The 57,671-nt window shown below is 65.1% G+C and carries 46 protein-coding genes and 2 tRNA genes (1 of these 48 running past the window's edge); 24 read left to right on the plus strand and 24 right to left on the minus strand.

Annotated elements, in window-relative coordinates; translation table 11 throughout:
• Positions 1-602: 602 nt before the first annotated feature.
• From AC1DQ3_RS29955 to AC1DQ3_RS29975, 5 genes are all read right to left on the minus strand, one after another.
• Positions 603-791, minus strand: coding sequence for a hypothetical protein (locus AC1DQ3_RS29955; RefSeq protein ID WP_477123750.1), 189 nt, complete (start codon positions 789-791; stop codon positions 603-605).
• Positions 792-1,011: 220 nt separating this feature from the next.
• Positions 1,012-1,392 carry a helix-turn-helix domain-containing protein gene (locus tag AC1DQ3_RS29960; RefSeq protein ID WP_477123751.1) on the minus strand — a complete coding sequence of 127 codons (381 nt, stop codon included), beginning with the start codon at positions 1,390-1,392 and terminating at the stop codon, positions 1,012-1,014.
• 264 nt (positions 1,393-1,656) lie between these two features.
• Positions 1,657-3,360: a sensor domain-containing diguanylate cyclase gene (locus tag AC1DQ3_RS29965; RefSeq protein WP_477123752.1), complete on the minus strand. Its 1,704-nt coding sequence runs from the start codon at positions 3,358-3,360 to the stop codon at positions 1,657-1,659.
• A gap of 243 nt (positions 3,361-3,603) precedes the next feature.
• The gene (gene dinB, locus AC1DQ3_RS29970; protein ID WP_477123753.1) at positions 3,604-4,767 is read right to left on the minus strand and encodes a DNA polymerase IV; all 1,164 of its coding nucleotides are present in this window, start codon (positions 4,765-4,767) and stop codon (positions 3,604-3,606) included.
• A 219-nt stretch (positions 4,768-4,986) separates the two neighbouring features.
• Entirely contained in the window at positions 4,987-5,478 is a 492-nt protein-coding gene (locus tag AC1DQ3_RS29975; RefSeq protein ID WP_477123754.1) for a hypothetical protein, read from the minus strand.
• Positions 5,479-5,896: 418 nt separating this feature from the next.
• Here AC1DQ3_RS29975 and AC1DQ3_RS29980 point away from each other — a divergent pair, with 418 nt between their 5' ends.
• Positions 5,897-6,148, plus strand: coding sequence for a DUF1488 family protein (locus AC1DQ3_RS29980; RefSeq protein WP_477123755.1), 252 nt, complete (start codon positions 5,897-5,899; stop codon positions 6,146-6,148).
• 31 nt (positions 6,149-6,179) lie between these two features.
• On the opposite strand, the gene AC1DQ3_RS29985 is transcribed toward AC1DQ3_RS29980, so the two are convergent.
• A complete protein-coding gene (locus AC1DQ3_RS29985) occupies positions 6,180-6,851 on the minus strand; it encodes an SOS response-associated peptidase (RefSeq protein WP_477123756.1) in 672 nt (223 codons plus the stop codon).
• Between the two features lie 163 nt (positions 6,852-7,014).
• Positions 7,015-7,872 carry a 23S rRNA (adenine(2030)-N(6))-methyltransferase RlmJ gene (locus tag AC1DQ3_RS29990; protein WP_477123757.1) on the minus strand — a complete coding sequence of 286 codons (858 nt, stop codon included), beginning with the start codon at positions 7,870-7,872 and terminating at the stop codon, positions 7,015-7,017.
• A 175-nt stretch (positions 7,873-8,047) separates the two neighbouring features.
• Here AC1DQ3_RS29990 and mnmC point away from each other — a divergent pair, with 175 nt between their 5' ends.
• From mnmC to AC1DQ3_RS30030, 8 genes are all read left to right on the plus strand, one after another.
• Positions 8,048-10,093 (plus strand): bifunctional tRNA (5-methylaminomethyl-2-thiouridine)(34)-methyltransferase MnmC2/FAD-dependent 5-carboxymethylaminomethyl-2-thiouridine(34) oxidoreductase MnmC1, encoded by a 2,046-nt coding sequence (mnmC, locus tag AC1DQ3_RS29995; RefSeq protein WP_477123758.1) that lies wholly within the window; start codon positions 8,048-8,050, stop codon positions 10,091-10,093.
• 227 nt (positions 10,094-10,320) lie between these two features.
• Positions 10,321-11,682: a trigger factor gene (gene tig / locus AC1DQ3_RS30000; RefSeq protein WP_477123759.1), complete on the plus strand. Its 1,362-nt coding sequence runs from the start codon at positions 10,321-10,323 to the stop codon at positions 11,680-11,682.
• A gap of 73 nt (positions 11,683-11,755) precedes the next feature.
• Positions 11,756-12,406, plus strand: coding sequence for an ATP-dependent Clp endopeptidase proteolytic subunit ClpP (gene clpP / locus AC1DQ3_RS30005; protein ID WP_477123760.1), 651 nt, complete (start codon positions 11,756-11,758; stop codon positions 12,404-12,406).
• A 253-nt stretch (positions 12,407-12,659) separates the two neighbouring features.
• Positions 12,660-13,934, plus strand: a complete 1,275-nt coding sequence (gene clpX, locus AC1DQ3_RS30010) for an ATP-dependent Clp protease ATP-binding subunit ClpX (RefSeq protein WP_043345921.1) — start codon at positions 12,660-12,662, stop codon at positions 13,932-13,934.
• Positions 13,935-14,183: 249 nt separating this feature from the next.
• Positions 14,184-16,595 carry an endopeptidase La gene (lon, locus tag AC1DQ3_RS30015; protein WP_477123794.1) on the plus strand — a complete coding sequence of 804 codons (2,412 nt, stop codon included), beginning with the start codon at positions 14,184-14,186 and terminating at the stop codon, positions 16,593-16,595.
• A 283-nt stretch (positions 16,596-16,878) separates the two neighbouring features.
• A tRNA-Val gene (locus AC1DQ3_RS30020) sits at positions 16,879-16,954 on the plus strand.
• A 57-nt stretch (positions 16,955-17,011) separates the two neighbouring features.
• A tRNA-Asp gene (locus AC1DQ3_RS30025) sits at positions 17,012-17,088 on the plus strand.
• A gap of 242 nt (positions 17,089-17,330) precedes the next feature.
• A complete protein-coding gene (locus tag AC1DQ3_RS30030; RefSeq protein WP_477123761.1) occupies positions 17,331-19,283 on the plus strand; it encodes a SurA N-terminal domain-containing protein in 1,953 nt (650 codons plus the stop codon).
• Positions 19,284-19,388: 105 nt separating this feature from the next.
• Here AC1DQ3_RS30030 and AC1DQ3_RS30035 read toward each other — a convergent pair whose 3' ends face one another.
• Positions 19,389-20,060 carry an arylesterase gene (locus tag AC1DQ3_RS30035; protein WP_477123762.1) on the minus strand — a complete coding sequence of 224 codons (672 nt, stop codon included), beginning with the start codon at positions 20,058-20,060 and terminating at the stop codon, positions 19,389-19,391.
• Here AC1DQ3_RS30035 and AC1DQ3_RS30040 point away from each other — a divergent pair.
• The gene (locus AC1DQ3_RS30040) at positions 20,059-20,757 is read left to right on the plus strand and encodes an ABC transporter ATP-binding protein (protein WP_477123763.1); all 699 of its coding nucleotides are present in this window, start codon (positions 20,059-20,061) and stop codon (positions 20,755-20,757) included. The genes AC1DQ3_RS30035 and AC1DQ3_RS30040 overlap by 2 nt on opposite strands.
• Positions 20,758-20,768: 11 nt before the next feature.
• Here the strand turns inward: AC1DQ3_RS30040 and pgi are convergent, their stop codons facing one another.
• The 3 genes from pgi to AC1DQ3_RS30055 all read right to left on the minus strand — a co-directional run bounded on the left by pgi (position 20,769) and on the right by AC1DQ3_RS30055 (position 25,665).
• The gene (pgi, locus tag AC1DQ3_RS30045; protein ID WP_477123764.1) at positions 20,769-22,397 is read right to left on the minus strand and encodes a glucose-6-phosphate isomerase; all 1,629 of its coding nucleotides are present in this window, start codon (positions 22,395-22,397) and stop codon (positions 20,769-20,771) included.
• 284 nt (positions 22,398-22,681) lie between these two features.
• Complete coding sequence (locus AC1DQ3_RS30050; protein ID WP_477123765.1) at positions 22,682-24,316, minus strand: NAD(P)H-hydrate dehydratase; 1,635 nt, start codon at positions 24,314-24,316, stop codon at positions 22,682-22,684.
• A gap of 2 nt (positions 24,317-24,318) precedes the next feature.
• Positions 24,319-25,665: an amidase gene (locus AC1DQ3_RS30055; protein ID WP_477123766.1), complete on the minus strand. Its 1,347-nt coding sequence runs from the start codon at positions 25,663-25,665 to the stop codon at positions 24,319-24,321.
• Positions 25,666-25,966: 301 nt separating this feature from the next.
• Here AC1DQ3_RS30055 and AC1DQ3_RS30060 point away from each other — a divergent pair, with 301 nt between their 5' ends.
• From AC1DQ3_RS30060 to purL, 7 genes are all read left to right on the plus strand, one after another.
• On the plus strand, positions 25,967-26,581 hold the full coding sequence (locus AC1DQ3_RS30060) for a winged helix DNA-binding protein (protein ID WP_477123767.1): 615 nt from the start codon (positions 25,967-25,969) through the stop codon (positions 26,579-26,581).
• Between the two features lie 436 nt (positions 26,582-27,017).
• On the plus strand, positions 27,018-29,516 hold the full coding sequence (locus AC1DQ3_RS30065; RefSeq protein WP_477123768.1) for a hypothetical protein: 2,499 nt from the start codon (positions 27,018-27,020) through the stop codon (positions 29,514-29,516).
• 21 nt (positions 29,517-29,537) lie between these two features.
• Positions 29,538-31,385: a GMC family oxidoreductase gene (locus AC1DQ3_RS30070; RefSeq protein WP_477123769.1), complete on the plus strand. Its 1,848-nt coding sequence runs from the start codon at positions 29,538-29,540 to the stop codon at positions 31,383-31,385.
• Between the two features lie 27 nt (positions 31,386-31,412).
• On the plus strand, positions 31,413-31,853 hold the full coding sequence (locus tag AC1DQ3_RS30075; protein ID WP_477123770.1) for a hypothetical protein: 441 nt from the start codon (positions 31,413-31,415) through the stop codon (positions 31,851-31,853).
• Complete coding sequence (locus AC1DQ3_RS30080; RefSeq protein WP_477123771.1) at positions 31,850-34,120, plus strand: xanthine dehydrogenase family protein molybdopterin-binding subunit; 2,271 nt, start codon at positions 31,850-31,852, stop codon at positions 34,118-34,120. Before AC1DQ3_RS30075 ends, AC1DQ3_RS30080 begins: the two co-directional genes overlap by 4 nt.
• Positions 34,121-34,146: 26 nt before the next feature.
• Positions 34,147-34,605, plus strand: coding sequence for a (2Fe-2S)-binding protein (locus AC1DQ3_RS30085; RefSeq protein WP_477123772.1), 459 nt, complete (start codon positions 34,147-34,149; stop codon positions 34,603-34,605).
• 249 nt (positions 34,606-34,854) lie between these two features.
• On the plus strand, positions 34,855-38,901 hold the full coding sequence (gene purL, locus AC1DQ3_RS30090; RefSeq protein ID WP_477123773.1) for a phosphoribosylformylglycinamidine synthase: 4,047 nt from the start codon (positions 34,855-34,857) through the stop codon (positions 38,899-38,901).
• A gap of 195 nt (positions 38,902-39,096) precedes the next feature.
• Here the strand turns inward: purL and AC1DQ3_RS30095 are convergent, their stop codons facing one another.
• The 4 genes from AC1DQ3_RS30095 to AC1DQ3_RS30110 form a co-directional block, all read right to left on the minus strand.
• Entirely contained in the window at positions 39,097-39,378 is a 282-nt protein-coding gene (locus tag AC1DQ3_RS30095; protein ID WP_477123774.1) for a hypothetical protein, read from the minus strand.
• A 231-nt stretch (positions 39,379-39,609) separates the two neighbouring features.
• The gene (locus tag AC1DQ3_RS30100; RefSeq protein WP_477123775.1) at positions 39,610-40,434 is read right to left on the minus strand and encodes a molybdopterin-dependent oxidoreductase; all 825 of its coding nucleotides are present in this window, start codon (positions 40,432-40,434) and stop codon (positions 39,610-39,612) included.
• Positions 40,431-41,069 carry a cytochrome b/b6 domain-containing protein gene (locus AC1DQ3_RS30105; RefSeq protein ID WP_477123776.1) on the minus strand — a complete coding sequence of 213 codons (639 nt, stop codon included), beginning with the start codon at positions 41,067-41,069 and terminating at the stop codon, positions 40,431-40,433. The genes AC1DQ3_RS30100 and AC1DQ3_RS30105 overlap by 4 nt, the downstream gene beginning before the upstream one ends.
• Before the next feature lie 55 nt (positions 41,070-41,124).
• Positions 41,125-41,763, minus strand: coding sequence for a hypothetical protein (locus AC1DQ3_RS30110; protein WP_477123777.1), 639 nt, complete (start codon positions 41,761-41,763; stop codon positions 41,125-41,127).
• A gap of 148 nt (positions 41,764-41,911) precedes the next feature.
• On the opposite strand from AC1DQ3_RS30110, the gene AC1DQ3_RS30115 reads away from it, so the two are divergent.
• Entirely contained in the window at positions 41,912-42,583 is a 672-nt protein-coding gene (locus AC1DQ3_RS30115) for a heavy metal response regulator transcription factor (protein ID WP_477123778.1), read from the plus strand.
• Positions 42,580-44,001, plus strand: a complete 1,422-nt coding sequence (locus AC1DQ3_RS30120) for a heavy metal sensor histidine kinase (RefSeq protein WP_477123779.1) — start codon at positions 42,580-42,582, stop codon at positions 43,999-44,001. The genes AC1DQ3_RS30115 and AC1DQ3_RS30120 overlap by 4 nt, the downstream gene beginning before the upstream one ends.
• Before the next feature lie 124 nt (positions 44,002-44,125).
• On the opposite strand, the gene AC1DQ3_RS30125 is transcribed toward AC1DQ3_RS30120, so the two are convergent.
• On the minus strand, positions 44,126-45,337 hold the full coding sequence (locus AC1DQ3_RS30125) for a globin domain-containing protein (protein ID WP_477123780.1): 1,212 nt from the start codon (positions 45,335-45,337) through the stop codon (positions 44,126-44,128).
• A gap of 275 nt (positions 45,338-45,612) precedes the next feature.
• Between AC1DQ3_RS30125 and AC1DQ3_RS30130 the strand changes: the two genes are divergently transcribed.
• Positions 45,613-46,137 carry an RrF2 family transcriptional regulator gene (locus AC1DQ3_RS30130; RefSeq protein ID WP_477123781.1) on the plus strand — a complete coding sequence of 175 codons (525 nt, stop codon included), beginning with the start codon at positions 45,613-45,615 and terminating at the stop codon, positions 46,135-46,137.
• Between the two features lie 64 nt (positions 46,138-46,201).
• Here AC1DQ3_RS30130 and AC1DQ3_RS30135 read toward each other — a convergent pair whose 3' ends face one another.
• The 4 genes from AC1DQ3_RS30135 to AC1DQ3_RS30150 form a co-directional block, all read right to left on the minus strand.
• On the minus strand, positions 46,202-47,038 hold the full coding sequence (locus AC1DQ3_RS30135) for an intradiol ring-cleavage dioxygenase (protein WP_477123782.1): 837 nt from the start codon (positions 47,036-47,038) through the stop codon (positions 46,202-46,204).
• A gap of 40 nt (positions 47,039-47,078) precedes the next feature.
• The gene (locus AC1DQ3_RS30140; RefSeq protein WP_477123783.1) at positions 47,079-47,669 is read right to left on the minus strand and encodes a malonic semialdehyde reductase; all 591 of its coding nucleotides are present in this window, start codon (positions 47,667-47,669) and stop codon (positions 47,079-47,081) included.
• Between the two features lie 102 nt (positions 47,670-47,771).
• Entirely contained in the window at positions 47,772-49,325 is a 1,554-nt protein-coding gene (locus tag AC1DQ3_RS30145; protein WP_477123784.1) for a 4-hydroxyphenylacetate 3-hydroxylase family protein, read from the minus strand.
• Positions 49,326-49,455: 130 nt separating this feature from the next.
• Positions 49,456-50,058 (minus strand): flavin reductase, encoded by a 603-nt coding sequence (locus AC1DQ3_RS30150; protein WP_477123785.1) that lies wholly within the window; start codon positions 50,056-50,058, stop codon positions 49,456-49,458.
• 141 nt (positions 50,059-50,199) lie between these two features.
• Here AC1DQ3_RS30150 and AC1DQ3_RS30155 point away from each other — a divergent pair, with 141 nt between their 5' ends.
• Both AC1DQ3_RS30155 and AC1DQ3_RS30160 read left to right on the plus strand, forming a co-directional pair.
• Positions 50,200-51,147 (plus strand): LysR family transcriptional regulator, encoded by a 948-nt coding sequence (locus AC1DQ3_RS30155; RefSeq protein ID WP_477123786.1) that lies wholly within the window; start codon positions 50,200-50,202, stop codon positions 51,145-51,147.
• A gap of 155 nt (positions 51,148-51,302) precedes the next feature.
• Positions 51,303-52,160, plus strand: coding sequence for an FAD synthetase family protein (locus tag AC1DQ3_RS30160; protein ID WP_477123787.1), 858 nt, complete (start codon positions 51,303-51,305; stop codon positions 52,158-52,160).
• Positions 52,161-52,236: 76 nt separating this feature from the next.
• Here the strand turns inward: AC1DQ3_RS30160 and AC1DQ3_RS30165 are convergent, their stop codons facing one another.
• Together AC1DQ3_RS30165 and AC1DQ3_RS30170 are read right to left on the minus strand one after the other, a co-directional pair.
• The gene (locus AC1DQ3_RS30165) at positions 52,237-52,674 is read right to left on the minus strand and encodes a MarR family winged helix-turn-helix transcriptional regulator (RefSeq protein ID WP_477123788.1); all 438 of its coding nucleotides are present in this window, start codon (positions 52,672-52,674) and stop codon (positions 52,237-52,239) included.
• A 297-nt stretch (positions 52,675-52,971) separates the two neighbouring features.
• On the minus strand, positions 52,972-53,298 hold the full coding sequence (locus AC1DQ3_RS30170) for a hypothetical protein (protein ID WP_477123789.1): 327 nt from the start codon (positions 53,296-53,298) through the stop codon (positions 52,972-52,974).
• A gap of 430 nt (positions 53,299-53,728) precedes the next feature.
• Here AC1DQ3_RS30170 and AC1DQ3_RS30175 point away from each other — a divergent pair, with 430 nt between their 5' ends.
• Positions 53,729-54,235 carry a copper resistance protein CopQ gene (locus AC1DQ3_RS30175; RefSeq protein ID WP_477123790.1) on the plus strand — a complete coding sequence of 169 codons (507 nt, stop codon included), beginning with the start codon at positions 53,729-53,731 and terminating at the stop codon, positions 54,233-54,235.
• A 290-nt stretch (positions 54,236-54,525) separates the two neighbouring features.
• The gene (locus AC1DQ3_RS30180; RefSeq protein ID WP_477123791.1) at positions 54,526-55,092 is read left to right on the plus strand and encodes a TetR/AcrR family transcriptional regulator; all 567 of its coding nucleotides are present in this window, start codon (positions 54,526-54,528) and stop codon (positions 55,090-55,092) included.
• Between the two features lie 103 nt (positions 55,093-55,195).
• Here AC1DQ3_RS30180 and AC1DQ3_RS30185 read toward each other — a convergent pair whose 3' ends face one another.
• Together AC1DQ3_RS30185 and fliD are read right to left on the minus strand one after the other, a co-directional pair.
• The gene (locus AC1DQ3_RS30185) at positions 55,196-56,908 is read right to left on the minus strand and encodes an MBL fold metallo-hydrolase (protein ID WP_477123792.1); all 1,713 of its coding nucleotides are present in this window, start codon (positions 56,906-56,908) and stop codon (positions 55,196-55,198) included.
• 123 nt (positions 56,909-57,031) lie between these two features.
• Positions 57,032-57,671 carry part of the coding region annotated (gene fliD / locus AC1DQ3_RS30190; protein ID WP_477123793.1) for a flagellar filament capping protein FliD on the minus strand (this coding region is incomplete at its 5' end). Its footprint extends 319 nt past the window's final position, so 640 of the 959 annotated nt are shown.

The raw sequence follows: 57,671 nt of genomic DNA on the forward strand, positions 1-57,671 counted from the left end.
CATCGGCTCGCAAGCGACAGAAGTAGCGATCCGCGTAGGCGTGCTTAACCGCATGGCGGTTCTCGCACGCCCGAATTCCGTCCGCATCGCCTGATTTTTGGATCACGGGAGCCACTTTGCCTTCAGATTCGATTAATGCAACAACGCCGGCAAGAAAACCCCAGTAGCAGCTTCGGCTGCGGCGGACTATTACCTGGATTTTTTCCAGCTGATTTGGGCCCAAAGATCGCGGATCCAGGCACTAAAAGGTGAAAGCGGCGATGATTGGCTGAGTTGGGAAAATACGATTGGAAATAGCTTCAAGGATAGTGTCTTTCTATGTGATCGGCTTGCAGAGTCACGGGATATGTACTCACGGAATTTCGTCGAATATGTCTTCCATCAGAAGGACTGGTGTAAGACCCAGGGAGCCGGTCGAGCAAACTGAACAGGTAATATTCACCGGGTTCATTTGGTTATATCGAGGCCTCTACCGCTATAACCGCCCGATCACTTTCCGTGGCGCGTAGCGCGCCTCTCCGGCGCACGCGCATGCGTGGCGCCCGAAGCCCGCCAGGTTCATGCCTCGCGGGCTTTTTGAATATGTCGTCCAGGCGTACCTGCTACGCGAAGTCGCCAAAGCGATCCGGGTCGTCTGGCATCGTCCACTTGGTGGCTTCTTCTTTGGCTTCTACCACCTGTTTTGGTGGTGGGGATGTCGTATGTGGTGCGAACGTTGAGATTAGCTGAAACCGCGGCACGTCGATGACTTCCTCGCCGTCTTCGGACCAGCACCTGAGCCTGACTGCCATGAATGCCTCCGGTAAGTGACCCAAGAAATCCCTGCCGCATTGGGAATGCGAAGGGGACGAACACTAACCATAGGTCTGTTTTATGACAGTCTGCTGACGAGGCTACAGAGTTCGGGAGTGGTCCCAGGCGCCCGCGGCGCCTGGAACGAACGACGACAGTGAACCGGCGGGTCGCTTTTGAGGCACCCACCTCCGACAGGATTGCGCAGCGCGGTTCGATTTATTTCCCCTCCCGCTCCACCAACACATCCAGTGGCACATGCAGCGCCTCCGCCAAGCTTTGAAACACCTCCACGCTGCCATCGCGCTTGCGGTTCTCAATCTGGCTGAGATAGGGTTTGCTCAGGCCTGCCGCCGTGGCCAGCGCATCCTGGGTCATCCGGCGGTACTCCCGCCAGGCCTTGACCGGGTTGTCGCCGGCGAGTTCGGCATCCAATATGGCGGCGGGAATCCGAAAGCCGTCATTGCGCGCCTCGGCATGGCCGAGCAGGGCGGAATCGTCGCACTCTTCGGCCCTGTGCTTGATGCGCTCCCATACCTCGATGGGTACCACCGCGAACTCGGGGTGGCCGTCGCGTTCGATGAATTGCGTCTTGATCATGGTTGGCACCTCCGGAGGAGCACGAGGCACGACGATCAGGATCCGCCGTGCTGGATCCGATACCGCACTCGCCAGTCGCGGGCAGGATCCCGGCGCGGTTGCCGATCGCAGCGTTCCTGACCAGGGCCTCGGAGCCTTCGCTGCATATTGCTGAACGCGATGGCGTGCATTTCCATGTTAGCCATGCGCTAACCGAATTGCGAAATATGTTTGCCGGGTACGTAGATATGGCAAGGACGCAAGACAGGCTCGCGTACTGTCTGGTCAACTTATGCCATTGCTTATGGCCGCGCTCATGCCATCGTGGACATCACACTCGATACGATTGCGTCCGCCCGCTTTGGCACGGTAGAGCGCCTTGTCGCTGCGGAAGAGCGACAAATCCGCGCAGGCATCGGTCGCATGCATGAGGGCAATGCCAACGCTGACCGTCAGGGCAATACGTTGCTCGCCCGCCAGCAGCGCCGTCTCCATAATGTCCTGCTGGATTCTCTGGGCAAAGCGGATTGCCGCGGCAAGGTCCGCATCAGGCAGCACGACTGCGAATTCCTCGCCGCCAATGCGGCCCGCCAGATCGTTTTCCTGCAGTGCTTTGCGCAGCAGGGCTGCGAAGTGCCTGAGCGCGTGGTCGCCCATCGCGTGGCCCCAGGTGTCGTTGATGGCTTTGAAGTGATCGAGGTCGAATGTCAGGACGGCAGCGGGGCGTCCGCCGGTGCGCCGGATCTGCGCCAGCGCCTCCTCGATCCGCACGACGAAATACCGGCGATTGGGTAGCTGCGTCAGGAAATCAATGGTCGCGAATTCCTGCAGCTCCCCCTCTATGCGCTTGCGCTCGGTCACGTCGGTGATAAATCCGTGCCACAGCGTGCCGCCGTCCGCCAGGCGCCGGGGCCGGGCGTCCCCTTGCCGCCAGCGCAATCCCTGCCGGGGCAATATGACGCGGTATTCGAGATGCCACGGGGTCAGGCTGGCCGCCGATGCATTGAGCGAAGCGCGGTAGGCTCCGAGATCATCGGGATGAATGACGGCGTCGATGGGGGATGTGCTGACTGCTACCTGTGCGGGAGCGAGTTCGTAGATATCCGCGATCCCCGCGCTGGCGTAGGAGAGGTACGATGCTCCGCCTGGCTGCAATCGATGCTGGTACACCAGGCCGGGGACTTCGTCGGTCAGGCTGGTGATCAGGTCGACCGTTTGCTGGAGCTTTTCCGACAGGGCGCGCATGGCCGTGATATCGGCCGTGGTACCGATCATGCGCAGCGGCTTGCCATCGGCGTCGCGGCTGACGACTTTGCCGCGGCTCGATATCCACTTGTAGCTGCCGTCCTTGCAGCGGATCCTGTGCTCCACCGCATAGCTTGGCGTTTCTTGATTGAAGTGGGCTTCCATCGTTGCCTTGACGTAGGCCAGGTCGTCGGGATGGACGCGCGTATAGCTCTCTTCGATCCGGTTGGTGATTTCGGACTCCGCGTAGCCGATGATCGCTTTCCAGCCGGGCGAGTAGTGAATCTCACCCGTCTGGATATCCCGGTCCCAGATCCCGGTGCCGCTGCCCGCGATGGCCAGCGCCAGTCTTCTTTCGTTATCGAGCCGCGCCTTCGCGTCATCCGCCAGTTTGTATGCGGCGCTATCGCGTTCGATGATGGCCATCGCCATAGACGCAAGATCGCGCAAGAGCGCGCGTTCGGCATCGTCGAGGTCGCGCGGGCTGACATCGAACAGGCAGAGCAGGCCAATCTGGCGTTTGTGCGAATTCGTCAACGGACACGCCGCGCAGAAGGCCATCCGCAAGCCGTCGATGACGATCGGCTCGTTGCGGAAACGCGGGTCGGTGGCGGCGTCGGGCACGATCAGCAGTTCGTCTCCCAGCATGACATGCTCGCCTGACAGAGCGTCCAGATACGCGCCCTGGCTCGGGTTCCGTTCGGCCTCAGCCACGCTGACGAGCGCGATGGGAACGCCGAACATTCGTCGCGCCAGGCGCGCCAGTCCGTCAAAGCGGTCTTGCTGTACCGCCTGCGGACGGTGAAGCGGCCTTGCGGCGTCGATCCGATCGATTGCGGTTTCAGCGTAGGTAGGAGCCAGCATATCCAGGTCAGATGACATTAGCCGGAAGGTGTTGATTGAACGCCAGCACTGCTGTTCGCGGGTACCTGGACCACGAGACCCGTGCCCATACTATCAGACGGCCTGATTGCAGGCCGGGACCTTTTATTCGCCGTCGGCGAAAGGCAACTCTCCCTGGACCGGCAGCGAGGCATGCTCCACGTCGCCCGCCAGTGTCAGCGCACTCACTCGTACACCCAGCAGCCGTATTTTCCGATTCAGCGGAACACGCTTGACGCATTCCGTCGCGGCGCGCCGCAACAAGGTGGCGTCCGCGGTTGGGACGGGCATGCTGAGGTCGCGCGTGACGGTATGGAAGTCGTCATAGCGCAGCTTGACGCCGATGGTGCGGCCAACGTAGCCCTTGCGGCGCAAGTCTTCGGCCAGGCGTTGGCACAGGCCGGTAAAGACTTCGCCGAGGGCCTGGCGATCATGCCGGGGGTGCAGGTCGCGCTCGAACGTGGTTTCGCGGCTCATCGACTTTGGCTCGGAGCTGATGACGACGGGGCGTTCATCGTGGCCTTGCGCGATCTCGGCGAGCCATGCGGAATAGCTGCGGCCAAAATGGGCCTGCAGCAGGCCGAGGTCCGCGCTGGCCAGGTTTCCAACCGTGGCGATGCCAAGCGCGGCGAGTTTTTCCGTAGCCTTCGGGCCGATCCCGTTGACCTTGCGCACCGGCAGCGGCCAGATGCGCAGGGGCACGTCCTCGGGCGTCAGCAGGGTGAGCCCGTCGGGCTTGTCGAGCTCGGAGCCAATCTTGGCGAGGAGCTTGTTGGGCGCAATGCAGATGGAGCAGCTGAGTCCCGTGGCTTCGCGGACCGCTTGCTTGATGCGGGCGCCAATCTCGGCGGGCTCGCCCGGCACATCGCTCAGGTCGATATAGATTTCGTCGATGCCGCGGTCTTCGACCTGGGTCGTGAACGTGCCGACGGCTGCCTTGAAGAGCCGGGAGTAGTGCCGGTAGGAATCGAAATCGGTCGGCAGCAGGATGGCGTCGGGGGCGAGTTGCGCTGCCTTCATCATGCCCATGGCGGAAAACACGCCAAGCGCGCGCGCTTCGTATGTGGAGGTGGTGACGACACCGCGCCCCGCATAGTCGCGCAGGCGCGCGAAACGCCGGCTTCCGTCTGCCAGCGTCTCGGGCCCCGCATTCCGCCCGCCGCCGATCACGACGGGCTTGCCGCGCAGTTCCGGATACCGCAACAGCTCGACGGACGCGTAGAACGCGTCCATATCCAGATGGGCAATGCGGCGGGGTGCAGATGACATGGTGCCAGCGAAACGGGGGGTGACGACGTGCACCGGCCGCGAGAATGCACTCGGTGGCGGGTCGCCTCGGTTACTGTATGCATGTACAGTCTACCGAATTCTACAAGAAGAATCCCCGCGGCGGCCGCGCGCGCCTGCCGGCGATGCACGTGATGGCCGTCATCGCGCTATCCGCCCCGATATCCGCCCCGCTATCCGCCGCTCGACGTCGCCCGTCGTTCAGGGCAGCAGGAACGCAATGTCGTCGACGCGGATCTTCGCCACGGCCACCCCCCGGCCATGCTGGAACAGGAGGTGCTGGAGGACCCGGCGGCGCTGCCTGGCAAACACAGCACGGTCGATGGGGATGCCGGCGCGCGCATAGTGCTCGACCAGCAGCTTATAGGCACGATGCCGCATCTGCAGGGCTTCGCTGTCCGCCCGTAGCCGCCCCGTGTCCTCGGGCCCGGCGACTTCGGTCTGGCGCAACGCCGCCATGGCGTGGGCGTGCAGGTCACGGTAGCGGTCGAGTTCGGCTTGCGTCGTGCGCAACCGCTCGCGCAGCGTGCGTATCTTGCGCTGCAGCTTCAGTGTCATGCCTACGCCATGCTCGATCAGTGTGACGGTTTCGAGCGCATGGCTGGCGGCGGCAATCGTGTTTTTCCAGATTCCCTTGTCCGTCGCCTCGGTTTCTGCCGCCCAAGCGTTGCTGGCCCCGCTAAAACTCTTCATATGACCCTTTGACCCTTGCCTAGTATTGATTTCCGGCGGCCGACCTTGTGGCAGACGGTCCTGTCCGGGGCCACGGCGGCCGCGCCGCGTTGGCGGGCCTGCTGTGTCGATGCGGCCTCGTTGCGCATGCGTTGGCTGGCATGCCTCGTGCCGATGTGTTGGGAATCCTACGGTGTCGCCGTTCGCGGGCCAAGTAGAAGTTGCTTAGATCTGGTGTTCCCGATGCATATGTCGCTGAATGTCTGGGTAGGCAAATGTGCTGTCATTGGCGGCTGACCCGCAGCCGGCGCCATGCCAGGCCGGGATAAAGCGCTCTTTTCCAGACTTTCAGAGGGGCCAACGCTTGAATCCGGTCTAAATAGGACAGCCGGACCCTCCATACCGTACGGAGGCTCCCGAATCGGATTAGGATGCAGGGATGGCACTCAACTTTCCCAATCCCAGCCGGAGTTACGACCCAGCCAGGCATTGCGTATGTTTCTGGGGCTACGACAACTCGCGTGAAATCGCCTTCGAGGTAGACCGCGCGGTGCTCTCCACCCTCAGTCCTGAGCTGCGTCCTGACGAGCCCGCCGTGCTGGACGCATTCGACCGCCACCGCGATCACATCCTGGAACTCGCGCGGGATCTGTATTCCCGCAGCCGGCAGAACCGGTACCAGATTTCCTGAACGCTGTGCGTTCCGGGGCAGCGCAGTGCGCTCAGGCCGCCGCCTGTGACGATCCCGGCGCCGGTCGCGGCGGCAGGGGAGCAGGCTCCGCGGCCATCTTCTCCACGGCATAGGGGCGCAGGAAGCTGCGCGCCAGTGCCGTATTCCTGCAGTTCAGCCAATCGTCCCACTCCGTGGCCGGCACGATCACGATCATCCGTTTCTCCTTGCCGGGCGCATGGAAGCGCTGCATCAAAGCGTGGTGCTCCGAATTGATGGTCAGCATGGTGAAGCTGAAGACGTCCTGGCCGCCTTCGCCCGGCCATGCCCGCCACAGGCAGGCGATGGCCATCGGCTCGTCATCCTTGAGCCAGATCCGCCAGCGTACCGCCTTGCCGGTTGCGTAGTCTGGCTCATAGAAGCACGAGGCCGGTGCAAGGCATAGCTGTCCCTGCTTCCACGCCGCCGAGAACGCCCGTTTCTCGCCGACCGATTCCGAGCGCGCGTTCGTGGTGTCGAACTTCGCCACGCCGGGCGGAATGCGCTTCCTGGGGACCATGCCAAAGGTGCCGACCAGGCATTGCCGCTGCCCCTCGTGGTCCGCTACCAGTAGCGGCGCCGCATAGTCAGGCCACGTCTCGGGCGGCCATTCCTGCGTCGGACAGGTCACGCCGAAGACGTCGCGCAGAACGGCGGCCTGCACGGGTGCGTAGTTGACGCACATGGCTTGCCTCCATGCCGATGCGGCATGTAAAGGGGAATATGGGAATATCCAGTATGGCGGATGGGCGGGCAGGACCAAAGTGATTCTTGTCCTACCGGCGCGGTGCCTGCCGTCATCGATTGCCGTGTCACGGCGCCGCTCCTGCGCGGGAGCGGCACCAGGTTCAGCTTTCGTGCGCTTCCAGCGTGAAGCCAGCGCCGTCATCCTGGCGCAGCATCGTCACCAGGGCGGGCATGGCCGCCTCCAGGGTTTCCTTCAGCCGCCACGGCGGGTTGACGATGAACATGCCGCTGCCGTGCAGGCCCAGTCCGCCCGAGACCGGGTGCTTGACGCGCAGGCTGACGTGCAGCCAGCTCTTGAGCGGCAATTTCTTCAGTTGCACCGGCAACTGCACCGATTCGCGGCGCTGGACCTCCGGATACCAGATGGCGTACATACCGGTGGCAAAACGCTGCAGGCCATCCTGCAGGGTGCGCACCACACGGCCGTAGTCCTGCTTATCTTCGTAGGAGGGATCGATCAGCACCAGCGCGCGGCGCGGCGGCGGCGGCAGGATGGCGTTGATCCCGGTGAAGCCATCGCCGTCGTACAGCATGACGCGGCGGCCGGCGCCGCGGAAATTTTCCCGCAGCACCTGGATTTCCGTGCTGTGCAGCTCGAACAGGCGCAGGCGGTCGGCATCACGCAGCATTTGCCAGGCGAGCCAGGGCGAACCTGGGTAGTGCTTCAGGTTGCCGTCCGGGTTGAGGGTGCGCACCTGTTCCAGGTAGTCTTCGACCAGGGTCGGCATGGGACGCTTGGCGGCGGCGGCCTGCCACAGCCGGGCGATGCCGGTTTCGTACTCGCCTTTCTTTTGCGCGTAGGCATGGTCGAGCGCATAAAGGCCGGCGCCGGCATGCGTGTCGATATACCAGAATGGCTTGTCTTTCTGGCTCAACTGCTCCAGCAACTGGACCACGATGGCGTGTTTGAGAACATCGGCGTGGTTGCCGGCGTGGAAGGCGTGACGGTAGCTGAGCATGGCGAGGCGGGCAGAGGGCGTGGCGGTGCCGGCCTGGACGGGCCGGCGGCACAGGGCGCTATGCTACCATCGACGGGCTTTGGCGCACCCTGGGGCGCCTGCCATATTCCTGCCCCGACGCCTTTCCTGCCCGAAGTTCTCCCGTCCCCCTCGCCCTTTGTCCAGCCCTTCGTCCATGCCCCACGCCTTGGAACTCGCCGAGCCCGCCTTCGCCGCCTCGGGCCCGCCGTATTCGTCGCGCTACCAGGATGTCTACCACAGTGACGAGAGCGCGCTGGAGCAGGCCCGGCACGTCTTCCTGGCGGGCAACGGGCTGCCGCAGGCTTGGGACGGGCGCGACCAGTTCGTGATCCTGGAGGCCGGGTTTGGCCTCGGGCTGAATTTCATGGCGACCTGGCAGGCATGGCGGGCCGATCCCGCGCGTTGCCGGCGGCTGCACTTTGTGTCGGTGGAGAAGCATCCGTTTACGAGCGAGGGCCTCGCCGCCGTCCACGCCAATCTGCCCGGCCTGGCCGAACTGGCGCCGCTGGCCGAGCAATTGCGCCAGGCATGGCCGCCTGTCGTGCCCGGACTGCACCGGCTGGAGTTCGAGAATGGGGCGGTCGTGCTGACGCTTGCGTTCGGCGATATCGATACCATGCTGCCGAGGCTGGTGCTGGGTGTCGACGCGTTCTACCTGGACGGCTTTGCGCCCGACCGCAATCCCGATATGTGGCAGCCGCCGCTGATGAAGCGGCTGGCCCGGCTGGCGCGTCCGGAGGCCACGCTGGCGACGCATGCGGCGGCCGGATTCTTCCTGCGCGGCTTGCAGGCGGCCGGTTTCGAAGTGAAGCGGGCGACCGGCTACTGCAGCACGTGGCACATGACGGTGGCGCGCTTTCCCGCGGCGCGCGGCGAGCGCCGGCATCCCCCGCCAGCCGCCGCCGGCTGGCCCGAGCGCCACGCCATCGTGATCGGTGCCGGGCTGGCCGGCTGCGCGGTCACGGAGCGCCTGGCCGCGCGCGGCTGGCGCGTGACGCTGTTCGATGCGCACGAGGGGCCTGCGCGGCTGACATCGGCGCACCGCGCCGCCGCCATGCATCCGCATCTGTCGTCGGACGACAGCCTCCTGTCGCGCCTGTCGCGCGCCGGGAATCTGTTCTCGCTGCGGACCTGGGCGGCATTGGCCGCGGCGGGGCATGCGCCGGGCTGGAAGGGTTGCGGCGTTTTGCAGATCGGCGCGGACATGGAGGACGCGCGCATCCAGCAGGCGGCACTGGCCGCGCTGGGCTTTCCCGAGACGTTCGCGCGCTGGATGCCGCCTGAGGAGGCGGCGAGCCTGCATGGCGCCGCCGTTTCCCATGGCGGGCTCTGGTTCGGGCAGGGCGGCTGGGCACCGCCGCCGGACATCTGCCGCGCGCAACTGGCGCAGGCCGGGACGGCAGTGACGGCACGCTTTGGCAGCCGGGTGGCGCGACTGGCACGTACCGCCGACGGCTGGCAGGCCCTGGACGAGGACGGCGGCGTGATGGCTCAGGCACCGGTCATGGTCCTCGCCAACGCCCACGAAGCGCTGCGCCTGCTGCCGCTGCACCATATGACGATCGACCGCGTGCGCGGCCAGCTGACCACGCTCGAGGCCGCGCAAGTGGCGCAGCTGGGCGCCTGGCCGGACTGCGTGGTGACCGGCTCCGGCTACCTGTTGCCGCGGGCCGACGACGGTAGCGCCCGGGTCGGCTCCAGCTATGAGCCAGCCGCCGGCGGGCAGGGCGAACTGGCCGAACTGGCCGAGCGCACCGAAGTGCACGCGGAGAATCTTGCCAGGCTGGGCCAGCTGCTGCCGGACCTGGCCGCCAAGGCTGCCGGGCTGGACCCGGCGGTGTTGAGCGGCTACGTTGGTGTGCGCAGCGTGTCGCACAATCGCCTGCCGCTGATCGGCCGCATTGCCGACGAGGCCCAGGCCGCGCACGGCGCCGCCGCGCTGCGTGGCGCGCGCCTTAGGGATATCCCTCGTCTTCCCGGGCTCTACGCGGCACTTGCATATGGCTCGCGCGGCCTCACATGGGCCGCATTGGGGGCGGAATTGCTGGCCAGCCAGATCGAAGGGGAGCCGTTGCCGCTCGAACTCGAACTGGCCGAGGCCATCGATCCCGCGCGACTGCTGGTGCGTGCCTTGCGGCAAGGGCAGGTAGCAAGCGAGTCTGAAGGCGCAAGTGCGCCTTCGGAGCCAGTTACCGGCTAAAAACTGCCGGAACCTAATTAAAACCGTGCGATAATCCCCGTTTTCCGTTTGCGTGGGCCTTCGCCCGGATGCTCCGGGTTCGTCGGTTTTCCGCGCGTACCTGCGGTTTTCGAGAGAGCCCGCGTACCGGGCATCGGCATTTGCCGTCGCTTTGCCTGTGTCTTGTCGGGCACGCGAGCGGGGTGCGCTTACGAACACAACAACATTTCTGGATTGGATCAACGACCATGTCGAATGTCATTGAAAACCTTGGCAAACTGGACCGCAAGGTGACCCTGGCCATTCCCAAGGCCGAAGTCGAAAAGGAAAAGCTGGAACGTCTGGTTCGCCTGTCGAAGACGGTGAAGATGTCCGGTTTCCGTCCCGGCAAGGTACCGATGAAGATGGTCGAGAAGCAGTACGGCCAGCAAGTCGAGTTCGAAGTCCGCTTCGACAAGGCTGCACGCAAGTTCTTCGACATCACCAAGGAACAGGACGTCAAGGTTGCCGGCCAGCCCAAGTTCGAGGTCAAGACCGACGGCGTGAGCGAAGACGAAGTGGCCATCGACGCGACTTTCGAAGTCTATCCGGAAGTCAAGCTGGGCGACCTGGCTGGCGCCGAAGTGACCCGCACCAAGACCGAAATCACCGATGCCGAGGTCGACAAGACCATCGACATCCTGCGCAAGCAGCGCGTGCACTACCACACCCGCGGCGAAGCCGGCGAACACGGCGACGGCGGCGGTGAAGTGGCTGCCCAGAACGGCGACCGCGTGACCCTGGACTTTATCGGCAAGATCGACGGCGTGGAATTCCCGGGCGGCAAGGCCGACGATTTCGCCTTCGTGCTGGGCGAAGGCCGCATGCTGCCCGAGTTCGAGCAAGCTGCCATGGGCCTGAAGGTTGGCGAAAACAAGACCTTCCCGCTGGCATTCCCCGAGGACTACCACGGCAAGGAAGTGGCCGGCAAGACCGCCGAGTTCACCGTCACGCTGAAGAAGATCGAGTGGGCGCACCTGCCGGAAGTGAATGACGAGTTCGCCAAGTCGCTGGGTATCCCCGACGGCAGCGTCGAGAAGATGCGCGCCGACATCCGCGAGAACCTGGAGCGCGAAGTCAAGCGCCGCACGCACGCCATGCTGAAGGACCAGGTCATGGACGCGCTGCTCAAGGCCAGCGAGCTGGAAGTGCCGAAGACCCTGATCGAGCAAGACCAGGAGCGCCTGGTGGAAATGGCTCGCCGCGACCTGGAACAACGCGGCATGCCGAACGCGAAGGACATGCCCATCCCGGCCGAAATGTTCACCCAGCAGGCCGAGCGCCGCGTCAAGCTGGGCCTGATCCTGGCCGAGGTCGTCAAGGCCCACGGCCTGGACGCCAAGGCGGACCAGGTCAAGGCCGAGATCGAGGACTTCGCCAAGAGCTACGAAGACCCGAAGGAAGTCATGCGCTGGTACTACGGCGACCAACAGCGCCTGGCCGAGATGGAAGCCTACGTACTGGAAAACAACGTGGTAAATTTCGTGTGCGACAAGGCCAAGGTCACCGACAAGACGGTGTCCTTCGAGGAACTGACTGCCGAAGGCAACAACCAGCCTCAGCTGGGCTGAGCCTGGCCCGTGGCCGGGGCGCGTGGCGCGCCGGCCGCAGCCTTGTCTCTTACCGAACTCCAGGAGAACTTGCATGACCCGCAATGATTTGCTTGACCGTCTGGCCACCACGCAGGCCTCCGCCCTGGAAACGCAGGGATTGGGGCTGGTGCCGATGGTGGTTGAGCAGTCCGGTCGGGGCGAGCGCGCCTATGACATCTATTCGCGCCTGTTGAAGGAGCGTTTGATTTTCATGGTCGGCGAAGTCAACGACCAGACCGCCAACCTGGTGGTTGCCCAGTTGCTGTTCCTGGAAAGCGAAAATCCCGACAAGGATATTTCGCTGTACATCAACTCGCCGGGTGGCTCGGTTTCGGCTGGCCTCGCCATCTACGACACCATGCAATTCGTCAAGCCGGACGTGGCCACGCTTTGCATGGGCATGGCAGCCAGCATGGGTGCATTCCTGCTGGCAGCTGGCGCCAAGGGCAAGCGTTCGGCGCTGCCGAACTCGCGCATCATGATCCACCAGCCGCTGGGCGGCGCGCGCGGCCAGGCCTCGGACATCGAGATCCAGGCCCGCGAGATCCTGTACCTGCGCGAGCGGCTCAACGCCATCCTGTCCGAAGTGACTGGCCAGCCGGTCGAGAAGATTGCCCGCGATACCGATCGCGACAACTTCATGAGCGGCGACCAGGCGATGGACTACGGCCTGATCGACAAGGTCCTCGCCCGCCGCAGCTGATATGCCGGCCCGGCTGCCAGCATGGCTGGCTGGCCGGGCGGGTGCCGGTCGATGGCCCTTCGGGTGCCGTGGGCTGGCCGGAATGAAGAAGGCTATACAGAAACGAGGCCTTGCGCCTCGTTTTTGCTTTTGCCCCACAGCGTGGGGGTCCCACCCGCCGCGCCAAATTTTTTTTGGCGTATGATGCGTTTGAAGCGTATCCCCGCAGCGCTCCGGCACTGCGGCACGCACACTGCTAATGTGACTGATTCCTATGGCGGATAAAAAAGGTTCATCCAGCGAAAAGCTCCTTTACTGCTCGTTCTGCGGCAAGAGCCAGCACGAGGTAAAGAAGCTGATCGCCGGCCCGTCGGTGTTCATTTGCGACGAATGCATCGACCTGTGCAACGAGATCATCCGCGACGAGGCAGCCGCATCCGACAAGGATGCGGGCGCCACGGCCAAGTCCGATCTCCCCACCCCCCACGAGATCCGCGAAAGCCTGGATCAGTACGTGATCGGGCAGGAGCAGGCCAAGAAGATCCTGGCCGTAGCGGTGTACAACCACTACAAGCGCCTGAAGCACCTCGGCAAGAAGGACGACGTCGAGTTGTCCAAGAGCAACATCCTGCTGATCGGGCCCACCGGCTCGGGCAAGACGCTGCTGGCGCAAACGCTGGCGCGCCTGCTGAACGTGCCGTTCGTGATCGCCGATGCCACCACGCTGACCGAAGCCGGCTATGTCGGCGAGGACGTGGAAAACATCATCCAGAAGTTGCTGCAGAACTGCAACTACGAGGTGGAAAAGGCACAGCGCGGCATCGTCTACATCGATGAGATCGACAAGATCTCGCGCAAGTCGGACAACCCGTCCATCACCCGCGACGTCTCGGGCGAGGGCGTGCAGCAGGCCCTGCTCAAGCTGGTCGAAGGCACGATGGCTTCGGTGCCTCCGCAAGGCGGCCGCAAGCACCCGAACCAGGACTTCCTGCAGGTGGATACCACCAACATCCTGTTTATCTGCGGTGGCGCGTTTGATGGCCTGGAGAAGGTCATCATGCAGCGTTCGGACAAGACCGGTATCGGTTTCGCCGCGCAGGTGCAGAGCAAGGAAGAGCGCGAGGCCAGCGAGGTCCTGCCGCAAGTCGAGCCGGAAGACCTGATCAAGTTCGGCCTGATTCCCGAACTGATCGGCCGCCTGCCGGTGGTGGCGACGCTGGCCAAGCTGGACGAGGCTGCGCTGATGCAGATCCTGGTCGAGCCGAAGAACGCGCTGATCAAGCAATACCAGAAGCTGCTGGCGATGGAAGGCGTGGAGCTGGAAATCCGACCGGCCGCGCTGTCCGCGATTGCGCGCAAGGCCATCCGTCGCAAGACCGGCGCGCGTGGCCTGCGCTCGATACTCGAACAGTCGCTGATGGACGTGATGTATGACTTGCCCAACTACAAGGGCGTGCAAAAGGTGGTGATCGACGAGAACACCATCACTGGGGACGCTCCGCCGTTGCTGATGTATGAGGAACAGCCCAAGGTGGCTGGTTCGAACTGACGCGAGCGCCGGCGCTTGTGACGATCTCGGGCCGGCAGCGAGTCCTAAAAGGCCGTTCGCGATAAGCGAGCGGCTTTTTTTCTTCATTTTCGTAAAACGAAGGGGAGGAAACGGGGGTATGCTGTTTGGACGGGTCTTGCAAGTGCGGGGAGCAGCATTTTGCAACTGGCATTGAATCGCGCGCAAAGCTTGTCTTGTAATCGATTCATGAGACCCAATTTACGCCTAAATGACTGACTGGGGAAAATGATGTCCGGAACACAACTCCTCCCGGCTGAGCCGATTCGCTTGCCACTGTTGCCGCTGCGCGACGTGGTGGTGTTTCCGCACATGGTGATCCCACTATTCGTGGGACGTCCGAAGTCCATCAAGGCGCTGGAAACTGCGATGGAGTCGGGCAAAAGCATCATGCTTGTAGCCCAGAAGACGGCGGCCAAGGATGAACCGACCGCCGACGACCTCTACGAGGTAGGCTGCATCGCCAACATCCTGCAGATGCTCAAGCTGCCCGACGGCACCGTCAAGGTGCTGGTGGAAGGCACGCAGCGCGCGAATATCCGCGAAGTGAGCGAAGATGAATCGCACTTCATGTGCGAAGCCGTTCCCGTGCCGCCAGGCCCGGTCGAGACCGCCGAGACGGAGGCGCTGCGCCGCGCCATCGTGTCGCAGTTCGACCAGTACGTGAAGCTGAACAAGAAGATCCCGCCCGAGATCCTGACTTCGCTGTCGGGCATCGACGAGCCGGGTCGCCTGGCCGACACCATCGCCGCGCATTTGCCGATCAAGCTCGAGCAGAAGCAGAAGATCCTGGAGATGGTGAACGTCACCGAACGCCTGGAAAGCCTGCTGTCGCAGCTCGAAGGCGAGATCGACATCCTGCAGGTGGAAAAGCGCATCCGTGGCCGCGTCAAGCGCCAGATGGAGAAGAGCCAGCGCGAGTACTACCTGAACGAGCAGGTCAAGGCCATCCAGAAGGAACTGGGCGAGGGCGAAGAGGGCGCCGACCTGGAAGAACTCGACAAGCGCATCAAGGCTGCGCGCATGCCGAAGGAAGCCAAGAAGAAGGCCGACGCCGAATTCAAGAAGCTCAAGCTGATGTCGCCGATGTCGGCCGAAGCCACCGTCGTGCGCAACTACATCGACACGCTGGTCAACCTGCCGTGGCGCAAGAAGAGCAAGGTCAACAATGACCTTACCAATGCCGAGCGCGTGCTGGATGAAGACCACTATGGCCTGGAGAAGGTCAAGGAACGCATTCTCGAGTACCTCGCAGTGCAACAGCGCGTGGACAAGGTGAAGGCGCCGATCCTGTGCCTGGTCGGTCCTCCCGGCGTGGGCAAGACCTCGCTGGGCCAGTCGGTAGCGCGTGCCACGAACCGCAAGTTCGTGCGCATGGCACTGGGTGGCGTGCGCGACGAGGCCGAGATTCGCGGCCACCGCCGTACGTACATCGGCTCGATGCCCGGCAAGATCCTGCAAAGCCTGGCCAAGGTCGGCGTGCGCAATCCGCTCTTCCTGCTCGACGAGATCGACAAGATGGGCATGGATTTCCGCGGCGATCCTTCGTCGGCATTGCTCGAAGTGCTGGACCCGGAGCAGAACCACACGTTCCAGGACCATTACATCGAGGTCGATTTCGACCTGTCCGATGTGATGTTCGTGGCGACCTCCAACTCGCTCAACATTCCGCCTCCGCTGCTGGACCGGATGGAAGTGATCCGCCTGTCGGGCTACACCGAGGAAGAGAAGGTCAACATCGCCCAGCGCTACCTGCTGCCCAAGCAGATCAAGAACAATGGTCTGAAGGCAGGCGAGATGGAAGTGAGCGAAGATGCCCTGCGTGACATCATTCGCTACTACACGCGTGAAGCGGGCGTCCGCTCGCTCGAGCGTGAAGTGTCGAAGATCGCCCGCAAGGTGGTGAAGCTGCTGCTGCTCAAGAAGGAAACGGGCACGGTCAAGGTATCCTCGGACAACCTGGACAAGTTCCTTGGCGTGCGCAAGTACGACTTCGGCCTGGCCGGCAAGGAAAACCAGGTAGGCCAGGTGACCGGGCTGGCGTGGACGGAGGTGGGTGGCGATCTGCTGACCATCGAAGCCGCGATCATGCCGGGCAAGGGCAACATCACCCGTACCGGTTCGCTGGGCGACGTGATGAAGGAATCGGTCGAGGCAGCGCGTTCGGTGGTGCGCTCGCGGGCACGTCGCCTGGGTATTGCGGACGAGATGTTCGAGAAGCGCGACATCCACATCCACGTGCCTGAAGGCGCCACCCCCAAGGATGGTCCTTCGGCCGGCGGGGCGATGACCACGGCGCTGGTGTCGGTGCTCACGGGCATCCCGGTGCGCGCTGACGTGGCCATGACCGGTGAGATCACGCTGCGCGGCGAAGTCCTGCCGATCGGCGGCCTCAAGGAGAAACTGCTCGCGGCGCATCGCGGCGGTATCAAGCTGGTGCTGATCCCCGAGGAAAACGTGAAGGATCTCGCGGAGATCCCGGACAACGTCAAGAACGCCATCGAGATCGTCCCGGTGCGCTGGATCGACAAGGTCCTGGAACTCGCACTCGAACGCAAGCCAGAGGCGCTGCCGGAAGAAGTGGCCAAGCCTGCCGATGTGGCAGACAAGGGAGCTGCTCCGGTCGAGATGATTCATCACTGACGTTGCCGATGCTGCCGCCTTTGGCAGCCCTTTGGCAGCATGTGAAAAACGCCGCGGATGTCCCCCGCGGCGTTTTTCCATTGCGCGTCACTTCGGGCAGTACATGCTGCGCGCGCTGGTGCCGCACGGGTGCTTTTTCCGGCCGTTGGGAATGGCTGCGAAGAAAACTTGGCAAAACGCCAAAGGCTGTATTACACTTGCGCCCTCGCAACGCAAACAGCAGTAATTACTCTGATATGTGCGCGGCGATGCTTGCAGCATGCAGTGCGGCTGCGGTACGAGCGGGTGCTTAGCTCAGTTGGTAGAGCGGCGCCCTTACAAGGCGTAGGTCGGGGGTTCGAGCCCCTCAGCACCCACCATCGCTCCTGCCGCAAGACAAGCCAGACACACAAGGTGCATCCTGTAGCACCCAATCAGGAGTGGTAGTTCAGTTGGTTAGAATACCGGCCTGTCACGCCGGGGGTCGCGGGTTCGAGTCCCGTCCACTCCGCCAGACATGCAGTCAGCAAAACGGGCCCTTAGCGGCCCGTTTTGCTTTTTGCGTCTCCTGTATCCCCTTATCCCTTCCCCCCGCTTCCTGCACTCATGGTCCGCTGTGCGGGATCCCGGGCTACTTGCGCGGCAGGGGCATATCCGGTTCGCCAGTAGCGCCGCGGGCGCGGCAAATCGCGTGAAGCCTGCCGCTCCTGATAGAATCCCGGGGTTTGCCGTTACCAACCCTTTTCCTGAGTCAGCATGCTTGATTTCGTACGCAACAACCGGCGCTTGATGCTTTTGCTGCTGCTGGTGCTTGTCTTCCCGTCGTTCGTATTCTTCGGCGTGGAGAGCTACTCGCGTTTCATGGACAGCTCGCACGATCTAGCCAAGGTCGATGGCCGCGCTATCACGGCCCAGGAAGTGGATAACGTGGTGCGTGACCAGAGCGAGCGCATGCGCCAGATGCTCGGCACCAGCTACGACCCGCGCCAGTTCGAAGGCGCGCAGGCGCGCCAGCAGGTGCTCGACCAGTTGATCCTGCAGCGCGTGGTGGCCAATGAGGTAGCCAACAAGCATCTCACGGTCTCCAACGAACGCCTGTTGGAAACCATCAGCACCATTCCCGCCATCGCCCAGTTGCCGAAGAAGAAGGACGGCACCATCGACGACAAGGCCTACGTCGATCTGCTCGCCCAGCAAGGCATGACGCCGGAGCAGTTCGATGCGCGCATGCGTTTCGATCTCGCCACCCAGCAGCTCGGCAACGCCATCGCGACGACCGCCTTTGTGCCGAAGTCGCTGCTCGACCGCCTGATCGCCATTCGCGACCAGCAACGTGACGTGCAGGCGCTGCAGCTCAAGCCGGCCGAATTCGCCGCCAAGGTGAACCCGGACGAAGCCGCGCTGAAGGCCTATTACGACAGCCACAAGGCCGAGTTCGCGGTGCCCGAGCAGGCCAAGGTCGAATACCTGGTGCTGTCGGCCGACGCGCTGGCGGCTTCGACGCCGGTCACACCCGAAGAACTCAAGTCTTACTACGACAGCAATATCGCGCGCTTCCGGACCGACGAGCAACGCCGCGCCAGCCATATCCTGATCGGCTCGCCCAAGGATGCCCCGGCGGCGGATCGCCAGGCCGCCAAGGAAAAGGCCACCAAGCTGCTCGAGGAACTGCGCAAGCATCCCGAAACGTTTGCCGACGTGGCCCGCAAGCAATCGCAGGATCCGGGCTCGGCGGAGAAGGGCGGCGACCTCGGCTTCATGGGCCGCGGCGCACTGGTCAAACCGTTCGAAGATGCGATGTACGCGCTCAAGGACGGCCAGATCAGCGATGTGGTCGAAACCGACTACGGCTACCACATCATCAAGCTCACCGGCATCAAGCCGGCCGAGACCAAGCCGCTCGACCAGGTCCGTACCGAGCTGGAAGCCGAACTGCGCAAGCAGCTTGCCGCCAAGAAGTACACGGAACTGGCCGACGCGTTCGGTAACACGGTCTACGAGCAGTCCGACAGCCTCAAGCCGGCTGCGGACAAGTTCAAGCTGACGATCCAGAGCGCCGACAACGTGACCCGCCAGCCGAACCCGGCGCTGGGCGCGCAAAACCCGCTCAACAACGAGAAGCTGCTCAAGGCCCTGTTCAGCGACGACTCCGTCAAGAACAAGCGCAATACCGAAGCGGTGCAGGTTGGCCCGACCACGCTGGTGGCGGCACGTATCGTCGACTACCGCCCGGCCGCCTTGCGCAAGTTTGAAGACGTGCAGGCCAAGGTGCGCGAAGGCTATATCGCCCGGCGGGCCGCCGAGCTCACCGCCAAGGCGGGTACGGAACGTCTCGAGGCACTGAAGAAGAGCGGCGGCGCCGACGGCTTTGGCGCGCCGGTGACGGTCTCGCGCGCCAAGGCCGATGGCCTGCCGCCGAAGGCAGCCGAAGCCGTGATGCGGGCCGACACCACCAAGCTGCCCGCCTTCGTGGGCGTGGACCTTGGCGCCGACGGCTATGCCATCTATCGCATCGGCAAGGTCAGCCAGCCTCCTGCGCAGGCCGATACCGCGCGACGCCAGGGCGAGGCCCAGCAATTGGCGCAGATGGTTGGCCAGAGCCAGCTGGAGGCCTTCTACGAGAGTCTGAAGGACCATGCCAAGGTGAAACTGCTCAAGCCTGCTGCCACGACGGAAGCAGGCGCTGCCAGCAGCGCTGGCGCGCAGTAACGCCGGCCATAGCCAGAAAGAGAAAGGCCCCCTCAGGGGGCCCAGGGGGAGAGGGGAGCAACCCGGTGGTGCGCCGGCCCCCGGCAACCAGCGTGCCGCGAGCAGCTAGCGGGCAGCCGTCTTGTTCCCCGGCGCCTTGAGCAAGGGCTTGAGCTGCGGCCACACGGTTTCCAGCAACGTCCCCTGCGCCTGCGCCGTGGGATGCATGCGATCCGCCTGGAACCACTGCGGCTTGGTGACGACGTGCTCCAGCAGGAAGGGCACCAGCCGGACCTTGTACTCGCCGGCCAGCTTGGGATACAGCGAGAAAAATCGCTCGGTGTAGTCCTGCCCGTAATTGGGCGGGATGCGCATCCCCACCAGCAGCACGCCTGCCTTGGCCTGCTGCGCGCTGGCGACGATGTTGCGCAGGTTGGCCTCGGTGGTCTGCAGCGGCAGGCCGCGCAAGGCATCGTTGGCGCCAAGCTCGACGATCACCACCGCGGGGTGATGCCGTACCATCAGGTCCGGCAGGCGCGTCTTGCCGCCCACCGTGGTCTCGCCGCTGATGCTGGCGTTCACGACGTTATAATCGAAACGCTCCTCGCGCAGCCGCGTCTCCAGCAGCTTGACCCAGCCCGCATCGCGCGCGATGCCATACTCCGCGGACAGGCTGTCGCCCAGCACCAGGATGGTGGGCGTTGCCGCACGCGCCATTGACGCCGTCGCGGGCAGCAGCGTGGTCATGCATACCGCCAGCGCCAGCTTTCGCCAACCGCACCAGAACTTCTTGCTCATGTCTTCATCCATTCTTGCAGTCGAGTCATTAGGAAAGACCGTGGCCGACACGACGGGTTCGCTGACGATTTTGCATGACGTCACGTTTTCCGTCATGCGCGGCGAAACGCTGGCCATTGTCGGCGCATCCGGCTCGGGCAAGTCGACCCTGCTTGGCTTGCTGGCGGGGCTGGACCTGCCCACCACGGGCACCGTCAGGCTCAACGGGCAGGACCTGTTCCAGCTCGACGAAGACCAGCGCGCGGCGCAGCGCGGGCGCCACGTGGGCTTTGTGTTCCAGTCCTTCCAGCTGGTCGGGCACCTGAGCGCCCTGGAGAACGTGATGCTGCCGCTGGAGCTGCGCGGAGAGACCGCGGGCGTACGTGCGCGCGCGGCCGATATGCTCGCGCGGGTAGGTCTGGGCGGGCGTCTCTCCCACTATCCGCGCACCCTCTCCGGCGGCGAGCAGCAGCGCGTGGCGCTGGCGCGCGCCTTTGTGGCGCGTCCCGATATCCTCTTTGCCGACGAGCCGACCGGCAGCCTCGACACGGCCACCGGCGAGGCCGTGATTGCGTTGATGTTCGAGCTCAATCGCGATGCCGGATCTACCTTGGTGCTGGTCACGCACGACCGCTCGGTGGCGGCCCGCTGCGGGCGCATCCTGACCATCGAGGCCGGCCGCGTCGCCAGCGACGAATGGATGACGGCCCCGGTGTAAGAACCGGCCCGTCAGGCGCTGCCGAGTGCCGCGCGCGCCCGCGCAATCAGGGCGCTGGTGGAGGCATCGTGCGCAGCTGTGTTCGTCTCGCCAGTGAGTTCGCATTCGATCGGCTTGGCCAGGATCTTGCCAAGCTCCACGCCCCACTGGTCGAATGAATTGATGTTCCACACCACGCCCTGCACGAAGGTGCGGTGCTCGTAGAGCGCGATCAGCGCGCCGAGCGCATGCGGCGTGACGTCCTCCATCAGCAGCATATTGCTTGGCCGGTTGCCCTCGAACACCATATGGGCGATGCGGATCTCGTCGCTCAGGCCGCCGGCGCGCAGTTCCTCGGCGGTGCGCCCGCGCATGAGCGCTTCGGCCTGGGCAAAGCAATTGGCAAGCAGCTTTGCATGATGGCCGGGCAATACGCGCGGGGGGCGCAGCGGCGCCACGAAATCCACGGGCACGATCTGCGAGCCCTGGTGGATCAGCTGGAAATAGGCGTGCTGGCCATTGGTGCCGGCGGAACCCCAGACCACCGGCGCGGTATGGGCGCGCACGTGGCGGCCGTCGAGCTGGATCGATTTGCCGTTGCTCTCCATTTCCAGTTGCTGCAGGAACGCGGGAAACAATTCGAGCGAGGTCGAATAGGGCGCCATGCAACTGGTCGGCATGCCGAAGAAGTTGCGGTACCAGATGCCGAGCATGCCCAGCACCACCGGCATATTCCGCCCCAGCGGCGCACTGCTGAAATGCTCGTCCATGGCGCGGCCGCCGGCCAGCAGGCCGGCGAAGGCGTCGAAGCCCACCGCCAGCGCAATCGACAGCCCGACCGAGGACCACAGCGAGAAGCGTCCGCCGATCCAGTCCCAGAATTCGAACATATGCGCCGGGTCGATGCCGAAGGTGCGCACCGCCTCCACGTTGGTCGACACGGCGGCAAAATGGCTGGCCAGCTGGCCCTGGGCCACGCCCCGGTCCAGGAACCACTGGCGCGCGCTACAGGCGTTGGCCATGGTCTCCAGCGTGGTGAAGGTCTTGGAGCAGACGATCACCAGGGTCTGCTCCGGGTCGAGCCGGTCCAGGGTTTCGGCCAGTTCGGTGCCGTCCACATTCGAGACGAAATGCAGGCGCGGCCCATTGCCGGCCAGATGGGATAGCGCGCGGCAAACCATGCGCGGGCCGAGGTCCGAGCCGCCGATACCGATATTGATGACATCGGTGATGCGCTTGCCGGTGGCCCCGGTCCAGTCGCCGCTGCGCACGCGCTCCGAGAACACCCGCATGCGGTCCAGCACGGCGTGGATGGCCGGCATCACCGGCTTGCCGTCGACCTTGAATGTGGCGTCGGGGCCGGCGCGCAGGGCAATGTGCAGGACCGCGCGGTCCTCGGTCGCATTGATATGGTCGCCTGCGAACATGGCATCCCGGTGCTTTGGTACGCCGGCTTCGTCCGCCAGTTGCATCAGCAGCGCCATGGTCTGCGGCGTGATGCGGTTTTTCGAGTAGTCGAGATACAGGCCTGCCGCTTCCAGCGAGAACTGCTCGACGCGCTGGTGCGCGGCGCCGTCGGCGAACCACTCGCGCATTGGCGTGTCGCGAATGGCGTCGTGTTGTTGCAGGAGAGAGTGCCAGGCGTGGAGATCTGTGGGCATGCGTGCGGAATTCCTTGAAGGACAGTGCGGACGTACCGTTCTGATCCAGGGGTTCAGCCAATTCTTGTTAGTCCCGGGGCAGGCCGCTTGGCCGGCCTGGCCCAGTCGTCGGGGCGCGTCTCCAGTATAACGCGCACTTTTTGCGATGAATCCAGGTTATGGCTGTAAAACAAGGCATTAGTGTCACAAACTGAAACAATGGCAGGGCGCATCCCCGCCGGCTAACGGCGGTGATCCGACATTAACCCCCTTGGCCGGCGGGCAATCGCTATCGGTAGCCTTGGTCATGCGTTGCGCGGATCCCGCAGCAATGCATTGAACAGGCGGCGCATCGGTGCGTAGAGCTCGCTGGCGGTGAGGCCGGCGGGGCCCGCGCCGTGCGCCACCAGGTGGTCGGCGGCGCGCCCGTGCAGCCAGACCGCGGCCTGTGCCGCCTGCAACGCCGGCATGCCCTGGGCGAGCAGGGCGCCGATCATGCCGGCCAGCACATCGCCGGTGCCGGCGGTCGCCAGCCCGGCGTTGCCGGTGGGGTTGACTGACAGCGCTACGTTGCCGCCGGCGTCCGGTGGCGCCGCGATCACCGTGCCGGAGCCTTTGAGCACGATCACAGCCTGCCATTGCGTGGCCAGCAAGCGCGCCGCCGCCAGGCGGTCGCGCTGGATTTCCGCCACGCCGGTGCCGGCCAGGCGCGCGGCTTCGAGCGGGTGGGGCGTCATCACGCGCACCTGCGGGCTGCGCGCCAGCATGGCGGCGAGCGCGGGGTCCGAGGCGAGCAGGTTCAGCGCGTCGGCGTCCAGTACGAGGGCCGGCGGCTCGGTGGTGGTGGCGCCGCCTTGCAGCAGTCGCTCGAGTTGCTGGCGTGCAGCCGTACCGGTGCCCATGCCCGGGCCGATCACCAGCGCGGACATGGTGGACAGCTGGATCTCCGCGATCGGATGCAGCATCAGTTCCGGATGCACAGGGTCGAGCAGCGGCGCGGGCTGCGCCAGGAAGGCGATGTGCACGCGTCCGGCGCCCAGGTGCTGCGCGGCGCGCGCGCCGAGCAGCGGTGCGCCGGTCATGCCGATACCGCCACCGATCACCGCGAGCGAGCCGAACGTGCCTTTGTTGGCGGCATGGCGGCGCGCGGGCAGTGCCGCAGCGAACGAGGCCGGGACGTTGACCGTGGCGCAGGCCGGCACGGCTGGCGGGTAAAGCAGGCCCAGCGGGGCGATATCGACTTGGCCTGCGCAATCGCGGCCGTCGAGCGTCAGCAGGCCGGGCTTGGCGGCAATGAAGGTCAGCGTGCGGCAGGCGCGCACGGCCGGGGCGCCGGCGCCGGTGTCTGCGAACAGCCCGCTCGGGATATCGAGCGCGAACACAGGCAGGCCAGAGTCCGCAAGATGCGCGATCCACTGCGCCATGAAGCCGTCCGCGGCGCGGTTCAAGCCAATGCCCAGCAGTCCGTCGACCAGTGCGCAGGTTTCCCCGGGGATGGCAGGCAGGGTGCCATGGCATGCGGATTCAGGAACGGCGCGCAGCGTCACGCCCGCCGAGCGCGCTTCGAGCCAGGCTCGGCCTGCGTCGGCGGGCAGGCGATCGGGCTCGGCGGTCAGCCATACCTGGACCTGGCGCCCAGCCTGGTGCAGCCGGGTGGCGGCCACCAGCGCATCGCCGCCGTTATTGCCTGGCCCGGCCAGCAGCAGCAACGGGCCAGTTGGCGCGTGGCGCGCCAGCCAGGCGGCCGCGGCGTTGCCCGCCCGCGTCATCAGCTCGAAAGCGGGCAGGCTGGCCATGGCGCTGGCCTCGATATGGCGGATTGCCGCCACGTCGTGGAGCGGGATCTCGCTGGCGCTGGCCGCGTCCAGGGGCAGCCACGCGTCGGTGGGCAGCGCAGCGGCTGCAGCGTGGGTGGGAGAGATCGGGGCAGGGGCTTGCATGGTCAGGGAGGGCATAGCCTGACGATGGATTCCACGGCAATTGCCGTGCCCAGCAGTTGCGCGTCGCGCAGCGCCCCGTGCGAGAGCATCAGGCCGACCGGCAGTTCGTCCGGCTGGTGGCAGGGCAGCGAGATCGAGCAGCCGTCGAGGAAATTGAAGGCCGAGGTATTGCGCAGCAGCAGGCCGTTGGTGCGGAAGAACAGGGCATCGTCCGCTACCAGCGGGGCAATCGGCGGCGCCACCATCGGCACCGTCGGGCAGGCCACGGCGTCGAAGCCGTCGATGCGCGCCGTCACCCGCGCAATCCAGTCGATGCGGGCGCGCATCAGGTCGACATAGTCGGCCGCGTCCATGCTGGCGCCGCGGTCGATGCGCGCGGCCACGCGCGGATCGTATTGTTCGCGCCGGGTTGCCAGCATATGCCGGTGGATGGCATAGGCTTCCGCGGCGCTGAAGCCGCCGGAGGCGTTGATGGTGGGCAGTTCATTCAGCTCAGGCAGGTCGATATGCTCGATCTGCACGCCGGCCGCGGACAGCCGGCCAAGGGCGCGGTCAAAGGCGCGCGCCACGATGGGGTCGAGATCGTCAAGCAGGGACTGGCGCGGGATGGCCAGGCGAATGCCGGCCGCGGCCTTGATGACCGGAACCACTGCCTGGTCGGCGATCACGCTGTCCATCAGCGCGCAGTCATGCACCGTGCGTGCCATGGCGCATGCCGTATCCAGTGTGTAGGAGAGCGGGAAGGCGCCATCCAGCGGCACGCGGCGGGCAGTGGGCTTGAAGCCGGTCAGCCCGCACAGCGCTGCCGGAATGCGGATGGAGCCGCCGGTATCGCTGCCCAGCCCGGCGACCGCCAGGCCCAGCGCCACGGAAACCGCGGCGCCCGACGAGGATCCGCCGGGAATCCGTGCCACCCGGGCATCCGCCGGGTTCACGGGCGTGCCGAAATGCGGGTTGATGCCCACGCCGGAAAAGGCGAACTCGGTCATATTGGTGCGGCCCACCAGCGCCGCGCCAGCCTCGCGCAGCCGGCGCACCACCGTGGCATCGGCCGTGGCCGCCGCCGCGTCGCTGCGCACCGGCGAGCCGGCGCGCGTGGCTTCACCGGCGATATTGAACAGGTCCTTGACCGATACCGGCAGGCCGGCCAGGGGATGCAGCGGCTTGCCGGCCAGGCTGGCCGCGTCGGCAGCCTGCGCTACCTGCGCCGCGGCGTCGAAGGTGGTGTGCAGGAAGACGGCATCGGCCGCCGGCGTCCGCGCAAGCTGCGCCGCCTGGGCGATGACGTCGGCCCGCGAGGTCGCGCCGTCGCGAAGTTTTGTCTGTAGCGTATGGATATCCGTGGGCATTGGCGTCGCGGTCAATCGCGTTCAGGAGGGTTCGAGTCGAGTCTATCCAGTGCATCCTCACTGCGCAACCAGGCCTTTGCAGGGCATGCGCGGGTCACTCCGAGGGTGCGGGAATGGCGGCCCCGCCCATTCTTCGTGCAGATTCCACGGTGACATTCACAATGTTTTGCTTGGATTTATTGTGTTTATCCTCGTAATTTGTTAATAAACTGTTAAACCAAATATGGTGGCGGCGGCATCGGGGATACCTGCTCATCCCTGTCATACCGTGCGCAGACCAACCCATGAAAGGAGTGAAGACATGGCGCGCAAGTCAGTAACCGAGCCAGCAACCGAGCCAGCCCGGGCCGACGACAACAGCGGGCACGAGGCGTCTGCCCGGTCCACGGCCAGCGCCTTTGCGCGATCGGCATCCGGGCCCAATATTGTCTCGTCTTCGCACCTGGTGTCCGAGCGCAGCCCGGAGCTGTCCGAGTTCGAGTTCGGCCTGAACACGGCCTACAACGCATACAGCCGCTGGGTGGTGCGCTGCATGGGCGCCTCCGGCGTGCGCGACCTGACCTTCCTGGATGTGCTGGTGCTGCATCACGTCAACCACCGGGCGCGCCCCAAGCGGCTGGCGGATATCTGCTTCGTGCTCAATGTCGAGGACACCCACCTCGTCACCTATGCGCTCAAGAAGCTGCAGGGCCTGGCGCTGGTCGAGGGCGAGCGGGTCGGCAAGGAAGCCACCTACATCACTACGCCCGCCGGTACGCAGGCCTGCGCCCGCTACCGCGAGATCCGGGAGCACTGCCTGACCAATAATTTCTCGGCCGGCAGCGCGGAAAACGCCGAGATCGGCGAGCTGGCGCGACTGCTGCGGGTGCTGACCGGCCTTTACGAGCAGGCGGCGCGATCCGCCACTTCGTTATAGGCCGCGTTGCAGCGGCGTTTTTCGCGGCCAAAGCTGCGGCGCCGCATTTCAACCGCAGCCATCCCAACGATGTCGAGCGCGTGTTCGAAACCAGCGTGGCGGGCGTGCGCATGCGCGTGCCCATGGTGAGCATCCACACGGTGGCCGCGGGCAGTTGCGGTTAAGCAGCAACTGCATTAAACCTTAATCAGATCAGTCTTTCGTCACTTACCCCCCAAGGTGGTCACGTGGATTTTCAAATCCACCGTGTTCGCCAACTCCGGCACTCCTGGCGACGACGCCGAACCAACCGCGTTGCAGCAATTTCCTTGACTTATGCCCATCACATTCCTAGGTTTATGAGGACTCTGGGGTGCGAGGCCATAGTGTGATAAATGGCCGATTCCCTTGTGCAGGGAGGGCGGAGGTGAATCCAGGCAGCAGAGCTATCGTTCTGGTGATTGCGTTGATTGGCTCGATCGCCGTGGGCGGGTGTTCGAAACCGGAGCCGGGCCACGTCCTGGATGAGGCGCAGCAGGCCGGTCGTGGCGCGGACTCGTTCCGGCATGCGGCGGAAGACTATTTCCACGACATGGATCGTGGCATCGCCCTGGGCAAGGAAGAAATCATGGGCCGCAATATGTGGCTCGTGTGGAGTGGCGGCAACGATAGGTTCTGGGACGACATGACGCACTTCACGTTCGGCGCCTTCGACCTGCTCAAGTCCATCAGCTCCCATCCCAGCCAGGGCTATTCGCGCGACACGCGCTGGAATTACCTGGGCCTGCTCAACGAACCCTGTTTCGAGAAACCCACCGCGCCCGACCCGCAACGCTTTGGCCTGTGGCTCGATCAACGGGTGAAGGATTGCCCGGCCGACCCGTTCGAGGACGAACGAGCCTATCCCGGCGTCAAGATCGGCGCGCGCGGCACGACCTTGCCGAACGGCGTGAAGTTGCCGGTCGGCTCCTACTACGGCTATCCCACGGGCATTGTCGGCCTGCGCCTGTTTCCCAACCCGGCATTCGACGAAAAGGCCGCGAAGGCATGGAATCCGCAGCGCTATTACACCGATCCGTCCTACTACAACAGGGCCGACCTGGTGCGCCCGTATCGCGTCGGCATGGCATGCGGCTTCTGCCACGCGGGCCCCAGCCCGGTCCATCCTCCAGCGGACCCTGCGCATCCGAAATGGGCCGACCTGAGTTCCACGGTGGGCGCGCAGTATATGTGGGTGGACCGGCTCTTCATCCATAACGCGTCGACGCGCGAGGGCCAGCAGAATTTCATGTTCCAGCTCGTGCATACGTTCAGGCCGGGCACCATGGATACCTCGCTGGTCTCCACCGACAACATCAACAACCCCAGGACCATGAACGCGCTCTACGACCTGATGGCGCGCATGGGCGTGGCCAAACGGATCGGCCAGGAGAAGCTGGCCGGCGGAGAGCGCAACAACCGGCAACTCAACGATTTCGTGAAGGATGGTGCGCTGACGCAGTTCTACACGCCGCCCGATACGGTATGGACACCCCATGTCCTCAAGGACGGTGCCGATTCGGTTGGCGTGCTTGGCGCCCTGAACCGGGTGTACCTGAATATCGGCCTGTTCAGCGAGGAGTGGCTGCTGCACTTCAATCCCATCCTCGGCGGCAAGACCATCACGCCGATCGAACTCGCGGTGGCCCAGAAGAATTCAAGCTACTGGAAGGCGACCGAAGCCGGCACCTTCAATACGGCGCTGTTCCTGCTGAAATCGACCCCGCCGGACCACTTGAGCGCTGCGCCGGGGGGCACTGCTTTCCTGGCGGATGCGTCCTCTGCGGCCGGCGCCCGGCAGCTTGCGCAGGGCAAGAACGTGTTCGCCGATACCTGCGCGCGCTGTCACTCCAGCAAGGCGCCGCCACCACCGGCCAGCCTGAACCTGCGGGATTGCGCGGGGCCGAATTATCTCGCCTGTTTCATGCGGTACTGGAAATGGACGCAAACGGACGAATTCAAGGCGCGGATGCGCCAGATCGTCAATGCGCCGGATTTCCTGGACGGCAACTATCTTTCATCCGATGCGCGCGTTCCCGTCACGCTGCTGCGCACGAATGCGTGCAGTCCGCTGGCGACCAATGCATTGCGGGGGAATATCTGGGACAACTTTTCGTCGGAGTCGTACAAGACGCTGCCTTCGGTCGGCACCATCACGCTCAATGATCCATTCACGGGGGAACGCTGGCAGTACCGGATGCCTGCCGGCGGCCGTGGCTATACGCGCGTGCCTTCGCTGATCAGCATCTGGTCGACCGCGCCGTTTTTCCTCAACAATGCGCTCGGGCCGTTTAGCGACGATCCCTCGGTGGCAAGCCGGGTGAAGGTCTTCGACGCTTCCATCGAGCAATTGCTGTGGCCGCAGAAGCGCGCGCACGACGATATCCTGGGCGCCAAGGTGCCCGGCGTGATCGACCGCACCACGGAGCGTAGCCAGATCACGGTGCCGGCAGGTTTCGTGCCGGAGGCGCTCAAGCCGTTGCAGGGCTTCATGCACCGCTTCGCGCCGTGGCTGGTCGGGGCCGGCGGCGATGTGACCATCGGTCCCGCGCCCAGGCAGATGCCGGTCGACCTGGTCGCCAATATCCAGCCACTGGCGGAGAGCGCCGACATCGGCGCAAAGGCCGACCATGCAGCCAGATTGCTGGGCCTTGCCGTCAAGCTGAAGACGGACCTGGCCTCGGTGCCGGCGGGGGCGACCGACGACGATTTGCGCAAGACCTACGCCAACGTAGTCAAGCCCATGCTGGACCTGAGCAAGTGCCCGGATTTCGTGGTGAATCGCGGCCACTATTTCGGCACGGCGGAGTTCAACAACCAGGCCGGCCTGAGCGCCGATGAGCAATCGTTTGGGCAGGAGCCGGTACTGAGCGACGAGGATAAGCGGGCCTTGATTGCCTTTCTCAAGACCTTCTGACGAAGACTGCGCGGCGGGGATATGTCAGCTCAAGGCGAGCAAGCCTGGGATTATGTGATCGTCGGCTCCGGCGCGGGCGGCGGCACGCTCGCCGCGCGGCTCGCGGAGGCGGGCATGCGCGTGTTCCTGATCGAGGCGGGCTGCGATGCGCGCGAGCATGCAGCGGCGTGCCTGCCGGAGGACTACGAGGTGCCGGCATTTCATGCCTGCGCGTCCGAGAATCCCGCGATGAGCTGGAATTTCTTCGTGCGTCACTATGCGGACGAGGCGCAGCAGCGGCGCGACCCCAAGTGCGGCAGCGAAGGCGTGCTCTATCCGCGGGCTGCCACCTTGGGCGGCTGCACCGCGCATAACGCGATGATCTTTCTCTACCCCCACGACTCGGACTGGGACGACATTGCCGAGCTGACCGGCGACCGCTCGTGGCGCGCCGTGCGCATGCGCCGCTACGCCAAGCGGCTGGAGCAATGCCGCCACCGTCCGCTGTGGGAGCTGGCCCGCCGGCTTGGCTTCGATCCCACCGCGCACGGCTGGGACGGGTGGCTCAGTACGGAGCGCGCGTTCCCCCTGAAAGCGCTCACCGATGATGCGCTGACACGCCTGGTTCTCGGTTCGATGGAACTGGCTGCGCGCAGTGTGCCGCGGCGGCTCCATGCCTTGTTGCGCTTGCTCAGGTGGCAGGGCGATCCGAATTCCAGGATCTGGGGCAGACGTTATTTCGATGGCGTGTGCTACACGCCGATGACGACCAGCGGCCATGCCCGCACGGGCACGCGAGAGCGGCTGCTCGAAGTGGCGGGCCGCTTCCCTTCGCGGCTGCATATCGAACTGGACGCGCTGGCGACCCGGGTGCTGCTCGACGCGAACGGTACCGCGCTCGGTGTCGAATACCTCAAGGGGCGGCATCTCTACCAGGCGCATGTCTCGCCGAATCCGGCGCCCGGCATGCGGCAGGAAGTGCGCGCGCGCCGCGAGGTGATCCTGGCGGGCGGCGCGTTCAATACGCCGCAATTGCTGATGCTCTCGGGGATCGGCCCCGCAGAGCACCTTCGCGCCCATGGCATTGCCGTCCGCGTGGACTTGCCGGGGGTGGGGCGCAACCTCCAGGATCGTTATGAGATCGGCGTCGTGAGCCGGATGGCGCGGCCCTGGCAGATACTGGATGGCGCCCGTTTCAAGAAGGATGACCCGGCCTATTGCAGCTGGCGCGACCTGCGCCACGGGGTCTACACTTCCAACGGCGTCGCGATCGCGGTGGCAAGGCGCTCGCGCAAATCCCATCCCGTGCCCGATATTTTCTGCATGGCGCTGGTCGAGCACTTTACCGGCTATTTTCCCGGGTACTCGAAGCTGTTCGCGAAGAGCGACGATATGCTTACCTGGGCCATCCTCAAGGCGCACACACAGAATCGCGCGGGCACGGTCATGCTGCGGTCCGCGAATCCGCTCGAACCGCCCTTGATCAACTTCCACTATTTCGAGGAGGGCGACGCCGCCTCGGACGACGATATGCGCGCAGTGATCGACGCCATCCGCTATGTGCGCAAGCTGGCGGCGCCGCTGGCCGCGCGCGGCGTGGTCGCGCAGGAGCAGCTTCCCGGCGCCCACCTGCGCGATGACGCCGAGCTGGCCGGCTATGTGCGCGACAACGCCTGGGGCCATCACGCATCGTGTACCTGCGCCATCGGCGCACGCGACGCGGGCGGCGTGCTCGACAGCGCTTTTTCCGTGCACGGAACGCACCGGCTGCGGGTGGTCGACGCGTCCGTTTTTCCGAGGATTCCGGGCTTTTTCCCGGCCAGCGCAATCTACATGATCGCCGAGAAGGCGGCTGACGTGATCCTGAACGAGACCACGACGGGCGCCTAGGCTGGCGATCGACATGGGAGGTGCAAAATGGCCTGCGACGTGAAAGGGCTGCTGGCGATGAGCCAGGAACAGCTCGACGCATTGTTCCGCAACAGCCCCGCCGGCGAGATTCCGGATGGCGAAGCCACGGGCACCGCGATCATTTCGCCCGGCACGGTGTTCAGCGAGACCATTGCCGGGATGATCCATCTCTTTGCCTGGCAGGGGAAAGTCTTCGACGCAAAGCGCGGGGTGCTCAAGAACAAAGTGTCGCCATTTGGGCTCGAAGCCGTCCTGGCGGAGGTGTACAAAGGCGAGAGCTGGCTCGACCAGAAGGAATGCATTGTGCTGGACTATTCCAGGACCTCGGTCGTGGCGCACTGGATACGCGACGAGATCCGCTGCATCGCGCCGGATGTCTATCTCGGTGTCGTGTATTGGGACAAGCATCGCCTGTTCGATTTTTCCCTTGCGTTCCGGCCATCATGAAGCGCAGGACCTTCCTGTTCGGCGGCCTTGGCGCGGCGGGCGCGCTGCTGGTGGGCTGGTCGGTGCTGCCGCCGCGCCAGCGCCTGACAACGTCCACCCCATTGCCAGCGGTTGGCACGCAGGTCGGGCTCAATGGCTGGGTCATGGTGGCGGAGGACAACACCGTCACCATCATGATGTGCCGCTCGGAGATGGGGCAGGGCGTGCACACCGGCCTCGCCATGGTGCTGGCGGACGAGATGGATGCCGGCTGGGCACAGGTGAAGGTCGAGCATGCGCCCGTGGACAAGATCTACAACAACCTGGAAGTCGTGGTCGATGATCTCCCGTTTCGCGCGGAGGACAATGGCGTGGTCAAGCACGCGGCGGTCTGGTTCACCCGCAAGCTCATGCGCGAGATCGGCGAGATGGTGACCGGCGGTTCGTCGGGCCTCAACGACCTGTGGGAGCCGATGCGGGAGGCCGGCGCATCCGCCCGCGCGATGCTGATCGGTGCCGCCGCCGCGCGGTGGAAAGTGCCCGCGGGCGAGTGCCGGGCGCAGGACGGCAGGGTGCTGCACGCCTCCGGGCAGTCGGCCACCTTCGGCGAACTGGCGGCGCTGGCCGCCAGGCAGCCGCTGCCGGCAAGCGTGGTGCTCAAGCGGCCGTCCGAATTCAAGCTCATCGGAAGGAACGTGCACCGCATCGAAGCGGCGTCCAAGATCGACGGCACGGCGCGCTTTGGCATCGACGTGCTGCCCGAGGGCCTGTTGTACGCCAGCGTGACGATGTGCCCGGTGCTGGGCGGTACGGTGGCGAGCTTCGACGGTTCGGCCGCCAGCGCGTTGCCGGGCATCGTCAAGGTGCTCGCGGTCGATGCCTACAACGGCGGCACCGGCGGGGTGGCGGTGATCGCCGACAATGCGTACCGGGCCATGAGCGCGCTGGACGCGGTCAAGGATATCGTGTGGAAGAAGGGGCCCGCTGCCTCGATCTCCAGCGCGGAAGTGAGCCGCCGTCTCGCGCAGGCACTGGATGCCTCCGACGGGCATGCTTATTACCGGCACGGCGACGTCGAGGCTGCGTTGAAGTCCGCGGCGAAGCCCCTCAGCGCTGAGTACAGCGCACCCTACCTCGCGCATGGGGCGGTGGAGCCCATCAACTGCACGGTGCAGGTTCGCGACGGCGCGGCCAGGGTCTGGGTCTCCACGCAGTTGCCCGGCCTGGCGCGCCGGGCGGTTTCGGAAGTCCTCGGGATCGATGCCGGCAAGGTCGACATACAGCCGCAACTGATCGGCGGCGCGTTCGGCCGGCGGCTGGAAGTGGACTTCATCTCCCAGGCAGCGGCCATCGCGCGCGAGGCCGGCGGCAAGCCGGTCCAGACGATCTGGTCGCGTATCGAGGACACCACGCATGACTTCTACCGGCCCGCCTGCCTCTCGCGCTTCAAGGCCGGGCTCGATGCCGCGGGCAACCTGGTGGCCTGGCACAATACGTCGGCCAGCCAGGCGATCGTGCCGGCCATGCTGGCACGCTTGCTGGGCCTGCCTGGCATCGGCATCGACAAGACCACGACGGAAGGCGCATTCGACCGGCCCTACGAATGGCCAAACGCGCGTGTAGGGCACGTGATTGTCGACCTGCCGGTGCCAGTGGGCTTCTGGCGCTCGGTGGGCCATTCGCACCAGGCTTTCTTTACCGAGAGCTTTATCGACGAACTGGCGGTGGCGGCCGGCAAGGATCCCGTCGCCTTCCGTGCCGGGCTGTTGGTAAAGCATCCGCGCCATCAGGCCGTGTTGCATAAGGCCGCGGAGATGGCCGGATGGGGGAAACCGCCAGGGAGGACGGCTGACGGCGCCACGCGCGCACGCGGGGTGGCGCTGCATGAGGCCTACGGCAGCATTGTCGCGCAGGTGGCGGAGGTATCGCTGGCGCCGGACAAGCACGTGCGTGTGCACCGGGTGTTCTGCGCGATCGATTGCGGCATGCCGGTGAACCCGAACCTGATCCGCCAGCAAATGGAAGGCGCGATCATCTTTGGCCTGTCGGCCGCGCTGTTCGAGGAGATCACGATCGCCGGCGGCGAGGTGCAGCAGAAGACGTTCAACGATTTTGCCGTCATCCACATGCACGACTGCCCGGCGATCGACACCTACATCATGCCAAGCCAGGCGCATCCCAAGGGCGTGGGTGAAACGGGGACGCCGCCGATTGCACCGGCGGTGGCAAACGCCCTGTTCGCACTGACGGGGCAACGCCTGCGCGCGTTGCCCCTGAAACTGGCCTGAACTGACCCGATTCCCGGGAGAAAACCATGCTATCCCTGAGCATCAACGATAAGACGGTGTCCGTGCAGTCCGATCCGAACACGCCGCTGCTGTGGGTACTGCGGTGCGAACTGGGGCTGACCGGCACCAAGTACGGCTGCGGCATCGGCGTTTGCCGCGCCTGCACGGTGCAATTGAACGGCACGGCGGATGTCGCGTGCATGAACCCGATCTCCAGGCTGGCCACTACCCGGATCGTGACCATCGAAGGCTTGCGCGGCGCGCAGGCGCAAGCGCTAAAGGCCGCCTGGCTCGATCTTGACGTGGTGCAGTGCGGCTACTGCCAGAGCGCCCAGCTGATGGCGGCCAGCGCACTTCTGAGCAAGATCCCGAAGCCCAGCGATGCCGACATCGATCAGCACATGTCCGGCATTGTCTGCCGCTGCGGCACCTATCCACGGATCCGCGCGGCGATCCATCAGGCGGCCGGGCACGCGCGCCCCTGAGGCGCGCCGCCCGCCGTGGCAGCGTGGAGTGGCTATTGCCGCATACGGCGCCGGGGCGCCGCGCGTGGCACGTGATGGCTGCGGAGCTTGCCGGCCCCGCTTCCGGCCTTGCCCTTGAAGCCGCCTGTGCTGCATCGCGGCCCCCCCCTTCGACAAGGTATAATGCCGGTTTCTCGCCAGCACGGCGCCCCAACCAGCGGCGCCGGCCGGTAGCAGCCCCTACCTCCTGCCCTCCCGACCGCTCAGACCATGGCGCATTTCTCGTGCTTCCCCGGTGCATTGGCGCTTTCCGCCTTCCGCCAGCAACGCCTGCTCACCGCCCTCAAGCAGATCGACTCTGACATCGAGTCGGTGCACGGCCAGTTCCTGCATTTCGTCGACACCGATGTGCCGCTGTCGCAAGACGATGGCGCCCGCATCGGCGCGCTGCTGACCTATGGCGCGCCTTTCGAGGCACAGGCCGAAGGTGACCGCTTCGTGGTGATCCCGCGCTTTGGCACCATTTCCCCGTGGGCCAGCAAGGCGACCGATATCGCCCATAACTGCGGCTTCGAGCACGTGCACCGCATCGAGCGTGGCATCGAGATCACCGTGGTATGCAAGAAGGGCCTGCTGCGCGGGCGCAAGTCGCTCGACGCGGGTACGCGCGCCGCCGTCGCTGCCCACTTGTTCGACCGCATGACCGAAAGCGTGGTGGCCTCGCGTGAAGACGCCGCTGGCCTGTTCCAGGAACTGCCCGCCAAGCCGCTGCGCTTTATCGATATCTCCGGTGGCCGCGCCGCGCTGGCGCAGGCCAACACCGAAATGGGCCTGGCGCTGTCGGAAGACGAAATCGACTACCTGGTGGACGCGTACGCCAGGCTGGAGCGCAACCCGACCGACGTCGAGCTGATGATGTTCGCGCAGGCCAACAGCGAACACTGCCGCCACAAGATTTTCAACGCCACCTGGACCATCGACGGCGTGCAGCAGGACAAGTCCCTGTTCGCCATGATCCGCAATACCCACCAGCTCAACCCGCAAGGGTCGATCGTGGCGTACTCGGACAACTCCGCGGTGATGGAAGGCGACGTGGCCGAGCGCTGGTTCCCGCGCGGCACCGAACAGAAGTACGGCCGCCACGAGGCGCTGACGCACACGCTGATGAAGGTGGAGACGCACAACCACCCGACCGCCATCTCGCCGTTCCCCGGTGCCTCCACCGGCGCTGGCGGCGAAATCCGCGACGAAGGCGCGACCGGCCGTGGCGGCAAGCCCAAGGCTGGCCTGACCGGCTTCACGGTCTCCAACCTGATGCTGCCCGATGCCGTGGAAGGCTGGGAAAACGCGCGCGATGCCGCCCAGCCGGTGGCGCACCGCAACCCGGACGACAAGGTGAGCGTGACCGGCAAGCCGGACCGCATCGCCTCGCCGCTGCAGATCATGACCGAAGGCCCGCTCGGCGGCGCCGCGTTCAATAACGAATTCGGCCGTGCCATCCTGGGCGGTTATTTCCGCGTCTACGAGCAGAACGTAGGCGGCACCGTGCGCGGCTATCACAAGCCGATCATGATCGCCGGGGGCATCGGCAATATCGACGCCGGCCACACGCACAAGAAGGCACTGCCGGCCGGCTCGCTGCTGATCCAGCTGGGCGGCCCGGGCATGCGCATCGGCATGGGCGGCAGCGCCGCCAGCTCGATGGCGACCGGCACCAACACCGCCGACCTGGACTTCGATTCGGTCCAGCGCGGCAACCCGGAAATGGAGCGGCGCGCGCAGGAAGTCATCAACGCCTGCTGGCAGCTCGGCGACGACAACCCCATCCTGTCGATCCACGACGTGGGCGCGGGCGGCATTTCCAATGCCTTCCCCGAACTGGTGGACGGCGCCGGCCGCGGCGCGCGTTTCGACCTGCGCCATGTGCACCTGGAAGAGTCCGGCATGAGCCCGGCCGAGATCTGGTGCAACGAGTCGCAGGAACGCTATGTCCTGGCCGTGGCGCCGGAATCCTTCCCGCTGTTCCAGGCCATGTGCCAGCGCGAGCGCTCGCCGTTCGCGGTGGTCGGCATCGCGACCGAGGAGAAGCAGCTGCAACTGGTCGACGCGAACGTCGACGCAGCGCTCAAGGAACACCATGCCGTGAACATGCCGATGGATGTGCTGCTGGGCAAGCCGCCGCGCATGCACCGCGACGTCAGGCACGTGGAGCAAGACCTGCCGCCGGTGGACGTGACCGGCATCGCGCTGGACAAGGCCGTGCGCGACGTGCTGCGCCACCCCACCGTGGCCAGCAAGTCCTTCCTGATCACCATCGGCGACCGTACCGTTGGCGGCATGAATGCGCGCGACCAGATGGTCGGTCCCTGGCAGGTGCCGGTGGCCGACGTGGCCGTGACCACGCTCGACTACAAGGGCCGCGCCGGCGAAGCCATGACCATGGGCGAGCGCACCCCGCTGGCCGTGATCAACGCACCGGCCTCGGGCCGCATGGCCATCGGCGAGGCGCTGACCAACCTGGCCGCCGCGCCGGTCAGGGACCTGGGCAAGGTCAAGCTGTCCGCCAACTGGATGGCGGCTTGCGGCGTGGAAGGCGAGGATGCCAGGCTGTACGACACCGTGCATGCGGTCGGCATGGAACTGTGCCCGGCCCTCGGTATCAGCATCCCCGTGGGCAAGGATTCGCTGTCGATGCGCACCAAGTGGCAGGACAACGGCGTCGACAAGGAAGTGGTCGCGCCCGTCTCGCTGATCATCTCGGCGTTTGCCGCCGTGGATGACACCGACCGCACCCTGACCCCGCAACTGCGTACCGATGCCGGCGACAGCGTGCTGATCGCCATCGACCTCGGCCGCGGCAAGAACCGTCTCGGCGGCAGCATCCTGGCGCAGGTGACGCAGCAGGTGGGCGACACCACCCCGGACGTGGACAACGCCGCAGACCTGAAGAATTTCTTCAACGTGATCCAGCGCCTGAACCGCGACGGCAAGCTGCTGGCCTATCACGACCGTTCCGACGGCGGCTTCATGGCGGCGCTGGCCGAGATGGCCTTTGCCGGTCATTGCGGCCTGTCGCTCAATGTCGACATGCTGGCGCTGGACCCGGTCCAGGAGCAGGATTTCGGCGACGCCAAGAACTGGGCACAGCAGATCTCCGGCCGCCGCGACGAGCAGACCCTGCGCGCGCTGTTCTCCGAAGAACTCGGCGCGGTGATCCAGGTACGCCAGGAAGAGCGCGATGCCGTGTTCGCCGTGCTGCGCGAGGTTGGCCTGTCCGCCTGCAGCCACGTGGTGGGCAAGCCCAACACCACCGACCAGATCGAGATCTACCGCGACGCCAGGAAGGTGTTCGGCGCCGCGCGCAGCGAGCTGCAGCGCACCTGGAACGAAGTCAGCTGGCGCATCGCGCGCCAGCGCGACAACCCCGCCTGCGCCGACAGCGAGTACGACCGTCTGCTCGACGCCGCGGACCCGGGCATCTCGCCGGTGCTGACCTTCGACCCGGCAGAGGACATTGCCGCGCCGTTCGTGGCAACCGGTGCGCGTCCGCGCGTGGCGATCCTGCGCGAGCAGGGCGTCAACTCGCAGATCGAGATGGCCTACAGCATGGACCGCGCGGGCTTCGACACGCATGACGTCCATATGAGCGACCTGATCGCCGGCCGTGCCAACCTGGCCGATTTCTCCGGCTTTGTCGCCTGCGGCGGCTTCAGCTACGGCGACGTGCTGGGTGCCGGCGAAGGCTGGGCCAAGACCATCCTGTTCAATGCGCAGATGGCCGAGCAGTTCGCGGCCTTCTTCAACCGCCAGGACACCTTCGCGCTGGGCGTGTGCAATGGCTGCCAGATGATGAGCAACCTTGCCCCGATCATCCCGGGCGCGGGCGCCTGGCCCAAGTTCACGCGCAATCAGTCGGAGCAGTACGAAGCGCGCTACGTCACCGTGGAAGTGCAATCCTCGCCGTCGATCTTCTTCGCCGGCATGGAAGGCAGCCGCATCCCCATCGTGGTGGCGCACGGCGAAGGCTTTGCCGACTTCTCGCAGCAGGGCGACAAGAGCCAGGTCCAGGTGGCGCTGCGTTTCGTGGACAACCACGGCACGCCCACCCAGGCCTACCCGCTGAACCCGAACGGCTCGCCGGACGGCATTACCTCGGTGACCACGGTCGATGGCCGCTTCACCGTGCTGATGCCGCACCCGGAGCGCGTGTTCCGCACCGCCACCATGAGCTGGGCGCCGGACACCTGGAAGCAGGTGGAAGATGGCGGCAGCCCGTGGATGCGCATGTTCCGCAATGCACGCAAGTGGGTGGGCTGAGCGGTTTGCCGGCTGCCCTGGCCAGTAGGGGCAGGAAGCCCGCTTCGCCTCTGGCCGATAGCTGCCTGGGTTGAAAGATCGGGGGCAGTCTCAGTGACTGCCCCCGATTTTTATTCCGGCCGCGCGCGAGCGGCTCCTCGAACTGGACTGGTCGTCAGCCTGTGCAGCCGGTCTCGCCGGCATGGGGCCGGCGGCTCACGCCATCATCTGCGTACTCCAGGCCTGATAGATGTAGTACAGCGGCCGCTGCGGATCCGATTGCCTGGCAGAAGCCGGAGCCGCGCCGCGGATCTGCATGGTGGCCAGCACCATGCGTGCCGCCTTGACGGCCGAGTAGCGGTCGCGCAGCGGCAGCATCGGCAGCACGGAGCGCCATTCCGGCGGCAGGCCGTCGCAGCTGAAGGTGCCGAGCGCGCAGTAGCCCCAACCTTCGGACGTAAGGTGCCAGAGTTGCCAGTAAGTGCTGCCTGAGGCCATGTTCTCCCTTTTTCCCGTGCCGGCGCCCGAAGCGGGCAATCAGGCGTGCAAGGACATTGCGGAGTGCGCGCCACCCATGCTGCCGGTAGTGCTTATTGCTTATGGCCTGATCTTACGCATCTGCCATCACGGTGGGAATGTCGGGGAGTGCGATTGTGTATTGTGAGGCACAAACGCGTTGTATCACCGCTGTATCACCCGCTACAGGCTGCTACAAGCTGCTACAGCCTGCTACAGCCCGCTGAACCAGTTATATCCCTGGTCTTCCCAGTATCCTCCGGGATTCTGGTTGGTCACAAAGAGCGCCGCGATATGCTTGGGATTCTTGAACCCGAGCTTGGTCGGCACGCGCAGCTTCAGCGGGTAGCCATACCGGGCCGGCAATGGTTCGCTGCCGAAATCCAGCGCCAGCATGGTCTGCGGATGCAGGGCGGTCGCCATGTCGAGGCTGGAGTAATAGCGGTCCGCGCATTTGAAGCCGACATAGCGGGCGGTGGTGTCGGCGCCAATCCGTTCCAGGAAGGTCCGCAGCGGCACGCCGCGCCATTCGCCGATCGCGCTCCAGCCTTCGATGCAGATATGGCGCGTGATCTGTCCCGCCTGCGGCAACGCACGCAGTTGAGCCAGGCTCCATGCGTGCTTGTCTGCTACCAGCCCGGAGACTTCGAGACGGTAGTCCGCGCCGTCGACTTCGGGCACGTCGAACTCGGGGTAGAAGGCGTTGAAGGGAAATGGCCTGGTGATCTGGCTGCGCGCGTAGCTGGGTGCCAGGCGGTTGCGATTGAACAGCCAGGCCTGCACGCGATCGTTCCAGCGCGACATCGACCACAGCACCTTGTCCACGGTATCGCCATCCTGCAGCGTGCAGCCCGCCAGCATGGACAGGGCGCCGAGCGACAGCGAGGAACGCAGGAACATGCGCCGCTGGAGCCGGGCAAGCTGGGGTTTGAAATCCGCCGCGTCGAGGCGCTGCGCGGCGTGCGTGGCGATACGGGATCCGGCTCCGGTCTCGCCATCCAGGCGGACGATCCGCGTCTTGTCGGAAGGGGCGCTCATGCTTTCGCGTCTCCATGATTGGCACGCCCGGTAAGCATCGGCAGCAAAGTGGCCGGCACCAGGATGACCAGCGCCAGGTGCAGCGCCACAAAGCCCACGATGCCCGCCATGGCGAAGAAATGTACATGGCGCGCCATGTCGAAGCCACCGAACAGTGCCGCCAGCCAGTCCAGTTGCACGGGCTTCCAGATAGCCAGGCCGGAGGCCACCACCAGCACGCCAAGCAGCAGGACTGCCACGTACATCAGCCGCTGCACCGCGTTGTAGCTGCCGCGCCGATGCGGCAGGCGCAAGCGGATGGCCAGCGACGCGTCATGCAGCACGCCGCGCGCGCTCAGCGGCAGGAAACGGCGGCGAAAGTGCCGGGTGGCAATGCCATGGGCCAGATAGAGCAGGGCATTCAGGCACAGCAGCCACATCGCCGCGAAATGCCATGCGATCGAGCCGCCCAGCCAGCCGCCCACGGTAGCCCATGCCGGAAACCTGAACGGGAACAGTGGCGAGGCGTTGTAGATGGCCCAGCCGCTCATCACCATGCAGATCATGGCGAGGGCGTTGATCCAGTGCGTTGCGCGGACGACCAGCGGATGGACGACGGCGCGCCGCACGGGTTCGGAAGAGAGTGGCTTGCGCATGGCGGGGAGCGTGCGTTGGATGGAAGGGGCCGGCCCGAGCCGGCCCGTGCAGCGATTACATCGGCGGCACGACGCCTGCCTTGCCTGCGGAGATAAAGCGCGCGGTCAGCGCGCCTTCGGCGCCCTTGCTGGCAAACAGCACGATATGCGCGCCCGGGACCAGCAGCGAGCGGTCGCCCGCCTCCAGGTTGACGATGGGCACGTCATTCGGGATCACGATGCGCTTTTCGCCATCCGCGTACTTCACGGTGATGGTGCGGCCATTGCTCACCACCACGTTGCCCACGGTACCGTTGGTCATGCTGCTGTTCTTGCCGAGATCCCAGGCGCGATGCCCGTCGCCGGTGCCACGCATGCTCGGCGGGAACACGTGTACCTCCAGCGCCTTGAGCGAGCCGTCCGCCTGCGGCACGGCGGCCGAGCCGATATAGCTGCCGGGCTTGATCTCGTCGACCGTGGCCAGCGTCACCGCGCGCACCGCCGTGTCCTTGGCCAGGCCCACGTCCAGGTCCTGGCCCGAACGCGTGCGCACCTTCAGCGTGTCGCCGGAGAGCGCGGTCACGGTGCCGCGCACGCCCGTGGGCGTGGCGGCGGGGGCGGGCTGCGCCAGCACGGCGGGGGCAGCCGCCAGCATCGCGCCGGCAAGCATGGCCGGGGCTACGGTACGCATCAACAAGCTCGAAACGGTCTTCATCCTGGAACTCCTGGAACGATGGAAAGTGCTGCCTAGGTTAGGCCGATGGGCTGGTCGTCCGGGTGACTTTTTGATGACAAAAGTGTCATGAAACACGGGCCGCCCCCCGCTAGAATGTCAGCACACCCGCTGACCAACCTTGCGCATCATGAGCATCCTCGTCATCGAAGACGACCCCAAGACCGGCGACTACCTCAGGAAGGGACTGCGCGAAAGCGGCTATGCCGTCGATCTCGCGCGCACCGGCACGGATGGCTTGCACATGGCGCTGGAGCATCCCTACGATCTCGTTGTGCTCGACGTCATGCTGCCCGGCATCGACGGCTGGGAAATCATGCGCACGCTGCGCGCGCGGCGCGACCTGCCGGTGATCTTCCTGACCGCGCGCGACCACGTGAACGACCGTATCCACGGCCTCGAACTCGGCGCCGACGACTACCTGGTCAAGCCCTTCTCCTTCATCGAACTGGTGCTGCGCATCCGCACCCTGCTGCGGCGCGGCGTGGTGCGCGAGGCGGAGCTGTTCGAGTTCGCCGACCTCAAGCTCGATGTGCTGCGCCGCAAGGTGACGCGCCAGGGTATCGAGATCGCGCTGACCAACAAGGAATTCCTGCTGCTGCACCTGCTGGTCAAGCGCCAGGGCGAAGCGCTGTCGCGCACGCTGATCGCCGCCGAGGTGTGGGACATGAACTTCGACAGCGACACCAATGTCGTTGACGTGGCGATCAAGCGCCTGCGTGCCAAGATCGACCACCCCTTCGACAGGAAGCTCATCCATACCGTGCGCAGCATCGGCTACACCTTCGGCGACGGCACGTGAAACCCTGGTCCTTGCGCTCGCTCACGGCACGCACCACGCTATCGTTCGCCGCCATCGCCTGCGTGGTGATCGGCGCGCTGGGCGCTTATTTCTACCAGTCCGTGAAAACGTCGATGGAAGCCCGGGCGGATATCCAGCTGATCGGGCGGGTCGTGCATTTCCGCCGGCTGGCGAGCGATGTGTACACGGTCGGCGAGCTCAAGGGCCGGCCCATGCTGTTCGAGTCCATGCTCGGCGCCGAGCGCGATGTGCTGATCTTCCGCAAGCCGGGAGAGCCGCCATTTATTCACGTCAATCCCGATAACCTGCAGGTTCCGGCAGAACTCGCCCCGACCGTGGCGGGAGATCGCACCGGCCCGACCACGGCCAGCATCCTGCGCACCCGTCTGGCAAACGGCGTGCCGGTGCACTGGGCGGCCGCGACGGCGCGCTCCAGCGAGGATGGCAGCGTGGTCGAGGTCATCGCGGCGCATCAGATGAGCAACGAAGTGCAGATGCTCGCCGCCTACCGCAACCGGGTAGTGCTGGCCGCGCTGGTCGGCATGCTGGCGGCAACCGCGCTTGCGTTCTTCGCCATTCGGCGCGGGTTGAAACCGGTCGGCAGCATTGCAGCGCGCGCTGCCGAGATCAGTCCGGCCAGCCTGGCGATGCGCCTGGACGAGCGCGATGCGCCCGCCGAACTGCGCAGTCTGGTCGGTGCCTTCAATGCCATGCTGGACCGCCTGGCCGATGGCTACGAGCGCCTGACCCAGTTCTCCGCCGACCTCGCCCACGAGATACGCACGCCCGTGGGTGCGCTGATCGGGCAGACCCAGGTCACGCTCAGCCGGGCACGCCGGCCGGAGGAGTACCAGGAACTCCTCGAGTCCAATCTCGAAGAGCTCAACCGGCTTGGCCATATCGCCGAGAACATCCTGTTCCTGGCCCAGGCGGACCACGCCGGCCTGGTCATCGAGCGCGCACAGGTGCCGTTGCCCGACGAACTCAGGAAGATCGCCGAATATTTCGAAGGTCCGGCGGACGAGAAGGGCATGACGTTCGAGGTGGCAGCGGGCGGGACGCTCTGGGCCAATCCGCTGCTGTGCCGCCGCGCCATCAACAACCTTGTGGTCAATGCCGTGCGCTACGGCGCGCCGGGCAGTGTGGTGAGGCTCAGCGGCGTCGAGCAAGCCGACGGCATCGTCGTCGCGGTCGAGAACCAGGGCGATGCCATTCCGCAGGGCCAGCTTGACCGCCTGTTCGACCGCTTCTATCGCGGGGACGCGGCGCGCAGCCGGCTGACCGAATCCAGCGGCCTCGGGCTCGCCATCGTGAAGGCCATCATGGTGCTGCATGGCGGCGGCGTGGAGGCCAGTTGCCCGGCGCCGGGGCGGGTGCGGTTTGCACTGCGTTTTCCGCGGCAGGGTGTGGCCTCCTGAGGCGCTGGCAGGGTTCCTCCCTGCCGATAGCGTCATAGCGTCGTCGGCGCACGGACGCCAGGTTCCCCTGGCAGCGTGCCTCGGCTGCCAGGGTGGCCAGACGCAAATCCGTGCAACCGAATCCCTACACCAACCCATCCAGCAAATCCGGCCCAAACACCTCCCGATGCACCCGCTCGGCCTTCACCCCCCGCGCGTGCAACGCTGCCCGCTGCGCCTGCATGAACGGCAACGGCCCGCACAGGTAGAAGTCAGCATCCGCAAGATCCTCGTCTGCCAGGATCACATCCAGATCCATGCGGCCGGGCAGGGCGGCTTGCGCCAGGAATTCCGCTGGCTCCGCGGACTCCAGGAAATAATGCGTGGTTAGCTTCGGCAGCTTCCGTGCCGCTTGCTTGACATCCTTCAAATGCGCCACCTGCGAAGCCATGCGAGCCGCATGGCCAAACACCACTTTGCGTGCGGGATTGCGTTGCGCGACCGCATTCAGCGCGGAGATCATGGGCGTCACGCCGACGCCGGCGGAGAGCAGAACGATGGGCGTGCTCGGCTCGATGCGCGGCGCGAAATCGCCGAAGGGCTGGCTGACCATCAGCACGTCGCCCTCGCGGGCATTGTCATGCAGCCAGTTCGACACGGTCCCGGCGGGCTGGGCGTCGCCGTTGCCGCGCTCGCGCTTGACCGAGATGCGCCAGGTGCTGCCGTTGGGCGCGTCGGACAGGCTGTACTGCCGTTGCTGGAAGGCGCCGGGCGCCAGTTCGACCACGACCGAGATGTACTGGCCGGGCAGGAAGTCGGCCAGCGTGGTGCCGGCGACGGCTTCGAGCGTGAAGGCGGTGATGTCGGCGCTTTGCGCTTCGCGGGCAACGATGCGTACGGGCTGGCGGTGGTCCGGGCTGGTCTGTGCACGTTCATAGAGGCGGCTTTCCGCGGCGATCAGTTCGGCAGCGAGCAGCCAGTAGGCTTCATCCCACGCAGCCACCAGTTCCGGCGTGGCGGCGTCGCCGAGCACTTCGCCGATGGCGCCAAGCAGGTGGCGGGCGACAATGGCGTAGTGGCTGGGCTTGATGCCGACCGAGGCGTGCTTGTGGACAATGCGGCTGACCACCGGGGCCAGCGCGCTGTTGTCGCCGTAGTTGGCGGCGTAGGCGAATACGGCAGAGGCGAGCGATTGCTGTTGTGATCCGTTGGCCTGGTTGCCCATGTTGAACAGGCCGGTCAACTCGGGCCGATCGGCAAACATGTTGCGGTAAAAGGTGCGGGTGATGGCCAGGCCATGTTCACGCAGGACGGGGACGCTCGCGTCGATCAGTGGTCTCGATTTTTCAGACAGCACGACAACCTCCAAAGATGTACGTTTGATGCAACAAAAAGGGGAAAAGAAATCCGCAGCGTGCTGCGGTGGCGGCGTGCAATCTTCCTGCGGCGCCTTGGGAATGATTCTATTAAACATGCATATGCAATGCAACAAATAATTTGCGGCAATGCAGAAAGATGTATTCGCAGTCCATGTTAGACTGCGGCGACCTGCCTGATTCCGCGCGGCGCCTGCCGCGGAGCCATCCTGGCTGTCACGCCTACCACCAACACGCCGCAAGCCGCATCCACGCCATGAGACTGACTGACTACACCGACTACAGTCTGCGGACCTTGATCTACGTCGCGGTGCACCCAGGCGAGCTTGTGACCATCCAGCGCATCGCAGTTGCGTTCGGCATTCCCAAGAATCACTTGATCAAGATCGTGCAGAAGCTCGGGCAGGAGGGCTTCCTGCACACGGTGCGCGGCCGTGCTGGCGGCATCGAGCTGGGCCGGCCGGCGGCGCAGATCAATGTGGGCGACGTGATCCGGACCATGGAGTCGGATTTCAACCTGGTGGAGTGCTTCCAGGGGGAAGACAACCATTGCGTCATCACGCGGGTGTGTGGCTTGCGCGGCGTGCTTGCCGCTGCGTTGCGGGCCTATTTCGAGGTGCTGGACGCTTACAGCCTGCAGGACCTGGTGGAACAGCCCGCGGCGCTGAACCGCGCGCTTGGACCGGACGGGGCTGCCTCCCTGGTGGGGATTCCCATGAAGGGCCCGACGCGCAAGACCCGGCCTTCCCAGGCGGAACCCGGCGACGCTGGAGAGCAGTAAGGCGGCGTCCGCGGAGGCGGCGCGGACGCACGCCGGCAGGCGGGCCGCCGGTGGCCGCGCGGGACTAGGCGGCCCTGGCCCGGTTCAGCACGAAGTCGAAGTCGAGCCGGTAGCCGCCATCGGCCTGCTGGATCCACTCGCCGACCAGGGACTCGCGCACACCGAACACGGCGTCCGAATCCAGGTATTGGTCGCCCTTGCGGAACACATGGGTCACCAGCGTTTCATAGCCGGGGGCCTTGATCATGAAATGCAGGTGGGCCGGCCGCCACGGATGGCGCCCGGTGGCGCGCAACAGTTCGCCCACCGGGCCGTCGGCCGGGATCGGGTAGGCCTGCGCCACGATGGTATGGAAGCGGAACCTGCCATCGTCGCCCGCGTGCAGCACGCCGCGCGCCTGCGCCGTTTCCAGCTCCGCGTATTGCACGTCATAGTTGCCGTCGGCATCGGCCTGCCAGACATCGATGGTGGCGCCGGCCACGGGCGTGCCGTCCAGGCCCTTGATCGTGCAATGCACCTCGCACGGCTCGCCCTTGGCGCCATTGGCCAGGTCCGCGCCATCCTCGAAATGCGGCGCGCCTTCGACGTGGAAGGGGCCGAACACGGTGGATTCGGTGCAGCCCGGCGGCTTCTGGTTGTTCATGCAGACGGTGAGCATCGACAAGCCGAGCACATCGCTGAGCAGGATGAACTCCTGGCGCTTGTCGTCGCACTTCTGGCCGGTGGCGGTGAGGTACTGGATGCCCTTGAGCCATTCGGCTTCGGTGAGTTTCACCTCGCGCGCGAAGCTGTGCAGATGCTGCACCAGGCTGGTCACGATCTCCCTGACGCGCGGATCCGGGGTATCCGACAGGCGCGCGAGTACCGCCTGCGTGATGGTGTCTTGGTCGAGGTTGCGCATGTCGTTGTCTCCTGACTTCTTGGGTTGGGCAAGCGGCCGCTCATGCCAGCGTGCAGGCCTGGTCGAAAGACAGGCGCGGGCTGCGCGCGAAGACCTTGGTGGGGTCGCCGTGGCCGATGCCGCAGATAAAGTTGGATTTGATGGTGGTGCCGGCAAAGAAGGCGGCGTCGACCGCGGCGTTGTTGAAGCCGGACATCGGGCCGCAGTCCAGGCCGACCGCGCGGGCGGCCATGATCAGGTAGGCGCCTTGCAAGGTGCCGTTGCGAAAGGCGGTGATCTCGGCAAAGGCGGCTTTCTCGTCGCCTTCGAACCAGCTCTTGACGGACGGGTTGTGCGGGAACAGCTCGGGCAGGTTCTTGTAAAAGCTGGTGTCGTAGCCGACGATGGCGACGACCGGCGCGTTCATCACCTTGTCGATATTGGCCGGGGCCAGCGCGTCCTTGAGCTTGAGCTTGGCTTCCTGGGTGCGCACGAAGACGATGCGCGCGGGCGAGCAGTTGACCGAGGTCGGGCCCCATTTCATCTGCTCGTAGATTTCGCGCAGTTGCGCGTCGGAAACGGAGCGATCGCGCCAGCCGTTCTGGCTGCGTGCGTTGGCGAACAGGGTGGCGAGCATTTCGTGGGTGGACATGGTGGTCTTCCTTGGGGTCGGGTCAGCAGAGGTGAAGCGCGGAGCGCCCGGCGCGGGTACGCCGCGCCGGTGCTCGTACAAGGGGGGTGTCGTTAGTGGGGATCAGATCGCCATGGCGCCGGCCAGTGCGACTTCTTCCTGGTGCCGGGCCGAGTCGAGTGCCTTGGCGTAGTCGGCGGTCTTGGTGTATTCCGTGGACTGCTCGGCCATCGCGTCGATGCCGCAGACCTGGCGGGCCAGCTTGCCGTAAGGACCCGAGCCGGAGAACTCGGCGCGCTGCATGGTCAGCATGCGAATGCTTTGCAGCGGCGTGCCGTTGAAGTTCTCGAACACGAACAGGCGGTTGCCCCAGTCGGTCAGGAACAGGTCGCGGATCACGCGGCCGATTTTCACGCGGTCGTGCGGCTTGCCCACCGGACCGTTGTTCATGCGCTCGAACCAGCCATTGAGCTTTTCGTCCTGCCACTGGTCCTCGCTGGCGAAGATCAGCGCGCTGCGCCCGGACAGGTCGACCAGCTCGTAGATCATCTGCGAGAAGTTCTCCAGGTAGAGCGCGCGGCCGAAGTCATAGATCAGGATATTGGGCTTGTAGTGACCTCCCGGCGTATGGAAGCCAAGCTCCTCGCTGGAGATCACGTGCGCCAGCATGGCCTGGTGAAAGCCGATCAGCTTGGCCAGCCGCGTCTGCACCGCGGGAATCTTGCTGGTGCCGATATGCTCGGTGATCAGCACGGCGAGACCCGCCACCAGTTCGGCGCGCACCATCTGGCGGATCAGCGCGTGATAGTGCAGCCAGTCGAATACGCGTTGCGGGTAGAGCTTGGCGTGCTCGGGATTGCCGATGTGGAACACGTGCGACCACGGGATGAACACGTTGTCGAACACCGTCATGCCGTCCAGCTCGTCGCCCTGCGCGGCCAGCGGGTGCTCTACGGGATCGTCCTTCACCAGGCTCTCCCGGCAGACGATGGTGACGCCCTTGGTGTTGACCGGCGTCGCCGCGAAGATGATCTGGTCGCCCGGGATGCCGGGGCGGAAGAACACGCCGATATGGATCCAGTCGGCAAATGCCACGCCGGTGCCGATGGCCTTCACGCCGGTGACCACGATGCCCTTGTCGTTTTTCTCCACCACGCGCAGGCCCGGGGACTTTTGCTGCGTGTCGGGGCTGGAGCGGTCCATCTGCGGATCGACGAACTGCGGCGCGCAGTTGAAATCATGCTCCTTGGCAAACTGGATGAAGTCGACGATATTGCGTGCCTTGATCTTGCCCTCGGCGCCGATCGACTGCGTCTCCCACGGCGACGGATCGTCGATATAGGTGGTCAGCACATAGTTGTTGACGTCCGGCGTGCGCGGGAACGATGCGCCGGCCATCTCGCGCATGACGGTCTCGTGGTACTTGCGCTTGCGGCGCAGCTGCTCCTTGTCGCGGTGGCCGAACCACTGCATGGCGCGGCGCTCGCCGTCTTCATCGATATAGGTCATCACGTCCTGCAGGTCGGGGCGGTGATGCAGGTCGTAGAAGTCCGCGTGGCGCTGGGCGTAGTCGCGCGTCTTGGGATGGGTGGCGATATTGTCGATCTTCTCGTTGCCGACCCAGACATCGCGGCCGTCGTTGAGGGATTCCAGGTACTGCTTCCCGGTGCGGATCATGACTGTCTTCTCCTTGGGTGAATCGACTTCGCGGGACTGCGATGCGATTGGGTGTTGCAATGGCGATTGGCGTGGCACGGAGTGCCGGCCTGGTGTTCGTTTGCGGTTGGTTGCCGACACGACGCGGGGGTCAGGCGGCAACGGGTTGCGTGGTGGCATAGGCGCGCTGGCAATAGACCAGCGGCGACACGGCTTCGGCGTGGGTCGCCGCCAGCACATGTGCCAGGAAGATGCTGTGGGTGCCGACCTCGTAGGCGTCAGCGACGCGGCAGTCCAGCGCGACCATGGCGGCCTTGCTGCAGGGCGCGCCGGTGAGCAGGGGGCTCCAGTCGCCGGGGGCAAAGCGCTCGGGCATCGGCAGCGCGCCGGCGCCGGCAAACACTTGCGAGAGGTCCGATTGCCCGGACTGCAGCCAGTTCACGCTGAGCACGCCGTTGGCCTTGACGATGGCATTGGCGTAGCTCTTGCGGTTGATGCAGACCAGCACGGTGGGCGGGTTGTCGCAGACCGAGCACACCGCCGAGCAGGTGACGCCGGCCACGCCGCCGGCGCCGTCGGTGGCGATCACGGTGACCGGCGTGACGGCCTTGGCGAGCGCGTCGCGGAAGGCTTGCGCCGTGATCCCGGGGCCGATATCCGTGGTGGCGGGAACGGATGGCAAGTACGTGGCGGGCGTCTCTTCGGGCTTGTCGTCGCGCGCCGCCATGGATGCAGTAAAGGGAAAGCCAGACATGATGAATCTCCTTTTTGCGAAGTGGCCCGCTTTCGGGAACGCCTTCGCACCATCATCGGGAAGTCACGCTTCCTGTGTTCAAGGCCGAGCGTTGAAAGTAGACTAATTGGAATGCTGGCCTTCTACTATTGAGACGACGTCATGGACACTATTCCGCAGAGGAATGAAGACGAACTGGGCCTCCATCACCTGCAGGTGTTCGAAGTCCTGCTGGCCGAGCGCAGCATTACCAAGGCGGCGCGCGTGCTCAATCTCACGCAGCCCGCGCTGAGCAAGACGCTGGCGCGGCTGCGGCTGTATTTCGGCGATCCGCTGTTCGTGCGCGTATCGCTGCGCATGGAGCCCACGCCGAAGGCGCTTGCGCTGGCGGAACCCGTGCGCGGCATTCTCGAGCGCATGCGCGCGCTGCGCTCGGAGCACGTGCCCTTCGATCCCGCCGCGGCCGAGCGGACCTTCAGTTTTTTCATCATCGATGCGGGGGTGGCGCAGATGCTGCCGCCCATCATCAATCATCTGGCGGCAGAGGCGCCGCGCGTGTACGTGCAGGCCGTCAACTGCGACGCGCAGCACATCGACCTGTGGCTGGAATCCGGGCTGGTGGATATCGCGGTGGGTTCGTTTCCCAACCTCACGCAAGGCGTGCGCAGGCAGCCGTTATGGCGCGAGCACTACGTGGCGGTGACGCGCAGCGGCCATCCGCGCCTCGGGCCCACGCCCAGCCTGGCGGCATTCGTCGCGGAGAAGCACGTGCTGGTGACGGCGGCCGGCACCGGGCACGAGCACCTGTCGATCGAGCGCATCCTGGAGGCCGCGGTGCCGCGCGAGAACATCGTCTGCCGCGTGCCGATGTTCACGGCAGCGGCCATGATCGCGAAGCATTCCGATGCGGTGGTGATGTTGCCGATGACCCTGGGCACGGTGCTGGCGAAGGACATGGGGCTGCAACTGGTGGAACCGCCGCTGGCGTTGCCGGAGATCCAGATCGCGCTTTACTGGCACGACCGCGTGCACCGTGAAGCGGGCAACCAGTGGATCCGGTCGGTACTGCGCAAGCTGTTCCAGCGGCACGCGGTGGCACAGATCGCTTGAGGGAAATCCGCGGGAAATCGCTTACAGGTAAACCCTCCGGCGAGCGCTGGTTATAGTCTTTATGCCCCAGCCTGCCTTGGATACGCGGCGTTTCACGCCATAGCATTGGCTGCATGCCCTTGAGGCCGAATGCCTATCGTGCGGGAGACGCATCCATGAAAGTCATCACCGAAGCCAACGAATTCGCGCCAGGCGGGGCGGTTGTGTCCATCGGCATGTTCGACGGCGTGCATCGCGGCCACCGGCGGGTGCTGTCACTGTTGCGCGCCAGGGGCCGGCAGTCCGGGCTGGCCACCGTCCTGGTGACCTTCGACCCGCATCCCCGCGCGGTCGTCCATCCTGAAGGGCCGCCGCCCTTGCTGTCCAGCCTGGATGATCGCATGGCGCTGCTGGCGGCCACTGGCGAGGTGGACACCTGCCTGGTGCTGCGTTTCGACCGGTTGCGCAGCGCGGAGAGCGTCGAGGACTTTGTCGGCGAAACGCTGGTGAGGCACCTTGGCATGCGCACGTTGGTGGTGGGCGAGAATTTTGCCTGCGGCCGTGRCCGCAAGGGCAATGTCGACTATCTGCGCGTGCTGGGTGCGCAATGGCGCTTCGATGTGGATCCCGTTGCGCTGCGTGCGCCGGCGGAATCCGGTGCCGGCAACCCGTGCTCGTCGAGCGAGACGCGGCGGCTGATCCAGCTTGGCGATGTCAGCGCGGCGGCGGCAATGCTGGCGCGCCCGCATGAAATCACCGGGACCATCGCCGCCGCGCAGCCGCCGTCTGGGCGTGCGATCTCGGTGGTGCTGCCGCAGGGGATGTGCATGCCGGCTGCAGACAACTATGCGGGTGCGGTCAGGCGCAAGGAAGGGGCATCGCCGTGGTTGCCGGCCATTCTCCAGGTGCGCGAAGCGCAGGCCTTGGGTGCGCCCGCGGTGCATCTGGTGACACGTGAGAGGATCGATGCCGCTTGCGGGGAGCGCATGGCCCTGCGTTTTTTCCACAGGGCCGGGGAGTTGGCCGCGGCGTAGCAGTTTGGTTCTGGTCTTCCGGACTTCTGTATGGATCGATCCACCGTTCGGGATGATCAGCGGAGAGCGGACGCGCTCAGGCCGTCGAGAATTTGTCGAGCAGGCGGAGGAACTCATTGAACTCGTCCCTGGTGAAATCCTTCAGGCGCGCATTCAGCACCTCGGGGGCAATCTCCGGAATCTGGTTGGCAACGCTGTGGCCCTTGGCGGTCAGCGCCAGGTTGACCACGCGGCGGTCGTCGATGCTGCGCGAGCGGGTCAGCAGGCCCCTGTGCTCCAGCTTGTCCAGCATGCGGGTCATCAGGCCGGTATCGATGGCCAGCAGCTTGCTCAGTTCGAACGGAGTGGTGGCCATGCCGCGGGACAGCGATAGCATGATGCCCATTTGCTGTGCGGTGATATCCAGTTCTTTCAGGGCGGTGTCCATCTCCATCAGCACGAGGTTGCGGGCCTTGTTGAGGAAGAAGCCGACGCTCTCGGTGAGGTTAAAGGTCTCTTTCGTGTAGTGCTTCATGGCCGTCTCCTGATCGCTGACTGGATAATATTTGATAAGTCAGATAAATGCAAGATCAGAATCTACAATTCTTGTGGTGCCGCTACGGGTCTCTATGCACGCAATGGCCACGGGACCGGCCGCTCCTGTGCCAGGGTGAGGCGGGCCTGCGTGTTCGGGGATTGCGCGGATGATGCCGCCACAGGCATCAGTGCGTGCCGCGCGGCTAAGGCATGAGGGGGCCGCGCGGGTTTGCCGCGCCAGGCGTGCCGCGGTGGATGCGCGTTGCCGCTTGTGGCGCGGCAACGCGGGGGAGAACTACTTCGGAGACTTCGCGCCGTCGGTGTACGGATCGGCCTTGCCAGCCTTGGCGCCGTCCGTATAGGGATCGGGCTTGCCGGTCTTGGCACCGTCGGTGTACGGGTCGCGCTTGCCCTGCGTGGCATTCAGGTCCATCTGGGTGGATTGCTTGGCGCCATCCGTGTAGGGGTCAAACTTGCCGGTCTTTGCTCCATCCGTATAGGGATCAGCCTTGCCGGCCTTGGCACCGTCGGTGTATGGATCGAACTTCTTTTGCTGGCCATAGCTCAAGCCTGAAGCCGTCGCGGCGGCGATAAATAACGTCATCGTGAGGACTTTACGCATCTCTTGCTCCGGTGGTAATGCGGCCGCTATGCCGCGGCCCGCCAATATCATCGTAGGAGTGATTTCGCGGCGTCCGTAGGAAAACGTTGTAAATCCTTGTTGCCACGGTTGCGGTTTTTTTCTGCACATTGGACAGAGGCTGCCAGGATGCAAATTCGCCTTGTGCGGTGTTGGCCGCATCGCATGCCCGTCCAGGGATCGCGAAAAAAAGTCCTTGACTATCTATCTACCAGTAGATAATATTCGGCACATGGAAGCCACTGCTCCGCCCCAGCAAGAAAAGCTGAAGCAGGAAAGAGGATCCAGCGCAACACCCGGGGAATCCCCGTTTTTTTTGGCCGGCTTATCTATCTACTAGTAGATAACAGCAAAAAGAGCGAAGGCTTCCAAAGCGTACCGATTCGATTCCGCGCCAGCGCGGATCCTCAAAGTGAATGGAGAACATCATGACCTCGAACCTCTTCGCCAAGACCCTGATCACCGCCGCCGCTCTGGCTGCCGCCTTCGTTGCCGGCACCGCGGCAAGTTCGACCCGTTCACGGAAGGTGCCCGCGTCGGCAAGGCCGACCCGTACACGGACGGCGCCCGCATCGTGGCAGGCCTGGACCGCACTGGCGTGTCGGCCTCGCCGGCGCGCAGCGTTGACCAGTTCACGGACGGTGCCCGTGCCGGCAAGTTCGACCCGTACACGGACGGCGCCCGCATCGTGGCAGGCCTGGATCGCACTGGCGTGTCGGCGTCGCCGGCCCGCAGCGTCGATGCCTATACCGACGGCGCACGTGTTGGCAAGGCCGACCCGTACACGGACGGTGCCCGCATCGTCGCAGGTCTGGATCGGACTGGCGTGTCGGCTTCGCCGGCTCGTAGCGTCGATGCTTACACGGACGGTGCCCGTACCGGCAAGTTCGACGTGTTCACCGAAGGCGCCAATGCCTGAGGGCAGGGAAGCGCATGACGGGGATGGGGAGCCGGTTCGCACCGGTTCCATGGCCTGAATGGCGCACTTGCCAGTGGCTGCAGCAGGGACAGGCTTTGAGTGGGAGTGCATCATGAATCTACGGGACGGTTTGCTGATCCTGACCGGCTGGGTGGTTCTCTGCGTGGCCAGCGGCGCTTTGGTCACCGCGGTGGCAAAAGTGCTGCCAGCGTGAATCACATGGACCGGCTTTGTGCGAGCGCACACGAAATTGGCTTGAGGATCTATCGATAGATAGATAAGATCGCGCTATGAAAACGAAATCCGTACGCGAACAACTGCTCGAACACACGCTGGTGCTGATGCGCCAGCGCGGTTTCAATGGTTTCAGCTACCGCGATCTGGCCGAGCTGGTCGGGGTCAAGACCTCGAGCATCCACTATTATTTCCCCGCCAAGGGCGACCTGGTGCTGGAGGCTGTGAAGGAGTACAGCGCCCGTATCTCGGAGCGGCTGCATAGCGTGGATCCATCGCTTTCACCGCGCGAGCAGGCGGAAAACTATCTCAGTTGGCTGCGCGTCGCTGCCTGCGGCGACCAGATCTGCCTGGCTGGCATGCTGTCCACCGAGACCCTGTGCCTGCCGGAGTCGGTCCACGCCGAGCTCAAACAGTTCTATCGCATGAACGAAAACTGGCTGTTGGCGCTGATCGAGCGCGCGCAAAGCGAGTACGGGAAGGTCTACCCGGTGACGGCTCGCGCGCTCGCGCAGGTGATCTACGGCGCGCTGCAAAACGGCTTGATCGTTGCCCGCCTGTTCGGCGCGCCGGAACGGCTCGAGTCGGCGGCGGCATTGTTGATCGCCTCGGTGTCCGAGTAAGTGTCCAGGTAGGCAGCCTGCGAGGCCTGGGCCGCACACATGTAAAAAGCCGACCTTCAGAGGTCGGCTTTTTGCTTGAGACGCAGGGGGCGATGCCGCGGCGTCATCCGGGCGCATTTGCCGATAGCTGCCAATGCGAGCCGGACTCTTGCGCGCGGCCGTCCTGCACCAGCTTGAGCAGGTGCGCCAGCAGCGAACGCTTTGCCACCGGGAGCATGTGTTCGGGCACGTCGTCATACACGCGCACGAGCAGGGCGTCGATATCGATTTCGCCCAGGTCACGCAGCGCATTGAGCACCTTGGCCTCACGCTGCGTGCGATGGCGGATCAAGGTGCGGATGGCATCGGCGGGCCTGGGCATCAGGAAACCGTGGCCAGGCGCGAGCCATTCCAGGTCTTCGTCCTGCAACGCGGCCAGCGAGACCTGGTAGGCGTGCATGTCGCCGTCGGGCGGATTGATCACGACGGTGGACCCCTGCATCACGTGATCCCCGGTGAACAAGGTTTTCTCTTCCTCCAGCAGGAAGCACAGGTGGTTGGATGCGTGCCCCGGCGTGTGGATGACCCGCAGCGTGCAGCCGTCGCCCAGCGCCAGGCGCTCGCCATGCTCCAGGATGCGCCCGGGCTGGAACGTCTGGTCCTGCCGCGGCGTCGGCGGTGCGGGCCGGCCCAGCACCGTGGCCCCGGTGGCGGCCTGCAGCCGGGGTGTCGCCGGGGAGTGGTCGATGTGCGTGTGCGTGGCGAGGATCCAGCGGATCGGTCCGGGTGCGGCTGCCAGCACCGCGGCCACATGGGCTTCATCGTCGGGGCCCGGATCGATCACTGCCCACGCGTTGCACGCCGGATCGCCGACCAAATACGTATTGGTGCCGGGCCCGGTCATGACGCTGCCATTGTTGGCGGTGACGCGCCGGATGCGCTCCGACAGCCGCACCGCGATATCCGCCGTCAGTTCATAGCGAGCATGCCCTTCGCCATGCGGGTCGATGCGCTCGATCTCCGCATAGGCAGCCTCGCTCGGCAGGACGGGGCGCGGGCCGTCGCTGCCTTGGGCCAGGCGGGGCATGATGCGTGCGATGTCGCGTTGCTGCGCGGCATGGTCGAAGCAGGCTTGCGCGGTGTCGAAGCGAGCGATCGACGCGAGCGTGCGCCGCGTGACGGGCACGGTCTTGAGCCCGCGTGCCGGGTCGATGGCATCGCTGGGGCGTACCCAGATATGTTCCACGGCCTCGTCGCCGTCATGCGCGGCGGTCTGGCCGGCGGGCGCCACCGCCACGAAGAAGCGTGTGTCGAAGCGCTTGGGCAAGCCGAGCGGCGTCAGCCAGTGGCTGTGGTAGGCCAGGCGGTCCACAGCCAGGCGCACATCGAGGCGCTCGCAGATCTGTGCCACGCCTGGACCACCCTGCCGGGCAGGCCGCCGCAGCCATGCATGTTGCGCCGCATCAAGGGTATCCAGCGCGATCAGCTCGCCAGCGGCATCGCTGGCGAAGAGCAGGCCGGCTTCCTCGAAGCATTCGCGCACGGCCGCCAGGTAATATTCCAGGCCGCCGTCGGGCAGCTTCAAGCGCTGGCTGGCGCAGGCGTCGTCCAGGCCGGCGCAGAGTTCATGCAGGGTCTTGTCTTGCGGGTCGAGCGTGCCGCCGGGAAATACAAAGGCGCCGCTGCTGCGGTCGTCGTTGCGCTCGGGGCGGCGCACCATCAGCACTTCCATGCCGGCCGCGCCATCGCGTACTACCAGGATGCTGGCAGCGTGGCGCAGGGAGGTCGATCGGGATGGCAAAGGGAGGGCATTTCCGCTCTGTTCTTGTTCGCTCATGGGGGGCGGGTTCCTGGTGGACTGGCTGGATTCAGGCTTAAGGCGCTAGTGTAGCGGCATCGCCCGGTTATGCCACCGAGGGAAAGCGAGAGGAAATCGTTGGCGGCGGACCGGTCGAGAGACCTACTTGTTGTTCGTGTTGTTCATCGCAGCGAACTGCTGCGTGAGGTAGGAGGCGGTGGAGTTCATCCGGCTGACCATCAGGTCAAGTTGCTGGAACTGAGCGCGGTACTGCGACATCGTGGCGTCGATCGCCACCGAGGTCCTGTCGTAGGTGGCCTTCAGGTTCTTGAGGTTCGCGGTGATACCGTCGTTGGCGGTCGTCAGCACGCCCTTGGGTGCGCTGAACGATTTCACCATCTCCGACACCTGGTTACCGTAGCCGGACTTGCCGTCGGCACCGCTGAACAGCTGCGCTACGCCGGTCCGGTTCTCGCTGAGCGCCTTGCCCAGCTTGCCCGTATCCAGTCCCATGGTGCCGTCGGCCTTGAACGAGATGCCGATCTGGGTCAGGTTAACCAGGCTCGTGTTGCCGTTGGGGTCTTGCGGTGTATTGAACACGGAGCGCAACTGGTTCTGGATCGTGCGCAAGGTGGCGTCACCGAGCAGGGGAGCCTGGGCGATCTTGTTGGCCTCGGACGCCCCCTGGTTGGCCTGGGCGATATCCTTGTCGAAGGCAGACAGCTTCTTGACGGTGGCCTGTAGCGTGTTATAGGCGTCGACGAAGCTCTTGACGGCGCTGGACATCGCGCCGGTGTCCGTG

Source organism: Cupriavidus sp. 01T418 (assembly GCF_056398885.1).

Coding starts and splice junctions, on each gene's coding strand:
- AC1DQ3_RS29955 (WP_477123750.1), bottom strand. CDS start 791: ATGGCAGTCAGGCTCAGGTGCTGGTCCGAAGACGGCGAGGAAGTCATC.
- AC1DQ3_RS29960 (WP_477123751.1), bottom strand. CDS start 1,392: ATGATCAAGACGCAATTCATCGAACGCGACGGCCACCCCGAGTTCGCG.
- AC1DQ3_RS29965 (WP_477123752.1), bottom strand. CDS start 3,360: ATGTTCGGCGTTCCCATCGCGCTCGTCAGCGTGGCTGAGGCCGAACGG.
- dinB (WP_477123753.1), bottom strand. CDS start 4,767: ATGTCATCTGCACCCCGCCGCATTGCCCATCTGGATATGGACGCGTTC.
- AC1DQ3_RS29975 (WP_477123754.1), bottom strand. CDS start 5,478: ATGAAGAGTTTTAGCGGGGCCAGCAACGCTTGGGCGGCAGAAACCGAG.
- AC1DQ3_RS29980 (WP_477123755.1), top strand. CDS start 5,897: ATGGCACTCAACTTTCCCAATCCCAGCCGGAGTTACGACCCAGCCAGG.
- AC1DQ3_RS29985 (WP_477123756.1), bottom strand. CDS start 6,851: ATGTGCGTCAACTACGCACCCGTGCAGGCCGCCGTTCTGCGCGACGTC.
- AC1DQ3_RS29990 (WP_477123757.1), bottom strand. CDS start 7,872: ATGCTCAGCTACCGTCACGCCTTCCACGCCGGCAACCACGCCGATGTT.
- mnmC (WP_477123758.1), top strand. CDS start 8,048: ATGCCCCACGCCTTGGAACTCGCCGAGCCCGCCTTCGCCGCCTCGGGC.
- tig (WP_477123759.1), top strand. CDS start 10,321: ATGTCGAATGTCATTGAAAACCTTGGCAAACTGGACCGCAAGGTGACC.
- clpP (WP_477123760.1), top strand. CDS start 11,756: ATGACCCGCAATGATTTGCTTGACCGTCTGGCCACCACGCAGGCCTCC.
- clpX (WP_043345921.1), top strand. CDS start 12,660: ATGGCGGATAAAAAAGGTTCATCCAGCGAAAAGCTCCTTTACTGCTCG.
- lon (WP_477123794.1), top strand. CDS start 14,184: ATGTCCGGAACACAACTCCTCCCGGCTGAGCCGATTCGCTTGCCACTG.
- AC1DQ3_RS30030 (WP_477123761.1), top strand. CDS start 17,331: ATGCTTGATTTCGTACGCAACAACCGGCGCTTGATGCTTTTGCTGCTG.
- AC1DQ3_RS30040 (WP_477123763.1), top strand. CDS start 20,059: ATGTCTTCATCCATTCTTGCAGTCGAGTCATTAGGAAAGACCGTGGCC.
- AC1DQ3_RS30035 (WP_477123762.1), bottom strand. CDS start 20,060: ATGAGCAAGAAGTTCTGGTGCGGTTGGCGAAAGCTGGCGCTGGCGGTA.
- pgi (WP_477123764.1), bottom strand. CDS start 22,397: ATGCCCACAGATCTCCACGCCTGGCACTCTCTCCTGCAACAACACGAC.
- AC1DQ3_RS30050 (WP_477123765.1), bottom strand. CDS start 24,316: ATGCAAGCCCCTGCCCCGATCTCTCCCACCCACGCTGCAGCCGCTGCG.
- AC1DQ3_RS30055 (WP_477123766.1), bottom strand. CDS start 25,665: ATGCCCACGGATATCCATACGCTACAGACAAAACTTCGCGACGGCGCG.
- AC1DQ3_RS30060 (WP_477123767.1), top strand. CDS start 25,967: ATGGCGCGCAAGTCAGTAACCGAGCCAGCAACCGAGCCAGCCCGGGCC.
- AC1DQ3_RS30070 (WP_477123769.1), top strand. CDS start 29,538: ATGTCAGCTCAAGGCGAGCAAGCCTGGGATTATGTGATCGTCGGCTCC.
- AC1DQ3_RS30075 (WP_477123770.1), top strand. CDS start 31,413: ATGGCCTGCGACGTGAAAGGGCTGCTGGCGATGAGCCAGGAACAGCTC.
- AC1DQ3_RS30080 (WP_477123771.1), top strand. CDS start 31,850: ATGAAGCGCAGGACCTTCCTGTTCGGCGGCCTTGGCGCGGCGGGCGCG.
- AC1DQ3_RS30085 (WP_477123772.1), top strand. CDS start 34,147: ATGCTATCCCTGAGCATCAACGATAAGACGGTGTCCGTGCAGTCCGAT.
- purL (WP_477123773.1), top strand. CDS start 34,855: ATGGCGCATTTCTCGTGCTTCCCCGGTGCATTGGCGCTTTCCGCCTTC.
- AC1DQ3_RS30095 (WP_477123774.1), bottom strand. CDS start 39,378: ATGGCCTCAGGCAGCACTTACTGGCAACTCTGGCACCTTACGTCCGAA.
- AC1DQ3_RS30100 (WP_477123775.1), bottom strand. CDS start 40,434: ATGAGCGCCCCTTCCGACAAGACGCGGATCGTCCGCCTGGATGGCGAG.
- AC1DQ3_RS30105 (WP_477123776.1), bottom strand. CDS start 41,069: ATGCGCAAGCCACTCTCTTCCGAACCCGTGCGGCGCGCCGTCGTCCAT.
- AC1DQ3_RS30110 (WP_477123777.1), bottom strand. CDS start 41,763: ATGAAGACCGTTTCGAGCTTGTTGATGCGTACCGTAGCCCCGGCCATG.
- AC1DQ3_RS30115 (WP_477123778.1), top strand. CDS start 41,912: ATGAGCATCCTCGTCATCGAAGACGACCCCAAGACCGGCGACTACCTC.
- AC1DQ3_RS30130 (WP_477123781.1), top strand. CDS start 45,613: ATGAGACTGACTGACTACACCGACTACAGTCTGCGGACCTTGATCTAC.
- AC1DQ3_RS30135 (WP_477123782.1), bottom strand. CDS start 47,038: ATGCGCAACCTCGACCAAGACACCATCACGCAGGCGGTACTCGCGCGC.
- AC1DQ3_RS30140 (WP_477123783.1), bottom strand. CDS start 47,669: ATGTCCACCCACGAAATGCTCGCCACCCTGTTCGCCAACGCACGCAGC.
- AC1DQ3_RS30145 (WP_477123784.1), bottom strand. CDS start 49,325: ATGATCCGCACCGGGAAGCAGTACCTGGAATCCCTCAACGACGGCCGC.
- AC1DQ3_RS30150 (WP_477123785.1), bottom strand. CDS start 50,058: ATGTCTGGCTTTCCCTTTACTGCATCCATGGCGGCGCGCGACGACAAG.
- AC1DQ3_RS30155 (WP_477123786.1), top strand. CDS start 50,200: ATGGACACTATTCCGCAGAGGAATGAAGACGAACTGGGCCTCCATCAC.
- AC1DQ3_RS30165 (WP_477123788.1), bottom strand. CDS start 52,674: ATGAAGCACTACACGAAAGAGACCTTTAACCTCACCGAGAGCGTCGGC.
- AC1DQ3_RS30170 (WP_477123789.1), bottom strand. CDS start 53,298: ATGCGTAAAGTCCTCACGATGACGTTATTTATCGCCGCCGCGACGGCT.
- AC1DQ3_RS30180 (WP_477123791.1), top strand. CDS start 54,526: ATGAAAACGAAATCCGTACGCGAACAACTGCTCGAACACACGCTGGTG.
- AC1DQ3_RS30185 (WP_477123792.1), bottom strand. CDS start 56,908: ATGAGCGAACAAGAACAGAGCGGAAATGCCCTCCCTTTGCCATCCCGA.